The 54,141-nt window shown below is 70.5% G+C and carries 65 protein-coding genes (2 of these 65 cut by a window edge); 39 read left to right on the top strand and 26 right to left on the bottom strand.

The genetic code is table 11. The features are described from left to right. Positions 1-240 carry the final stretch of a dihydrolipoamide acetyltransferase family protein gene (locus ASG28_RS14460; RefSeq protein ID WP_055976465.1) on the top strand. The gene continues 1,290 nt to the left of window position 1, outside the view, so only the last 240 of its 1,530 coding nucleotides appear in the window; the start codon falls outside the window, past its left edge; the stop codon is at positions 238-240. A gap of 147 nt (positions 241-387) precedes the next feature. Then, on the top strand, positions 388-1,119 hold the full coding sequence (locus ASG28_RS14455; protein WP_055977751.1) for a GntR family transcriptional regulator: 732 nt from the start codon (positions 388-390) through the stop codon (positions 1,117-1,119). A 45-nt stretch (positions 1,120-1,164) separates the two neighbouring features. On the opposite strand, the gene ASG28_RS14450 is transcribed toward ASG28_RS14455, so the two are convergent. From ASG28_RS14450 to ASG28_RS14435, 4 genes are all read right to left on the bottom strand, one after another. After that, positions 1,165-1,626 carry a hypothetical protein gene (locus ASG28_RS14450; RefSeq protein WP_055976462.1) on the bottom strand — a complete coding sequence of 154 codons (462 nt, stop codon included), beginning with the start codon at positions 1,624-1,626 and terminating at the stop codon, positions 1,165-1,167. Next, complete coding sequence (locus ASG28_RS14445; protein WP_055976454.1) at positions 1,623-2,045, bottom strand: type II toxin-antitoxin system prevent-host-death family antitoxin; 423 nt, start codon at positions 2,043-2,045, stop codon at positions 1,623-1,625. The genes ASG28_RS14450 and ASG28_RS14445 overlap by 4 nt, the downstream gene beginning before the upstream one ends. A gap of 65 nt (positions 2,046-2,110) precedes the next feature. Then, the gene (locus ASG28_RS14440; protein ID WP_055976449.1) at positions 2,111-2,569 is read right to left on the bottom strand and encodes a PTS sugar transporter subunit IIA; all 459 of its coding nucleotides are present in this window, start codon (positions 2,567-2,569) and stop codon (positions 2,111-2,113) included. Beyond that, positions 2,566-2,799 (bottom strand): glucose PTS transporter subunit EIIB, encoded by a 234-nt coding sequence (locus tag ASG28_RS14435; RefSeq protein WP_054145886.1) that lies wholly within the window; start codon positions 2,797-2,799, stop codon positions 2,566-2,568. The genes ASG28_RS14440 and ASG28_RS14435 overlap by 4 nt, the downstream gene beginning before the upstream one ends. A 216-nt stretch (positions 2,800-3,015) precedes the next feature. Here ASG28_RS14435 and ASG28_RS14430 point away from each other — a divergent pair, with 216 nt between their 5' ends. The 10 genes from ASG28_RS14430 (at position 3,016) to ASG28_RS14385 (ending at position 11,193) form a co-directional block, all read left to right on the top strand. Continuing rightward, positions 3,016-4,275, top strand: a complete 1,260-nt coding sequence (locus tag ASG28_RS14430) for a PTS transporter subunit EIIC (RefSeq protein WP_055976446.1) — start codon at positions 3,016-3,018, stop codon at positions 4,273-4,275. Positions 4,276-4,428: 153 nt separating this feature from the next. Then, on the top strand, positions 4,429-5,424 hold the full coding sequence (locus tag ASG28_RS14425; protein WP_055977748.1) for a metal ABC transporter solute-binding protein, Zn/Mn family: 996 nt from the start codon (positions 4,429-4,431) through the stop codon (positions 5,422-5,424). Then, the gene (locus ASG28_RS14420; RefSeq protein ID WP_369814179.1) at positions 5,421-6,302 is read left to right on the top strand and encodes a metal ABC transporter ATP-binding protein; all 882 of its coding nucleotides are present in this window, start codon (positions 5,421-5,423) and stop codon (positions 6,300-6,302) included. The genes ASG28_RS14425 and ASG28_RS14420 overlap by 4 nt, the downstream gene beginning before the upstream one ends. Further along, positions 6,299-7,189: a metal ABC transporter permease gene (locus ASG28_RS14415; RefSeq protein WP_055976443.1), complete on the top strand. Its 891-nt coding sequence runs from the start codon at positions 6,299-6,301 to the stop codon at positions 7,187-7,189. Before ASG28_RS14420 ends, ASG28_RS14415 begins: the two co-directional genes overlap by 4 nt. A gap of 44 nt (positions 7,190-7,233) precedes the next feature. Beyond that, positions 7,234-7,647, top strand: coding sequence for a Fur family transcriptional regulator (locus ASG28_RS14410; protein ID WP_055976440.1), 414 nt, complete (start codon positions 7,234-7,236; stop codon positions 7,645-7,647). Between the two features lie 314 nt (positions 7,648-7,961). Beyond that, positions 7,962-8,198 (top strand): 50S ribosomal protein L28, encoded by a 237-nt coding sequence (gene rpmB, locus ASG28_RS14405; RefSeq protein ID WP_043595945.1) that lies wholly within the window; start codon positions 7,962-7,964, stop codon positions 8,196-8,198. Further along, positions 8,198-8,365 carry a 50S ribosomal protein L33 gene (gene rpmG, locus ASG28_RS14400; protein WP_043595944.1) on the top strand — a complete coding sequence of 56 codons (168 nt, stop codon included), beginning with the start codon at positions 8,198-8,200 and terminating at the stop codon, positions 8,363-8,365. Before rpmB ends, rpmG begins: the two co-directional genes overlap by 1 nt. 2 nt (positions 8,366-8,367) lie before the next feature. After that, complete coding sequence (gene rpsN / locus ASG28_RS14395; protein WP_043595941.1) at positions 8,368-8,673, top strand: 30S ribosomal protein S14; 306 nt, start codon at positions 8,368-8,370, stop codon at positions 8,671-8,673. 105 nt (positions 8,674-8,778) lie between these two features. Further along, positions 8,779-9,066, top strand: coding sequence for an HU family DNA-binding protein (locus tag ASG28_RS14390; protein ID WP_043595940.1), 288 nt, complete (start codon positions 8,779-8,781; stop codon positions 9,064-9,066). Between the two features lie 141 nt (positions 9,067-9,207). After that, a complete protein-coding gene (locus tag ASG28_RS14385) occupies positions 9,208-11,193 on the top strand; it encodes a cytochrome c oxidase assembly protein (RefSeq protein ID WP_055976437.1) in 1,986 nt (661 codons plus the stop codon). Between the two features lie 24 nt (positions 11,194-11,217). Here ASG28_RS14385 and ASG28_RS14380 read toward each other — a convergent pair whose 3' ends face one another. Both ASG28_RS14380 and ASG28_RS14375 read right to left on the bottom strand, forming a co-directional pair. After that, positions 11,218-12,252, bottom strand: coding sequence for an LLM class flavin-dependent oxidoreductase (locus ASG28_RS14380; protein ID WP_055976434.1), 1,035 nt, complete (start codon positions 12,250-12,252; stop codon positions 11,218-11,220). Positions 12,253-12,439: 187 nt separating this feature from the next. After that, a complete protein-coding gene (locus ASG28_RS14375; protein WP_082454840.1) occupies positions 12,440-13,102 on the bottom strand; it encodes an HD domain-containing protein in 663 nt (220 codons plus the stop codon). A 232-nt stretch (positions 13,103-13,334) separates the two neighbouring features. Here ASG28_RS14375 and ASG28_RS14370 point away from each other — a divergent pair, with 232 nt between their 5' ends. From ASG28_RS14370 to ASG28_RS14355, 4 genes are all read left to right on the top strand, one after another. Next, positions 13,335-14,342 (top strand): GlxA family transcriptional regulator, encoded by a 1,008-nt coding sequence (locus ASG28_RS14370; RefSeq protein ID WP_055976431.1) that lies wholly within the window; start codon positions 13,335-13,337, stop codon positions 14,340-14,342. A gap of 73 nt (positions 14,343-14,415) precedes the next feature. Beyond that, positions 14,416-14,775 carry a GntR family transcriptional regulator gene (locus ASG28_RS14365; protein WP_055976428.1) on the top strand — a complete coding sequence of 120 codons (360 nt, stop codon included), beginning with the start codon at positions 14,416-14,418 and terminating at the stop codon, positions 14,773-14,775. After that, positions 14,772-15,665 (top strand): ATP-binding cassette domain-containing protein, encoded by an 894-nt coding sequence (locus ASG28_RS14360; protein ID WP_055976425.1) that lies wholly within the window; start codon positions 14,772-14,774, stop codon positions 15,663-15,665. Before ASG28_RS14365 ends, ASG28_RS14360 begins: the two co-directional genes overlap by 4 nt. Further along, positions 15,662-16,372 (top strand): hypothetical protein, encoded by a 711-nt coding sequence (locus ASG28_RS14355; protein WP_055976422.1) that lies wholly within the window; start codon positions 15,662-15,664, stop codon positions 16,370-16,372. The genes ASG28_RS14360 and ASG28_RS14355 overlap by 4 nt, the downstream gene beginning before the upstream one ends. A 13-nt stretch (positions 16,373-16,385) precedes the next feature. Here ASG28_RS14355 and ASG28_RS14350 read toward each other — a convergent pair whose 3' ends face one another. Continuing rightward, positions 16,386-17,399: a hypothetical protein gene (locus ASG28_RS14350; protein WP_157485825.1), complete on the bottom strand. Its 1,014-nt coding sequence runs from the start codon at positions 17,397-17,399 to the stop codon at positions 16,386-16,388. A gap of 103 nt (positions 17,400-17,502) precedes the next feature. On the opposite strand from ASG28_RS14350, the gene ASG28_RS14345 reads away from it, so the two are divergent. Then, complete coding sequence (locus tag ASG28_RS14345) at positions 17,503-18,837, top strand: ATP-dependent DNA helicase (protein ID WP_235477974.1); 1,335 nt, start codon at positions 17,503-17,505, stop codon at positions 18,835-18,837. Between the two features lie 81 nt (positions 18,838-18,918). Here the strand turns inward: ASG28_RS14345 and ASG28_RS14340 are convergent, their stop codons facing one another. Beyond that, a complete protein-coding gene (locus ASG28_RS14340; protein ID WP_055977739.1) occupies positions 18,919-19,563 on the bottom strand; it encodes a biliverdin-producing heme oxygenase in 645 nt (214 codons plus the stop codon). A gap of 158 nt (positions 19,564-19,721) precedes the next feature. Further along, positions 19,722-20,174, bottom strand: coding sequence for a DUF4383 domain-containing protein (locus tag ASG28_RS14335; protein ID WP_082454842.1), 453 nt, complete (start codon positions 20,172-20,174; stop codon positions 19,722-19,724). A gap of 101 nt (positions 20,175-20,275) precedes the next feature. Here ASG28_RS14335 and ASG28_RS14330 point away from each other — a divergent pair, with 101 nt between their 5' ends. Further along, positions 20,276-21,205: a diacylglycerol kinase family protein gene (locus tag ASG28_RS14330; protein ID WP_055976413.1), complete on the top strand. Its 930-nt coding sequence runs from the start codon at positions 20,276-20,278 to the stop codon at positions 21,203-21,205. 67 nt (positions 21,206-21,272) lie between these two features. On the opposite strand, the gene ASG28_RS14325 is transcribed toward ASG28_RS14330, so the two are convergent. Further along, positions 21,273-22,232 carry a helix-turn-helix domain-containing protein gene (locus ASG28_RS14325; protein ID WP_055976410.1) on the bottom strand — a complete coding sequence of 320 codons (960 nt, stop codon included), beginning with the start codon at positions 22,230-22,232 and terminating at the stop codon, positions 21,273-21,275. An 863-nt stretch (positions 22,233-23,095) separates the two neighbouring features. On the opposite strand from ASG28_RS14325, the gene ASG28_RS16690 reads away from it, so the two are divergent. Further along, positions 23,096-23,749, top strand: coding sequence for a hypothetical protein (locus ASG28_RS16690; RefSeq protein ID WP_055976407.1), 654 nt, complete (start codon positions 23,096-23,098; stop codon positions 23,747-23,749). 235 nt (positions 23,750-23,984) lie between these two features. Continuing rightward, complete coding sequence (locus ASG28_RS14315; protein WP_055976405.1) at positions 23,985-24,467, top strand: glutathione peroxidase; 483 nt, start codon at positions 23,985-23,987, stop codon at positions 24,465-24,467. A gap of 18 nt (positions 24,468-24,485) precedes the next feature. On the opposite strand, the gene ASG28_RS14310 is transcribed toward ASG28_RS14315, so the two are convergent. Beyond that, entirely contained in the window at positions 24,486-25,973 is a 1,488-nt protein-coding gene (locus ASG28_RS14310) for a signal peptidase I (RefSeq protein WP_055976402.1), read from the bottom strand. A gap of 109 nt (positions 25,974-26,082) precedes the next feature. Further along, positions 26,083-26,682, bottom strand: coding sequence for a hypothetical protein (locus tag ASG28_RS14305; protein ID WP_055977732.1), 600 nt, complete (start codon positions 26,680-26,682; stop codon positions 26,083-26,085). A gap of 275 nt (positions 26,683-26,957) precedes the next feature. Here ASG28_RS14305 and ASG28_RS14300 point away from each other — a divergent pair, with 275 nt between their 5' ends. Next, positions 26,958-27,464, top strand: coding sequence for a MarR family winged helix-turn-helix transcriptional regulator (locus tag ASG28_RS14300; protein ID WP_055976400.1), 507 nt, complete (start codon positions 26,958-26,960; stop codon positions 27,462-27,464). A gap of 128 nt (positions 27,465-27,592) precedes the next feature. On the opposite strand, the gene ASG28_RS14295 is transcribed toward ASG28_RS14300, so the two are convergent. Genes ASG28_RS14295 through ASG28_RS16685 form a run of 3 tightly spaced genes read right to left on the bottom strand, consistent with a single transcriptional unit; the run spans position 27,593 to position 31,033 of the window. Further along, positions 27,593-28,432: a hypothetical protein gene (locus tag ASG28_RS14295; protein WP_231567108.1), complete on the bottom strand. Its 840-nt coding sequence runs from the start codon at positions 28,430-28,432 to the stop codon at positions 27,593-27,595. 2 nt (positions 28,433-28,434) lie between these two features. After that, entirely contained in the window at positions 28,435-29,562 is a 1,128-nt protein-coding gene (locus tag ASG28_RS14290; RefSeq protein WP_235477966.1) for a DNA adenine methylase, read from the bottom strand. Between the two features lie 19 nt (positions 29,563-29,581). After that, positions 29,582-31,033: a protein kinase domain-containing protein gene (locus tag ASG28_RS16685; protein ID WP_082454843.1), complete on the bottom strand. Its 1,452-nt coding sequence runs from the start codon at positions 31,031-31,033 to the stop codon at positions 29,582-29,584. 153 nt (positions 31,034-31,186) lie between these two features. Between ASG28_RS16685 and ASG28_RS14280 the strand changes: the two genes are divergently transcribed. Continuing rightward, entirely contained in the window at positions 31,187-31,897 is a 711-nt protein-coding gene (locus ASG28_RS14280; RefSeq protein WP_255351275.1) for an NADPH-dependent F420 reductase, read from the top strand. 100 nt (positions 31,898-31,997) lie between these two features. Here ASG28_RS14280 and ASG28_RS14275 read toward each other — a convergent pair whose 3' ends face one another. Continuing rightward, entirely contained in the window at positions 31,998-32,423 is a 426-nt protein-coding gene (locus ASG28_RS14275) for a DUF4307 domain-containing protein (protein ID WP_055976393.1), read from the bottom strand. Between the two features lie 138 nt (positions 32,424-32,561). Beyond that, positions 32,562-32,732 (bottom strand): hypothetical protein, encoded by a 171-nt coding sequence (locus ASG28_RS16570; protein WP_157485827.1) that lies wholly within the window; start codon positions 32,730-32,732, stop codon positions 32,562-32,564. A gap of 357 nt (positions 32,733-33,089) precedes the next feature. Between ASG28_RS16570 and ASG28_RS16565 the strand changes: the two genes are divergently transcribed. Next, positions 33,090-33,926, top strand: a complete 837-nt coding sequence (locus tag ASG28_RS16565) for a GDSL-type esterase/lipase family protein (protein WP_055976390.1) — start codon at positions 33,090-33,092, stop codon at positions 33,924-33,926. Here the strand turns inward: ASG28_RS16565 and ASG28_RS14265 are convergent. Then, positions 33,923-34,699: a septum formation family protein gene (locus ASG28_RS14265; protein WP_055976387.1), complete on the bottom strand. Its 777-nt coding sequence runs from the start codon at positions 34,697-34,699 to the stop codon at positions 33,923-33,925. The genes ASG28_RS16565 and ASG28_RS14265 overlap by 4 nt on opposite strands. A 180-nt stretch (positions 34,700-34,879) precedes the next feature. On the opposite strand from ASG28_RS14265, the gene ASG28_RS14260 reads away from it, so the two are divergent. The 5 genes from ASG28_RS14260 (at position 34,880) to ASG28_RS14240 (ending at position 37,381) form a co-directional block, all read left to right on the top strand. Continuing rightward, the gene (locus ASG28_RS14260) at positions 34,880-35,152 is read left to right on the top strand and encodes a hypothetical protein (RefSeq protein ID WP_071257780.1); all 273 of its coding nucleotides are present in this window, start codon (positions 34,880-34,882) and stop codon (positions 35,150-35,152) included. 36 nt (positions 35,153-35,188) lie between these two features. Beyond that, complete coding sequence (locus tag ASG28_RS14255; protein ID WP_055976381.1) at positions 35,189-35,617, top strand: hypothetical protein; 429 nt, start codon at positions 35,189-35,191, stop codon at positions 35,615-35,617. Between the two features lie 251 nt (positions 35,618-35,868). Beyond that, positions 35,869-36,378: a hypothetical protein gene (locus ASG28_RS14250; RefSeq protein ID WP_055976379.1), complete on the top strand. Its 510-nt coding sequence runs from the start codon at positions 35,869-35,871 to the stop codon at positions 36,376-36,378. Continuing rightward, positions 36,375-36,911, top strand: coding sequence for a DUF6611 family protein (locus ASG28_RS16560; RefSeq protein ID WP_055976377.1), 537 nt, complete (start codon positions 36,375-36,377; stop codon positions 36,909-36,911). The genes ASG28_RS14250 and ASG28_RS16560 overlap by 4 nt, the downstream gene beginning before the upstream one ends. After that, positions 36,908-37,381: a hypothetical protein gene (locus tag ASG28_RS14240; RefSeq protein ID WP_055976375.1), complete on the top strand. Its 474-nt coding sequence runs from the start codon at positions 36,908-36,910 to the stop codon at positions 37,379-37,381. Before ASG28_RS16560 ends, ASG28_RS14240 begins: the two co-directional genes overlap by 4 nt. Before the next feature lie 54 nt (positions 37,382-37,435). On the opposite strand, the gene ASG28_RS14235 is transcribed toward ASG28_RS14240, so the two are convergent. The 7 genes from ASG28_RS14235 to ASG28_RS16550 are packed head-to-tail and all read right to left on the bottom strand — an operon-like array spanning position 37,436 to position 45,332. After that, positions 37,436-38,125, bottom strand: a complete 690-nt coding sequence (locus ASG28_RS14235; RefSeq protein ID WP_055976373.1) for a response regulator transcription factor — start codon at positions 38,123-38,125, stop codon at positions 37,436-37,438. Beyond that, entirely contained in the window at positions 38,122-40,623 is a 2,502-nt protein-coding gene (locus ASG28_RS14230) for a DUF4118 domain-containing protein (RefSeq protein ID WP_055976371.1), read from the bottom strand. The genes ASG28_RS14235 and ASG28_RS14230 overlap by 4 nt, the downstream gene beginning before the upstream one ends. Before the next feature lie 4 nt (positions 40,624-40,627). Then, positions 40,628-41,233 carry a potassium-transporting ATPase subunit KdpC gene (kdpC, locus tag ASG28_RS14225; protein WP_055976368.1) on the bottom strand — a complete coding sequence of 202 codons (606 nt, stop codon included), beginning with the start codon at positions 41,231-41,233 and terminating at the stop codon, positions 40,628-40,630. A gap of 31 nt (positions 41,234-41,264) precedes the next feature. Then, positions 41,265-43,430 (bottom strand): potassium-transporting ATPase subunit KdpB, encoded by a 2,166-nt coding sequence (gene kdpB / locus ASG28_RS14220; RefSeq protein WP_055976365.1) that lies wholly within the window; start codon positions 43,428-43,430, stop codon positions 41,265-41,267. Positions 43,431-43,432: 2 nt separating this feature from the next. Beyond that, the gene (kdpA, locus tag ASG28_RS14215; protein WP_055976363.1) at positions 43,433-45,106 is read right to left on the bottom strand and encodes a potassium-transporting ATPase subunit KdpA; all 1,674 of its coding nucleotides are present in this window, start codon (positions 45,104-45,106) and stop codon (positions 43,433-43,435) included. Then, entirely contained in the window at positions 45,106-45,195 is a 90-nt protein-coding gene (gene kdpF / locus ASG28_RS16555) for a K(+)-transporting ATPase subunit F (protein WP_071257733.1), read from the bottom strand. Before kdpF ends, kdpA begins: the two co-directional genes overlap by 1 nt. After that, the gene (locus ASG28_RS16550; RefSeq protein ID WP_157485829.1) at positions 45,192-45,332 is read right to left on the bottom strand and encodes a hypothetical protein; all 141 of its coding nucleotides are present in this window, start codon (positions 45,330-45,332) and stop codon (positions 45,192-45,194) included. Before ASG28_RS16550 ends, kdpF begins: the two co-directional genes overlap by 4 nt. A 691-nt stretch (positions 45,333-46,023) precedes the next feature. Between ASG28_RS16550 and ASG28_RS14210 the strand changes: the two genes are divergently transcribed. Next, positions 46,024-47,550 carry an MFS transporter gene (locus tag ASG28_RS14210; protein ID WP_326937863.1) on the top strand — a complete coding sequence of 509 codons (1,527 nt, stop codon included), beginning with the start codon at positions 46,024-46,026 and terminating at the stop codon, positions 47,548-47,550. Next, positions 47,543-48,523: an alpha/beta hydrolase gene (locus ASG28_RS14205; RefSeq protein ID WP_055976361.1), complete on the top strand. Its 981-nt coding sequence runs from the start codon at positions 47,543-47,545 to the stop codon at positions 48,521-48,523. Before ASG28_RS14210 ends, ASG28_RS14205 begins: the two co-directional genes overlap by 8 nt. A 97-nt stretch (positions 48,524-48,620) precedes the next feature. Here the strand turns inward: ASG28_RS14205 and ASG28_RS14200 are convergent, their stop codons facing one another. Continuing rightward, the gene (locus ASG28_RS14200) at positions 48,621-49,121 is read right to left on the bottom strand and encodes a GNAT family N-acetyltransferase (protein WP_055976359.1); all 501 of its coding nucleotides are present in this window, start codon (positions 49,119-49,121) and stop codon (positions 48,621-48,623) included. Positions 49,122-49,279: 158 nt separating this feature from the next. On the opposite strand from ASG28_RS14200, the gene ASG28_RS14195 reads away from it, so the two are divergent. The 9 genes from ASG28_RS14195 to ASG28_RS14160 form a co-directional block, all read left to right on the top strand. After that, a complete protein-coding gene (locus ASG28_RS14195) occupies positions 49,280-49,714 on the top strand; it encodes a hypothetical protein (RefSeq protein WP_157485830.1) in 435 nt (144 codons plus the stop codon). 67 nt (positions 49,715-49,781) lie between these two features. Further along, positions 49,782-50,129 carry a DUF6578 domain-containing protein gene (locus ASG28_RS14190; protein ID WP_055976354.1) on the top strand — a complete coding sequence of 116 codons (348 nt, stop codon included), beginning with the start codon at positions 49,782-49,784 and terminating at the stop codon, positions 50,127-50,129. 279 nt (positions 50,130-50,408) lie between these two features. Then, entirely contained in the window at positions 50,409-50,909 is a 501-nt protein-coding gene (locus tag ASG28_RS14185) for a hypothetical protein (protein WP_056051207.1), read from the top strand. A gap of 67 nt (positions 50,910-50,976) precedes the next feature. Further along, on the top strand, positions 50,977-51,552 hold the full coding sequence (locus ASG28_RS14180; protein ID WP_055976351.1) for a VanZ family protein: 576 nt from the start codon (positions 50,977-50,979) through the stop codon (positions 51,550-51,552). A gap of 81 nt (positions 51,553-51,633) precedes the next feature. After that, positions 51,634-51,897: a hypothetical protein gene (locus ASG28_RS14175; RefSeq protein ID WP_157485831.1), complete on the top strand. Its 264-nt coding sequence runs from the start codon at positions 51,634-51,636 to the stop codon at positions 51,895-51,897. Positions 51,898-52,030: 133 nt separating this feature from the next. After that, positions 52,031-52,234 (top strand): hypothetical protein, encoded by a 204-nt coding sequence (locus tag ASG28_RS16545; protein ID WP_143048754.1) that lies wholly within the window; start codon positions 52,031-52,033, stop codon positions 52,232-52,234. 335 nt (positions 52,235-52,569) lie between these two features. Next, on the top strand, positions 52,570-53,196 hold the full coding sequence (locus tag ASG28_RS14170; protein WP_055976346.1) for a DUF6226 family protein: 627 nt from the start codon (positions 52,570-52,572) through the stop codon (positions 53,194-53,196). 41 nt (positions 53,197-53,237) lie between these two features. Next, entirely contained in the window at positions 53,238-53,588 is a 351-nt protein-coding gene (locus tag ASG28_RS14165; protein WP_199736349.1) for a hypothetical protein, read from the top strand. 235 nt (positions 53,589-53,823) lie between these two features. After that, a protein-coding gene (locus ASG28_RS14160; RefSeq protein ID WP_055976344.1) for a universal stress protein crosses the window boundary here: on the top strand, positions 53,824-54,141 show its 5' portion. It continues 153 nt past the right edge of the window; the window shows 318 of its 471 coding nt (coding positions 1-318); its start codon is at positions 53,824-53,826; the stop codon falls past the right edge of the window.

Here is a 54,141-nt window from a genome sequence, read left to right as displayed (position 1 = left end):
AACATCGGCGTCTTCGGCATGGACACCGGCACGCCGATCCTCAACCCGGGCGAGGTCGCGATCGTGGCCCTCGGCACGATCAAGCCCAAGGCCTGGGTGGTCGACGGCGAGGTGCGCTCGCGCATGGTGACGACGATCGGGGCGAGCTTCGACCACCGCGTGGTCGACGGCGACGTCGCCAGCCGGTTCGTGGCCGACGTGGCGAGCGTCCTCGAAGAGCCGGCGCTCCTGCTCGACTGAGCCGCGCCTCCTCGTCCGTTCCTGTGAACCGCACCCTCAGCCGGGCCCTCGCCTGGCTGAGGACGGACGGCGTGGACTAACGTCGAGTGCAGGACGACCGGTCATGACCAGATGGGACCACCCTCGGGCGCGACCGACGAGGGGCCCATGACCGACCACATCACCGACGGAGCCGTGCCGAAGCACGAGCAGTTGCGCTCCATCGTGCAGCGGCTCGCGGCCGGTTCGCAGCCCGGCTCGGCGATCGCGAGCGAGCGCCAGCTCATGCTCGAGTACGGCGTCAGCCGCATCACCGTGCGCGAGGCCGTGGGGCAACTCGTGAACGAGGGCTGGTTGACCCGCGTGCGGGGCAAGGGCACCTTCGTGGCGCACCGCGTCGTGCAGTCGACGCTGCACCTCGCCTCGTTCACCGACGAGATGACCAAGCTGGGTCACGTGCCGAGCACGGTCGTGCTGGTGAAGGCCGAGACGACTCCCCCGCCCGAGACGGCTGCGGCGCTCGGACTCGAGGCCGGCGCCTCGGCGTTCCACGTCAAGCGCCTGCGCCTGGCCGACGGCGTGCCGGTCAGCATCGACGACGGCTGGTACCCCGCCGACCGCCTGCCCGGGCTGCTCGACCACGACCTGAGCCGGTCGCTGTACCGCACGCTCGACGGCGACTACGCGACGCCGATCACGCGTGCGACCCAGACGGTCAGCGCCGAGGGGGCCGACGCCGACGTCGCGACCCTGCTCGGCACGCGAGAGGGTGCCCCGGTCATGTACTTCGACCGCATCTCGTTCGCGGGCGACGTCCCGCTCGAACACGCCAAGAGCTGGTACCGCTCGGACCGCTACCGCCTGAAGATGCAGGTCGAGTCGGGCACCACCCCGATGTGACCCGGAGAGCCGTGACACGCGCTGATCCCTGCGCACGACCGGTGATCAGTCTTCGCCCGGCGCCTCGGCCTCGAGGGCCCTCGCGTGCCAGTACTCGGCCACGAGTCGCTCGGCCTCCTCGCGGCCGACCGCCGATGCCTCGACCGAGGTCAGCCCGCAACGCTCGACCAGCTCGCGCAGCAGGTACAGCGGCACCGCGTCTTCGGGGACGACGAGGCGCGGCTCACCACGGTCGGGCAGCACCCCGTCACGCACGCATCCCCAGAACACGTCGTCAGACACCTCGAGTTGGTGCGTGAGGATGTGCGACCACAGGTTCGCCCCGTAGGCGTCGCGGTTCACCGGGCGCGAGATGCGGGTGCGGAGCACCCGACCGTCGTGCAGAACGAGGTGCCACGTCTTGTGGTTACGGACCGGGGCACCCGTGGCGCCACGCACGAGGCTCCAGCTCTCGCGCACACGGAAGGAGTCGTGGTCGTCGCGGGTAGCCCGCGGGTGCTTGCTCACGCGGCGTGGTTGAGCCAGGCCAGGAGTTGCTCGTCGTCGCTCAGGGCGACGAGCTGCACGAGACCCCAGTTGTCGGAATGATTCGGGGCCGCCTGCAAGTGGTCGTTCCAGTCGGCCGCGTACTCGCGCAACGAGGCGGCGAGGTCGGCGACGGCCTCGTCGAGGTCGACGGCCTCGGCCGCGAACGGACGGCCCTCCATCACCACGGCCCAGGCGCCGTCGTCGTGGAACGCGCGGACCCCGGCGACGACCGTCCGGGCCAGGAACGACCGGAGACGCTCGGCGTCGACCACGGCCGCGACGTACGAATCACGCGACACCGTGACGGTCGCCCCGTGCTCGGACGCGTCCAACACGCGCTTGAAGTCTCGCCTCGCCTCGGAGGCAGTGGCGTACGTGGTGGGCCAGGCGAGCGTCATGTCTCGAGCGTTCCACTCCTCGACGTGTACGTCAAGTACACGATGTACAGACGGCGCCCGTCGCCTCAGAGGTCGAAGAGGGGCTCACCCGAGGCGACGGTCGTGCCGACGGCCTGCTGCGAGACACTGTCGGGGGCGCTGTCGAGCACGACGACCGGGATGACGGCCGAGTAGCCCGCCTCGGCCACGACGGCCGGGTCGAACCGGACGACGAGGTCGCCCGCCGCGACGGTCGCGCCCTCGGCGACCACGAGCTCGAAACCCGTGCCGCCGAGCCTGACCGTGTCGATGCCGACGTGCACGAGCAGGCCCGTGCCCGACTCGCCCACGACGACGAACGCGTGCGGGTGCAGCTTGACGATCTCGCCCGCGACGGGCGAGACGACGGCGACCAGGCCACCGGCAGGAGGCGCGCTCGGCTCGACCGCGACGCCCGCGCCCACGAGCTGCCCCGCGAACACGGCGTCGGGCACCTCGGCGAGCGCCGTCACCCGGCCGGCGACGGGCGAGACGACCGTGGTCACGGCAGCAGGTCGTTGATGTCTTCGGCGAGCGAGTCGGCGATCGTGCCGACGATCACCTGGACGCTGCCGCCCGCGTGGACGACGGCGGTCGCTCCCGCGGCCTTGAGGGCGGCGTCGTCGACGAGCGAGATGTCCCGCACGTCGGTGCGGAGGCGCGTGATGCAGCCCTCGATCTCCTCGATGTTGTCGGCGCCGCCGAGTCCGTCGATCATGGCCTGTGCTTTCGACATGAGCTGTTCTCCTCCGTGGGTCGGTCGCTCGCGGTGACGAGGGGGTCGTCCTAGTTGACACCACCCGTCGGTCTGAGGAAACTACCACTCACTGGTCATGACCGGACAGGACCGGGTGGACTCCGCACTCGACGCGACCCGCGCCTCCCGAACCGCCTCCACCCGCACCACACCCACCCCCGCACCACGGCTGCTCACCGACGAGAGGATCACCTGATGACGACGACGACCGAGTCGGCCCCGACCAAGAAGAGGGGCTCGGCCGCGTTCGCGGTGCTGCAGCGCCTCGGGCGCAGCCTCATGCTGCCGATCGCCGTGCTGCCCGCCGCGGGCATCCTGCTGCGACTCGGGCAGGCCGACCTGCTCGGGGCGATCCCGGGCTTCGAGACCGGCGCCTCGGTGATCGGGGCGGCCGGGCAGGCGGTCTTCACCTGGCTGCCGCTGATCTTCGCGGTCGGCATCGCGATCGGCTGGGCGAAGAAATCGGACGGCTCGACGGCCCTCGCCGCGGTCGTCGGCTACATGGTCATCGACGGCGTCTTCAAGGCCATGTCCCCGGTCGTGCTCGCCGGTCGCGAGACCCCGACGGGCGACCCCGAGGTCATCAACTACGGCGTGCTGGCCGGCATCGTGATGGGCATCCTGTCGGCGATCATCTGGCAGCGGTTCCACCGGACGAAGCTGCCCGACTTCCTCGGCTTCTTCTCGGGCCGCCGCATGGTGCCGATCCTCACGGCCGTCACCGGCCTGGTCGTCGGCGTGATCATGTCGTTCATCTACCCGTTGTTCAACAACGCCCTCACCGGCATCGGCCAGGCCGTGGCGTCGAACGACGTGGTCGGCAGCGGCGTCTACGGCGTCGCCAACCGCCTGCTGATCCCCACGGGCCTGCACCACATCCTCAACTCGGTCGTCTGGTTCCTGGTCGGCGACTACACCAACGCGAGCGGCGAGGTCGTGCGCGGCGACCTGTACCGCTTCTTCGCCGGCGACCCGAGCGCCGGCGTGTTCATGACCGGGTTCTTCCCGATCTTCATGTTCGCCCTGCCCGCGGCGGCCCTGGCCATCTGGCGTCACGCCCGCCCCGAGAAGAAGAAGCTGATCGGCGGCATCATGCTGTCGACGGCGCTGACCGCGTTCATCACGGGCATCACCGAGCCGCTCGAGTTCTCGTTCATGTTCGTCGCCTGGCCGCTGTACGTGATCCACGCGGTGCTGACCGGCACGTCGATGATGCTGGTCAACGCGCTCGACATCCACACCGGGTTCACCTTCTCGGCGGGGTTGATCGACTACGTGCTGAACTTCAACATCTCGCAGAACTCGATCTGGCTGATCCCGATCGGGCTCGGCTACGCGGTCGTCTACTACGTCCTGTTCAGCTTCGTGATCAAGAAATGGAACCTCAAGACGCCCGGGCGCGAGGACGACGACGCCGCCGGTGCCGAGTCCGTCGAGGCCGCCACGAAGGCCTAGGCCCCGCGAGACCCCAGGAAGTGTCCGAGACCCCCGTGCGCGCACGGGGGTCTCGGCGCATTCCTGGGGTCTCCGCGAGGCGAGGAGGCGCGCTCGGTCGACCCGCGCCTCCTCGTTTTGACAATCATTATCAGTAGCAATAGCGTGGCCGGCATGAAGATGCGCTCGCTGCCGACCCTGCTCGTCCTGCCCGCCGCCGCGGCCCTCGTGCTGAGCGGTTGCGCCACGGGCGCCTCCGGCTCGGGCTCGACCGACTCCGCCGACGGAGGCGCGATCTCGGTGGTCACGTCGACCAACGTCTACGGCGACATCGCGAAGACCGTCGGAGGCGACCTGGTCGACGTCACGAGCATCATCAGCGACCCCTCGCAGGACCCGCACTCGTACGAGGCCGACGCCCGCACGCAGCTGGCCGTCTCGAAGGCCGACGTGGTGGTGGAGAACGGCGGCGGCTACGACTCGTTCGTCGACACGATGGTCGACGCGAGCGGCACCGACGCCACCGTGGTCGACGCGGTCGACGTCTCGGGGCTCGACCCCGAGGCCGGGCACGACGACCACACCGACGAGGCCACCGGCGACGCGACCGCAGAGGCCGACGAGCACGCCGACCACGACCACGCCGCGTTCAACGAGCACGTGTTCTACAGCCTGCCGAGCATGGCGAAGCTCGCCACGGCCCTGGCCGACGAGTTCGGCCGCGTCGACACGGCGAATGCCGACACCTTCTCCGCGAACGCCGAGGCCTTCGGCACGAAGATCGCCGACCTGGAGGCGCAGGCCGCGTCGATCAAGACGGCCCACGACGGCGACCCGGTCGCCTACACCGAGCCCGTTCCCGGCTACCTCTTCGACGCCATGGGCCTGGTCAACGTGACGCCGGCCGAGTTCTCCGAGGCCATCGAGGAGGGCGACGACGTCTCGCCCGCCGTGCTCAACGAGACCCTGAAGCTCTTCACCGACGGGAAGGTCGACCTGCTCGCCTACAACGAGCAGACCTCGAGCCCCGAGACCGAGCAGGTCGAGAAGGCCGCGACCGACGCCGGCGTCGCCATCGTGCCGGTCACCGAGCTGCTGCCCGAGGGGGAAGACTACGTGGCATGGCAACAGAGCAACATCGACGCGATCTCGGAGGCGCTCGGCAAGTGACCGACCCGTCCGGCGCGACCTCCGTCGCCGCCGCCACCCGCGCCTCCTCGGCCGGTGGCGGCGGCGACGCCGTGCTGCGCCTCCGCGACGCCGGGGTCTCGTTCGGCGCCCGCACGCTCTGGTCGGGGCTCGACCTCGACGTGCGGCCGGGCGAGTTCATCGCGGTGCTCGGGCCGAACGGCGCGGGCAAGACGACGATGCTGCGCACGATCCTCGGCCAGCAGCAGCTGACCGAGGGCAGCATCGAGTTCCTCGGCCGACCGGTCGGGCGCGGCCACCGCCGCATCGGCTACGTGCCGCAGCAACGACTGATGGAGTCCGGCACCCCGCTGCGCGCCCGCGACATGATCGCGCTCGGCGTCACGGGCCACCGCTGGGGGCCGCGCCGCGAGTCGGCCGCCGAACGGGCCCGCATCGACGCCCTGGTCGACGACGTCGGCGCCACGTCGTTCGCGACCTCGCCGGTCGCCAGCCTCAGCGGCGGCGAGCAACAGCGCACGCGGGTCGGCCAGGCCCTGGCCGCCGAACCGGCCCTGCTGCTCTGCGACGAACCCCTCATCTCGCTCGACCTCCGCCACCAGCGCGAGGTCACCCGGCTGATCGACGAGCAGCGGCGGGCCCGCAACGCCGCGGTCGTGTTCGTGACGCACGACGTCAACCCCATCCTCGACGTCGTCGACCGGGTGCTCTACCTCGCCGGCGGCCGGTTCCGCATCGGCACGCCCGACGAGGTGCTGCGCGCCGACGTGCTGAGCGACCTCTACGGCACCCCGGTCGACGTGATCCGCACCATGGGTCGCATCGTGATCGTCGGCAGCCACGACGGCCACGACCACCACGTCGACGAGCACCACGACGACGAAGGGCTCGTCCGATGACCGACCTGTGGTCGCAGCTGTTCAGCTTCCAGGACTTCGGCGAGCTGCTCGTGCTGGTCCGGAACAGCGTCATCGCGGGCGCGGTGCTCGGCCTGGTGGGTGGCCTGATCGGCCCGTTCGTCATCACGCGCAACATGCCCTTCGCGGTGCACGGCATCAGCGAACTCTCCTTCGCCGGCGCCGCCGCCGCCCTGCTGCTCGGCGTCGACGTGGTCAGCGGTTCGCTCGTCGGCAGCCTGCTCGCGGCCCTGCTGATCGGACTGCTGGGCACCCGGGCGCGCGAGCGCAACTCGATCATCGCGGTGCTCATGCCGTTCGGCCTGGGCCTCGGCATCCTCTTCCTGGCGCTCTACCGGGGGCGGTCGGCCAACAAGTTCGGGCTGCTGACCGGCCAGATCGTGTCGGTCGACAACCCGCAGCTGGGCTGGCTGGTCGCCATCTCAGCCGTCGTCATCGTCACGTTGATCGTGATCTGGCGTCCGCTGACCTTCGCCAGCGTCGACCCCGACGTCGCCGCGGCGGCCGGCGTGCCCGTGCGCACGCTCGGCATCGTGTTCATGCTCGTGCTCGGCCTGTCGGTCGCCGTGTCGGTGCAGATCATCGGTGCACTGCTCGTCCTCTCGCTGCTCGTGACGCCCGCCGCGGCCGCGCTGAGGTTGACCGTGAACCCCCGACTCGTGCCCGTGCTCAGCGTGACGTTCGCCGTCGTCTCGGTCGTCGGCGGCATCCTGCTCGCCCTCGGCGGCGGCCTGCCGATCAGCCCCTACGTCACGACGATCTCGTTCACGATCTGGCTCGTCTGCCGTCTGGTCAGCTGGCGTCGCACGACCGCCGCCGGGAAGCCGCGCAGGGGTCCGCGGGTACCCTTGGCCTCGACCGGGGTCTGACACACACTCCCGGGTCTGACGGGACAGAGAGGCAGGACGACGTGGTGGTCCGACGCAACACGTGGCAACGCGAGGCCGTGCGAGAAGCACTCGGCACGAGCGAGGGGTTCGTCAGCGCCCAGGCGCTGCACGCCCACCTGCGCGAGACCGGCATCGGCCTGGCCACGGTCTACCGGGCCCTCGCCGACCTCGCCGCCGACGGCTCCGCCGACTCGCTGCAACAAGAGGGCGAGAGTCTCTACCGCGCCTGCACCCCGGGCACGCACCACCACCACCTCATCTGCCGCAACTGCGGCACCACCGTCGAGATCGAGGCCGACGAGGTCGAGACCTGGGCCCAGCACGTCGCCGCGACACACGGGTTCACCGAGGCGCAGCACGTGGTCGACGTGTTCGGCCTGTGCCCGGCGTGCACGGCCGAGGCCCGTGCGGCCGCCGACGCCTCCGCGATCAGCTGAGCCGCGCCTCCTCGATCCGCCGAGCCGCGCCTCCTCGATCCGCCGAGCCGCGCCTCCTCGATCCGCCGAGCCGCGCCTCCTCGATCCGCCGAGCCGCGCCTCCGCGTCCCCGATCCGTCATGCCGAGGAGGCGCGGGTTGCGTGGGTCCGGGCGTGTCGCGTAAGCTCTCCCTTTGGTTGGGCGCTCTCTGCGCCCATGTGCACCGCCCCCCGGCACCATCGCCCGATCCTTCGATCGGGCAAGGGGGACCGGCGCGCCGACAAGTGACCTTGGGTGAGGGCTCCGGCCCTCACGGTATCTACGGAGGAAAACCATGGCAGCAACCTGCCAGGTGACCGGAGCCGTTCCCGGCTTCGGACACAACATCTCGCACTCGCACCGACGCACCAAGCGTCGTTTCGACCCGAACATCCAGAAGAAGACGTACTACGTGCCGTCGCTTCGTCGTAACGTGACGCTGCAGCTCAGCGCCAAGGGCATCAAGGTCATCGACGCTCGTGGCATCGAGTCGGTCGTCAAGGACCTGCTCGCTCGTGGGGAGAAGATCTAATGGCTCGTCAACAGGACGTCCGTCCCATCATCAAGCTCCGCTCGACGGCGGGCACCGGTTTCACGTACGTGACCAAGAAGAACCGTCGCAACAACCCCGACCGTCTCGTGCTGAAGAAGTACGACCCGGTGATTCGCAAGCACGTCGAATTCCGCGAGGAGCGCTAAAAATGGCCAAGAAGAGCATGATCGCCAAGAACAACCAGCGCGCCGAGATCGTGGCCCGCTACGCCGAGAAGCGTCTCGAGCTGAAGAAGGCCCTGATCGACCCGAACGGTTCCGACGAGAGCCGCGAGGCCGCTCGCCTCGGTCTGCAGAAGCTGCCGCGCAACGCGTCGCCGGTCCGCCTCCGCAACCGCGACTCGGTCGACGGCCGCCCCCGCGGTCACCTCAAGGCCTACGGCATCAGCCGCGTGCGTTTCCGCGACATGGCCCACCGTGGCGAGTTGCCGGGCATCACGAAGTCTTCCTGGTAGGTTTCAACCGGTTCCACAGGGCCCTCGGCTCTCTGGTCTCGATCGCACAGGCATGGTGAACGCCGTGTCTCGTCACACCGAATGAAGTCCGAGGAGGACATTTACATGGCTGACAAGTCACTGAACCGTACCGAGCTCGTCGCAGCTGTCGCATCCGAGTCCGGCCAGAGCCAGGCCGCCGTCAGCGGCGTCGTCGACGCGTTCTTCTCCGTCGTCTCGAAGTCGGTCGCCGACGGCACGAAGGTCACCATCCCCGGGTGGATCGCCTTCGAGAAGACGCACCGCGCCGCTCGCACCGGCCGCAACCCGCAGACGGGTGAGGCCCTCGAGATCGCCGCCAGCGACAGCGTCAAGGTCAGCGCCGGCAGCAAGCTCAAGGCTGCCGTCAAGTAGTCCTCGCTCTCACGAGCACCCGAGAAGGGGCGTGACGACCATCGGTCGTCCCGCCCCTTCTCTCGTTCCGATCACTCGACGTCGAGCGACGCCCCTCACCCCCGCCTGTTCACCAGGCGATCCGACTTACCCTGGTAGACGATGCCCAGACTCGCTCGTACCACGGCGCCCGCACTGCTCGTGCTGGTGGCGTTCGCGTCCCTCCTCGCCGCGCTGAAGTTCGGCGGGGCGGCCGACGCGCCCCTCGTCGTCGACCCCGGCGAGGTCGTGCGCTACGGCCTGCCCATGGCCAAGATGCTGGGCAACATCGGCGCGGCCCTCACCATCGGCACGCTCTTCCTGACCTGCTTCGCGCTCACCCGACGCGAGGCCGAGTACGACCGCGCCATGGACGTCGCCGCGGCCGCCGCCGGCTTCTGGGCCGTCGCCTCGGCGATCACCACCTTCTTCACCTTCCTCAGCGTCGCCAACGTCCCGGTCACCTTCGACGACCAGTTCGGGCGGACGCTCGCGTTCTTCCTGACGAACACCGAGCTCGGCACCGCCTGGCTCATCACGACGCTGATCGCGGCGACCGTCACGGTGCTCTGCTTCATCGTCCGCAACATCTGGTTGATCGTCGCCGTCACGGTGCTCGCCGCGGGCGGGCTCATCCCCATCGCCGAGCAGGGCCACGCGGCCGGCACGAGCGGGCACGACGCCGCCGTCACCGACCTCGCCCTGCACCTGGTCGGGGCCTCGGTCTGGCTGGGCGGCCTGCTCGCCATCGTGCTGCTGCGCGGCCACCTCTCGAGCGGCCGGCTGGCGGTCGTGCTCGCCCGCTACTCGAGCGTGGCCATCGTCTGCTTCGTGGTCGTCGCGGTGTCGGGCATCGGCAGCGCCGCGATCCGCATCGGCGACTGGTCGGCCCTGACGTCGGGCTACGGCGTGCTCGTGCTGGTCAAGACGTTCGCCCTCGTCGCGCTGGGCCTGTTCGGCGTCGTGCAGCGCCGCTGGCTCGTCGGCCGCCTCGCGACCCACCCCAAGGCGACGGCGAAGCTCTTCTGGTGGTTCGTCACCGCCGAGCTCGCGTTCATGGGGCTCGCGTCGGGCGTCGCGGCCGCCCTCGCCCGGACGGCCACCCCGGTCGAGCAGGTCGCCGCGACCGACCTCGCCGATCCGACCGCCGCGGTCATCCTCACCGAAGAGGCACTGCCACCCGAGCTGACGCCCCTGCGCTACCTCACCGAGTGGAACGTCGACCTGCTCTGGGGCCTGCTCTGCGCCTTCGGCATCTTCTTCTACCTGGCCGGCGTCGTTCGCCTGCACCGCCGCGGCGACCGCTGGCCGGTCGGCCGGACCGTCTCGTGGGTGGCGGGCCTCCTCGTGCTGTTCTACATCACCTGCGGCGCCCCGAACGTCTACGAGGAGTACCTCTTCAGCACGCACATGCTCGCGCACATGGCGCTGGGCATGCTCGTGCCCGTGCTGCTGGTGCCCGGCGCCCCGGTCACGCTCGCGCTGCGCACCATCAAGAAGCGCAGCGACGGCACGCGGGGCGGGCGTGAGTGGATCATGATCCTGGTGCACTCGCGGTTCGCGACGTTCGTCAGCAACCCGATCGTCGCCGCCGTGCTGTTCGCGGGCTCGCTGTGGGCGTTCTACTACACGCCGTTGTTCAGCTGGGCGACGACCACGCACATCGGCCACTACTGGATGATCGTGCACTTCCTGATCACCGGCTACCTCTTCGTGCAGTCCATGATCGGCATCGACCCGGTCAAGGGTCGACTCCCCTACCCCGCCCGGCTCGTCGTGCTGCTCGGGACCATGGCGTTCCACGCGTTCTTCGGCCTGGGCATCATGAGCGCCACGGGGCTCTTCCTGGCCGACTGGTACGGCGCCATGGGTCGCACCTGGGGGCCGACCCCGATGCAGGACCAGTACGTCGCCGGCGGCATCGCCTGGAGCGTCGGCGAGATCCCGACGATCGTCATGGCCATCGCGGTGGCGATCATGTGGAGCCGCAGCGACGGTCGAGAGGCCGTCCGCAAGGACCGCCAGGCCGAGCGCGACGACGACGCCGAGCTCAGGGCGTACAACGAGCAGCTCGAGGCGCTGGCGCACCAGCGCGAGCGCACCCGCTGACGCCCCGAGGAGGCGCGGGTCGGATCAGGCGAGCATCTCGCGCACCAGCGGCACGACCTTCGTGCCATACAGCTCGATGCTGCGCATCATGAGCTCGTGCGGCAGGCGGCCCATGCTGTACCGCATGTCGAAGCGCGTCGCGCCGAGCAGGCGCATGTTCTGCGCGATCTTCGTGGCCACGGTCTCGGGCGAGCCCACGTAGAGCGCACCGGTCGAGCTGGCGCTGGCCTCGTACTGCGCGCGGCTGTAGGGCGGCCAGCCGCGTTCGCGACCGAGCTGGTTCGTCTGCTCCTCTTGGTACGGGAACAGCGCCTCCTTGGCTTCGGCGTCGGTCTCGGCCACGAAACCGGGCGAGTGCATCGCGATCGGCTGCGAGTCGTGGCCGAACTCGCCGAGGGCACGTCGGTAGAGGTCGGCGTAGGGCGCGAACTGGGCGGGCTGGCCGCCGATGATCGCGAGGAAGAGCGGGAAGCCGTAGTGCGCGGCGCGGATGACCGACTGCGGCGATCCGCCGACGCCGACCCAGGTGCGGATCGAGCCGCCCTCGGTCTTGGGGTAGACCTCTTGCGCGTCGAGACCGGCCCGGACGGTGCCCGACCAGGTCGTCGGGCCCTCCTTCAGCAGTTCGGCGAAGAGCTGGATCTTCTCCTCGAAGAGCACCTCGTAGTCCTGCAGGTCGAGGCCGAAGAGCGGGAACGACTCGGTGAACGAGCCGCGGCCGAGGATGACCTCGGCGCGACCGTTCGAGATGGCGTCGACCGTGGCGAACCGCTGGAACACGCGCACGGGGTCGTCCGAGCTGAGGACGGTGACGGCCGAGCCCAGGCGGATCGTCTCGGTGCGGGCGGCGATCGCGGCGAGCACGACCTCGGGGGCCGAGACGGCGAAGTCCTTGCGGTGGTGCTCGCCGACGCCGATGAAGTCGAGGCCCACCTGATCGGCCAGGACGGCCTGCTCCACCAGGTTGCGGATGGCCTGGGCGTGCGTGACCGGGCTGCCGTCGAGGCGGTCGGTGATGTCGCCGAAGGTGTCGAGGCCGAACTCGAGGGGGTGTGCCATGCGGGTGCTCTCCAAATTCATACGTTTGCATCATTCTAACCGATGGAGAGCGATCGCGGGAGGGGGCCGGGCCGGTGGCCGGCCGGATCGACGCACAGTAGCGTCGAACCACCGATATGGCGTCGAACCACCGACTTGCGTGGTTCGACGCCACATCGGTGGTTCGATTTGAGCGCGCCAGAGGCCGTCAGAGGCGGTCGAGCGGGTTCGCGGCGATGCGGTCGCGCATGCCGCTCCGGATCGTCCGGCCGGCCTCGGACCCGGGCTTCCGGTGCGCCTGCGCCGACATCAGCCCGCCGAACTCGACGCCGAAGCCGTCGCGCGGGACCCGCTCGACGAGGGCGCCGACGAGCTCGGTCGGCCAGTCGTCGCCGCCCACCCCCGACACGTCGAGGCTCGTCGCGCGTTCGAGCAGGTGCCCCTCGACGTCGAGGCCGGGCGAGACCGCGGGCCACATGTGCCGCACGATGACGTCGACCACCCGTTGCGACCGGTCGGCCGACCACCCCGCCCCGGTCGCGAACACGCGGGCGACCTCTCCGCCGGCCCGCTCGAAGGGCTCGGCGTGGCTGTCGAACGGGCCGGCCAGTCCGACGTCGTGCAGCGCCGCAGCCACGAACAGCAGCTCGTGGTCGAACTCGAGCCCCTCGCGTCGACCCAGGGCCACGGCGAGCGCCGCCGAGCGTCGGCTGTGCGCGAGGAGGGCCGAGCTCGACACGACGGCGGCCGCCTCGAGGGCGCGGGCGGCCACGGGCGTAGGAGGCGCGAGCAGGTCGTCGAGGACGGCGGCGGTCGGTCGGGGCTCGGCGGTCGGTCGGGGCTCGGCGGTCGGTCGGGGCTCGGCGGTCATGGCAGGAACTCTACGAGTGGACAGGTCCTGCCACGAGTGGCAGTGTTGCCACCGTCCGTCGACATCGCGCCACACCGCCAGCCGGCCTGGCAGCCCGCCAGCCCGCCAGCCCGCCAGCCCGCCAGCCCGCCAGCCCGCCAGCCCGCCACGATGTGGACACGACGCCACCAGAAAAGATGGCGCGGTGTCCACTTCGTGGCGGCGTGCGGCTCGCCCCACCCCAGGAGACCCCATGCCCCCGTTCCGCACCGTCGCTACGATCGTCGCTGACGGCGTCGCACCCTTCGAGTTCGGGGTGCTCTGCGAGGTGTTCGGCCTGGACCGGACCGACGAGGGCGCGCCTCCGTTCGAGCACCGCATCGTGACCGAGCACCCGGGGCTCGTCCGCACGAACCAGGGCTTCTCGATCACGGTCGACCTCGACCTGGGTGCCGCAGCCGACGCCGACGTCATCTGCGTGCCGGCTCTCTGGAACCGGCCCGACCAGGCCGAGCTCGTCTCACCGGCCGTGCGCGAGCTGCTCGTCGCGGCCGAGGCCCGCGGGGCGTGGTTGCTCAGCGTGTGCAGCGGGGCGTTCGTCCTGGCCGAGGCCGGGCTCCTCGACGGACGCCGGGCGACGACGCACTGGCGCTACTCGGACGCCCTGCAGCGCGACCACCCCGCGATCGAGGTCGACGCCGACGTGCTCTTCGTCGAGGACCGCCGCGTCATCACGAGCGCGGGCACGGCCGCCGGCATCGACGCCTGCCTGCACCTCGTCCGCCGCGAGCACGGCGCCGCCGCCGCGAACGTGATCGCCCGCCGGATGGTCGTGCCGCCGCACCGCGACGGCGGTCAGAGCCAGTTCATCAAGACGCCGCTCCCGGTCGAGGTCGACGACTCGCTCGCGCCGCTCACCGACTGGATGCTCGGGCACCTCCGCGACGACCTGAGCATCGAGGGGTTGGCCGCGAGGGCGCACATGTCGCCGCGCACCTTCGCCCGTCGCTTCAAGGCCGAGCTGGGGGCGACGCCCGGGGCGTGGCTCACCCGCCAGCGCCTCCTGCGATCACAGGAGCTGCTCGAGGCGACCGGGCTCGGCATCGACGCGATCGCCGACGAGGTCGGCTTCGGTTCGGCGGCCGTGCTGCGACACCACTTCTCGCGCGTGCTCGGCACGACCCCGCGTGCCTACCGCTCGACCTTCGGCGGCGTCGACGACGTGCGCGACCTCGAGCGGGCGGGAGCCGCCAGCGCCTGAACGGGACGGTCCTTGACAGGCCGACCCGCGCCTCCTAGGTTAACTACTCAAGTAGCTAACCAAAGGAGCAGTCGTGCTCGACGACGGGACGCCGATCTTCCAGCAGCTCGCTGCGCAGATCGAGAAGGACGTGCTCGACGGCACCTACGCCGACGAGGCACCGGTGGCGTCGACCACCGAGCTCGCCGCGTTCTACCGGATCAACCCGGCCACGGCCGGCAAGGCCGTCAACCTGTTGGTCGACCGCGGCATCCTCTACAAGCGCCGGGGCGTCGGCATGTTCGTCGCGACCGGTGCCCGCGAGCGCCTGGCCGAACACCGCCGGGCGCGCTTCGCCGACGAGTACGTGCGCCCGCTGGTGGCCGAGGCACGCGCGCTGGGCATCGACACTGCCGCCCTCCACCACCTGATCGAACAAGAGGACCAGTCATGAGCCCCGTGATCGAGATCACCGACCTGAGCCGTCGTTACGGCTCCTCGCGCGCCCTGGACGGCGTCGACCTCAGCGTCGACGAGGGTGTCATCTGCGGCCTCCTCGGCCGCAACGGCGCCGGCAAGACGACGCTGATGGCCTGCGTCGCCGGCCAGGAACGGCCGTCGGGAGGCGCGGTGCGGGTCTTCGGCCGAGAGCCCGCGGACCACGCCGACGTCCTGTCGCGGGTGTCGTTCGTGCGTGACAGCCAGCGGTACCCGGACGGCTTCCGACTGAAGCACGTGCTCTCGGTGGCACCGGCCTTCCACCGCGGGTGGGACGCCGCGCTCGCCCGCGACCTCGCCGCCGACCTGCGGGTGCCCGAGAAAACCGACCTGAAGAAGATGTCGCGCGGGCAGCTGTCCGCCGCGTCGATCGTGATCGGCATGGCCTCGCGGGCCCCGCTGACCATCTTCGACGAGCCCTACCTCGGACTGGACGCCACGGCCCGGCAGCTGTTCTACGACCGCCTGCTCGCCGACTACTCGGCCCACCCCCGCACGATCCTGCTCTCGACCCACCTGATCGACGAGATGGAGGCCCTGCTCGAACGGGTGGTCGTGCTCGACGAGGGTCGGGTGCGGCTCGACTCCGACGTCGACCAGGCGCGGGCTTCCGCCTACCAGGTCGCCGGGACGGCATCCGCCGTCGACCGGTTCGCCGCCGGGCGCCTCCTCCTGTCGCAGCACGCGGTCGGCGGGCTGAAGACGGCGGTGGTCGACGGCGTCGCCGACCACACCACGCGAGCCGACGCCGCCGCCGCGGGCATCGAACTCTCGGGGGTCTCACTGCAACAGGTCGTCGCGGCCCTCGGCTCGCGCGACACCGAACTCGAAGGGGTCACCTCGTGAACCGCATCCTGCCCGTCGTCCGACTGCAGTTCGCCCGTCGGCGCGGCGTGCTGCTCGTGCCGTTGCTCATCGTCGCCATCACGTTCGCCGTCACCGTGGTGATCCAGGTCACGCTGCAGCGCTCGGGCGCCTACGACGACGGCGCCTCTTACGCCACCGGGGCGCGCTTCAACCCGGGGGTCGTGTGGGCCCAGTCCGGGTACCTCGTCGCCATGGGCGTCGCCTCGGTCGCCTCGACCTTCCCCCTCGCGGCCTCGTTCGGGGCGACGCGGCGGGCGTTCGCGCTGGGCACCGCCGTGACCCACACCCTCGTCGCGCTCTACCTGACCGGGGTGTTCGCCGCCCTGCTCGCGCTCGAGGTGCTGACCGACCACTGGTTCGGTGGCTTCTACGTCTTCGACGTCAACGTCCTCGGTGCCGGCGACCTGGGCGTGCTCGTCCCGATCGTGTTCCTCGGCGCCCTCGTCGCCCAGACGGCCGGCGGGGTGTTCGGAGCGGCCTGGCTGCGGTTCGGGCCGCGGGGCCCGCTCGGCATCTCGATCGGCGTCGTGCTCGTGCTGGCTGTCGCGCTCCTGGCGGCCGGCCCCTCGCTGCCCGCCGTGTTCGCGAACTACCAGAGCTGGTGGGCGGCGCTCACCGCGGCACTGCTGGCGGCGGCGGCGATCGCGGGGACGTTCGCGTTCCTGCGCCGCGCCTCCGTCCGCTGACCCGGGGCCGTGGTCAGTCGAACGTCAGCTCGTCGGACGTGCTGATGCGCATGAGGTACGTGACGGTGAACGGGACGTCCTCGTCGATCGTGTAGCGCTTGCCGTCGAAGAGCGACTGGGCACCGACGACTAGGTGGGCCGTGCCGGCCACCCCGGGCACCTGCCACTGGCCCGACGGGCCGGGCACGATCGAGACGACGGGGTGCACCGGCACCGTCCACGTCGGGTCGTCGGTGACCCGGTCGTCGACCTGGCGGCCGAAGGGGCAGCCGGCCGGCAACAGCACCTGCTGCGTGACGCACTGCTCGTCGAGCTGCTGATCGACCATGTCCTGCACGGCCTCGACGAACGCGTCCCGGGGCTGCACCTCGATCGACACCCCCGACGTCGCCCCGACGGTGAGCACGTCGGCCTCGACGGTCGGCGCCTCGAGGTAGCGCGACGAGTGGTCGAGCTCGAACCGCGACGGCGCGAGCACCGTGAACCGGGTCGCGACGTCGGGGGCGTCGGTCGTGACGTCGCGGCCGTCCACCGTGAAGCGGGAGTCGTGCTGGGGCGTCACGTCGAGCTGCGCGGTGGGCGCCTGCACGAAGCGCCACGAGTGGAACAGCCCGAACCGGGTGCCGACCCGCTGCACGACGAACTGCGACTGCGCGGGGGCCGCGGCCGTGGCCGACGTGCCCTGCATCGAGTACGAGAGCGTGATCGCGTGGGTGTCGTCACCGAGGTCGACGTCGCCCACCTCGGTCACGTCGTCGATGCCGCCGAGCGACGGCACCTCGAGCAGCGCGTCGGCCAGCTGGTCGGTCGGCGTGACGCCCGCGAGGGTCAACGCGCTCGACGTGTCGCCGCGATCGACCGCCGCCACGTAGCCGCGGGCGAACCCGGCGGCGCTGTAGACGGTGGCGTTCAGGGCCACGACGGTGACCCAGAAACCGATCAGCACGAAGAGCAGCGCCCCGCCCCAGATCGCGACGAACGGCCAGCCGAGCGGTGGACGTGTCTCCTCCCCCACAGACGACGACATGACGACAACAATAGGAGGCGCGGGTCACGAACTCCCGAGCACCACCGCCGTCGCGGGTAGATTGGTGGCCTCCCCCACCCCCTCCCGAAAGGTGCTCGTCGTCGTGAGCGTGGCCCTCTCCGCCGAACAGCAGGCGCTGTACGACGCGATCGAGAACACCCGCGAGCACATCTTCGTCACGGGCCGGGCCGGCACGGGCAAGTCGACGCTGCTGAACCACCTGTCGTGGAACACCTCGAAGCAGATCGTCATCTGCGCCCCCACGGGCGTCGCCGCCCTCAACGTCGGCGGCCAGACGATCCACTCGCTGTTCCGCCTCTCGGTGGGGCTCATCGCGGACCACGACATCGAGCAGAACGCCGAGCTGCGCAAGCTGCTGAACACCATCGACACGCTCGTCATCGACGAGGTCTCGATGGTCAACGCCGACCTGATGGACGCCATCGACCGCTCGCTTCGCCAGGCCCGGCAGCGCAAGCACGAGCCGTTCGGCGGCGTGCAGGTCGTGCTGTTCGGCGACCCGTACCAACTGCCGCCGGTGCCGGGCGACGCCGAAGAGCGCGAGTACTTCCGCGACAACTACCGCTCGATGTGGTTCTTCGACGCCAAGGTGTGGGCCGAGGCGAGCCTGCGCATCTACGAGCTGGCCTTCATCCACCGTCAGACCGAGGGCGACTTCAAAGAGATGCTGAACGCCGTGCGGCACGGCCGGGTCACGGCCGAGATCGCCGGGGCACTGAACGGCGCCGGAGCCCGCCCCGTGCCGACCGACGGCGGGGCCATCACCCTGGCCACGCGCAACGACACGGTCAACCGCATCAACAAGGTCGAGCTCGATCGCCTGTCGGGCAAGGTGATGACCGCCAAGGCCGAGGTCAGCGGCGAGTTCGGCGGGCGGGCCTACCCGGCCGACGAGGCCCTCGAGCTCAAGGTCGGGGCCCGGGTGATGTTCCTCCGCAACGACTCCGAGCAACGGTGGGTCAACGGCACCACGGGCGTCGTCACCCGGGTGCGCGACACCGTCTTCGTCGAGGTCGACGGCGAGGTGCACGAGGTGCAGCCCGTCGTCTGGGAGAAGCACAAGTACTCGTACTCGGCGACCACCAAGCAGCTCAAGAAAGACGTCGTGGCCGAGTTCACACAGTTCCCGCTGCGTCTCGCCTGGGCCGTCACGATCCACAAGTCCCAGGGCAAGACCTACGACCGGGCCATCGTCGACCTCGGCTCGCGGGTGTTCAGCGCGGGGCAGACCTACGTCGCCCTCAGCCGCATCACCTCGCTCGAGGGGCTGTACCTGTCGCGCCCGCTGCGGCCGGCCGACATCATCGTCGACCTCGACGTGCGCCGCTTCATGAGCGAGGCGTCGCGCGTGCCGGCCATCGAGGCAGCCGCCGACGCCGGCGTGGGCGACGACACGACGACCGCTGCCGCGGGCTGACCGTCCGGTACGACCAGGCGGCGGCCCGGCGGTTCGTCCGGTCGACCCGTGCGCTCGTCCGGTCGGCCCGTCGGCGATCGGCTAGGCGGCGGCCTTCGCGGCGGCGAGGTCGGTGAACAGTTCGGTGCTGAAGCGATACGCGGCGCACACCTCGTCGAGAACGTCCTCGCGCTCGACGGCCGACCAGGCCACCGCGTCGAGCTGGCGGCGATAGGTCGTCTTGAACGACTTCGGCTCGGCGATCTCGGCGAACAGGAAGAACCCGACGCCGTTCGTGTCGAAGCCGAACCGGCGCTGCAGGATGCTGCGGATCAGGTGCCCGCCCGACAGGTCGCCGAGGCAGCGCGTGTAGTGGTGCGCGATGAAGCCGCCGGCCCAGCTCGACGCCTGCTCGATGCGGTCGACGTACGCGCGGGTGGTCGGCAGCGGCGAGATGCGGGCCCGCCAGTCGCCACCGAGCAGGAACGCCAGGTCGGCCTCGATGGCTGGCAGCCGGGTCAGCCCCGGGGCGAGGAACGGAGCCACGACCGGGTCGCCCGACCACCGCACGGCGGCGTCCTCGAGGGCGGCGTAGACGAAGTAGTGCTGGGCGAGCAGCTGCACGTAGTCGTCACGTGTGCCCCGGCCGATCAGCAGGTCGGTCATGAACGAGCAGCCGACGTCGGCGGGGACCCGCTCGGCCGTGCGCTCGCGCACCGCCTCGGAGAAGGGGATGACGACGGTCATGGTGCGCACCTCCTGGGTGACCTGGGTTAGGTGACCCTAACCCTAGTCAGGGAGGCGCGGTGCCGGTAGCCCCCGGGGCCGATCTCGGCAGACGTGCAGCCAGCCCGCAGCCCCCTGCGAGGCGGGACGCGGCGCGGCGAGACGCGGCGCAGCGCGGTTCAGCGGCGGCGGCGCTCGGCACCCACGGCGGTGGCGAGCAGCAGCAGGCCGCCGGCGAGGTGGGTGATGTTGTCGCCGAGGTTGAACGCCAGGAAGTTGACGTCGGTGCCCTCGAGGAAGAAGCCGACGACGCCGAAGACGACGAAGATCAGGCCGATCCAGGTGTTGATGTAGCGGGCGCTCGCTCGCGAGGACGCCCCCGCGATGATCAGCGCGGCGCCGACCAGCACCCAGACGACGACGAGCGCGGGGTTGAGGTTCCAGACGAACCAGAGCGAGGCGCCCTGGGTGGAGAAGAACGTGCCCATGTCCTCGACGAGGAACCCGATGGCGCCGAGCAGCAGGAAGACCGTGCCGACGAACAGGCCGGCCCCGCGGTTGGGCGACTCGCGGATCGTCGGCTCGTAGGGGGCCGGGGTCGCGGTCGTCGTGGTGCCGTGGGTGTTGCTCATGGTGAGGGTGCCTCTCGTCAGGTGGGTCAACGTCCAGTATGCCCGCCCCCCGCGGCGGGCCGCCCGAGCCGGACGGGCGCGTGGCTGGCAAGATCGACCCCATGACCCCGACGCCCCTCCGCCTGGTCGTGGCGATCAACCCCGGCGCCTCAGCCGGCGGCCGGAAGCACCTCGCCGACGGGGTGCTCGCCGGGCTCCGCGACGCCGGCCACACGGTCGTGCCGCTGACCGAGTCGAGCTACGACGACCTCGTGGCCGCGGCCCGCCGCGAGCTCGACCCCGACCACGGCGAACGCCCCGACGCCCTGGTCGTCGTCGGCGGCGACGGCATGGTGAACCTCGGGGCCAACCTCGTCGCGGGCACCGACGTGCCGCTGGGACTGGTGCCGACGGGCACCGGCAACGACACGGCCCGGGCCTTCGGGCTGCCCCACGACGACGCCGAGGCGGCCACGCGCCTCCTGGTCCGACTGCTCGAGGGCGAGCCGACCACCATCGACGCCGGTCGCGTGCTGCAGGCCGACGGCCGGGCCACCTGGTTCGCCTGCATGGTCTCGGCGGGCTTCGACGCCGTCGTCAACGAACGCGCCAACCGGCTGAGCTGGCCCAAGGGTCGCCGACGCTACGACGTCGCCCTCGCCATCGAGCTGGTGCGGCTGCCGAAGATCGCGTACCGCCTCGAGCTCGATGGGGTCGCGTCGACGGTCGAGGGCACCCTGATCTCGGTCGGCAACGGCCAGTCGCTCGGCGGCGGGATGAAGGTCACACCCGACGCCGTGCTCGACGACGGGCTGCTCGACGTGCTCGTGGTCGAGCGGCTGACGCGCTGGCAGTTCGTGCGGCTGTTCCCGAGCGTGTTCCGCGGCACCCACCTGAGCCACCCGAACGTGACCGTCCACCGCGTGCGTCGAGCCGTGATCGAGGCCGACGGGGTCGCCGCCTACGCCGACGGCGAGCGCGTCGGGCCGCTGCCCGTCACGGTCGAGGTCGTCCCCGGCGCCCTGCGCGTCTACGCCGCGCTCGGTCGCTGACCGTCGGCACGAGCCCAGGAGTCACGCCCGGCAGCTAGGGGACCACGCGCTCCGGGCACCGCCGACCTCAGCCGCGGTGCAGCGTCTCGCGGGGGTACTCGCCGAACCGCTGCTGGTACGCGGCCGAGAACCGGCCGAGGTGGGCGAAGGCCCAGTGCCGGGCCACGTCGGCGACGGTCGTCGCGTCCGGGGTGGCTTCGCGCAGGGCCTCGTGCACGCGCTCGAGGCGGATCTCGCGCAGGTAGGCCGTGGGCGTGGTGTCGAGGTGACGACTGAACGCTTGTTGCAGCCCGCGGGGGGTGAGCCCCGCCTCCCGGGCGATGTCGACGGCCGAGATCGGCAGGTGCGCGCTGGCGTGCATGTACTCGACGGCGAGGCGGAGGCTCGCGTTGCGCGGTGCGAGCAGGGCGGCGGGCATCGGGCTCGACGTGTGGGCGAAGGTGTCGAGCAGGGCGCCGGCGGCCAACCGGGCCATCTCGGTGCGCATCAGGTCGCTGGGTTCGCCCGAGCCCAGGTAGGCACGACCGATCAGGCGGACGGTGGCGTGCCAGGCCTGCACGGCGGCGGACGAGACGGGGGCGGCGTGGTCGAAGCGGATCGTGCCGGGCATGATGCCGTGACGCTCGGCCGCGACCTCGTCGACGACCGACTTCGACAGGTGCAGCAGGCTCTGGTTGACGTCCTCGGTGGTGAACTCGAACTCTCGCCCCTCGGGGAAGAGGATCGGTCGCCCGACGGCGCCGGCCACCTCGTCGCGACCGTTGTCGACGGTCGAGCGTCCGGCGAGCAGCCAGTGCACGACGTGCTCGTCGCCGGCCGCCGCCTGGCCGTCGACGCGACCCATGAACATCGTCGAGCGCAGGGTCATGGCACCGTCGCCGACGATGGTGTGGCGGAACGCGAAAGGCGCCTCGGTGGGGACGACGTGGAAACCACGTCCGTTGTACCCGGCGCTCAGGATCTCGACGGCCTCGTCCAGATCTCGTCCGCGCGCGTCGAAGCGGATCTTGTCGTCCTGGGCAGCCATCTCAGCGAATTGTTGCACGCACTCCAAAGCCCGCACCAGTCGGCCGAAGGGGGTTGACAGCGACTGCCTTCGCGTCTAGCCAGCTCTCCTTCCTGACCACGCCCGCACCCGCCCCCGCACCTGCCCCCGCACCCGCCCCGCAGCCGCAGCCGCAGCCGCAGCCGCAGCCGCCCCCGCCCCCGCAGCCGCACCCGCCCCCGCACCCGCACCCGCACCCGCACTCGGCGGCAACTCCTGATCCGTGCTGCAACGCGTGCATCACCACCCCGCACTCCACGGCGACTCGCGGCTGGAGGCAGGACTTCTCGACGAGGGGTCGACCCGGTCGCGTCGGTCGGCAACTTCGGCATCCGACAGAAGCCGCGGAGGTCGAAGCGCGCGTCAGGCGTTCTCGGAACCCGGAGCAGGAATGCCGGTCACCCGGGCGACGCGTCGGACCTTCGCCTGGGCTCGGGCGACGCATCCTCCCGGACGGCGTCGCCGGGCTGTCTCTCAACAGCCACGGACGTCGGCTCGACCCGAGGTCCGTGTCGTCGACACGCTCGTGGACCATGACAACGATCGCCGAACTCGTCTCAGCCGCCGGAGGACTCCTCCACAAACGGGACCTGGTCGCCCTGGGCGCCACCGACCGACACCTGACCGTCGCGGTCCGTTCACGCACGGTCAGCAGACCCCGGCGTGGGTGGTACTCCACCTGGGAGCGTGGAGACCCTCGATACGTCGCGGTCGCCGTGGGTGGTCGACTCACCGGCGCATCCGCGTTGCATCAGCTGGGGGCATGGACGTGGACCCGTCCGCCGGTCACGGTGTCGGTACCCGTGACCGCTTCGCGGCTGCGACGGCGGCGTGGAGTCCGAGTCGTGTGGGACCCAGTCGAACTCTCTGATCGGGGTTCGACCTGGGCCGTCGACCCTCGTGACGCCCTGGCTCGGGCAGTCGTCGAGACGCGATCGTTCGAGGATGCGGTCATCCTCGTCGACTGGGCCAGACGGGCCGGCATCGTCGAGGGCGACGACGACGCGGCCGAGGTGCTGTCCCGGAGACGTGCCGACGCGGCCGGCCTCGTAGCGTGGAGCGATCCGGGCGCCGAGAGCATCCTCGAGAGCGCGGCGGGCACGAGGTTGCGGCGGGCAGGGCATCACGTCGCCCGCCAGGTGCCTGTCTCCGGCACCTCGAAGATCATCGACATGGTCGTCGACGGGATCATCGGGCTCGAGACCGATGGAAGAGCGCACCACGAGACACGCTTCGACAAGGATCGACTCAAGGACGCCGACATCGCCCACGACGGTCTGGTCCCGTTCCGGGCGGGGACGGTGATGGTGCAAGACATGTGGGGCGTGACGGTCGGCGCGATCAGAGCTCTCATCCGGACGGCGGGCGGTCCGCGACCCGTCGCAGGTGTCGGGAACTCCTCACTGCCGCGAGTGCTCGGACCACGAGGACGCAGGGCCTGGCGGCTCGCTCCACCTCGGCGACACACGGGTCAGGAGTTGCCGACTGCGGCAGGCTGACGAGGCAGGGCGAGGGGTGCAAGGCGGCGACCTTGGGGGTGGGACAGGTGGCCGCCGCACTGAGCTCGCGGCGGGACGGAGGAGGAGGGAACGGAGGCGCGACTGAGCGGGCCGGCGAGCAGGCCAGCGAGCAGGCCAGCGAGCAGGCCAGCGAGAGGGCCGGCGAGCGGGCGGCGAGCGGGGCGGCGAGCGGGCGGCGAGCGGGCTCGCAGCAGGCGGGCCTACGGTCGACGACATGAGCCTCGACGACATCACCCTGACCACGATCCGCGGCGAGTCCACCACGTTCGGCGCCTACGCCGACAAGGTCGTGATGGTGGTGAACGTGGCCTCGCGCTGCGGCCTCGCACCCCAGTACGAGAAGCTCGAGGCGCTGCAGAAGCAGTACGGCGAGCAGGGTTTCACGGTGCTGGGCTTCCCCAGCAACCAGTTCTTCCAGGAGCTCTCGAGCGGCGAGGCCATCGAGGAGTACTGCTCGGCCACCTGGGGCGTGACCTTCCCGATGATGGAGAAGGTCAAGGTCAACGGCCGGGGCGAGCACCCGCTCTACACCGAGCTGAAGAAGGCCGCCGACGCCGAGGGCAAGGCCGGCCGCGTCAAGTGGAACTTCGAGAAGTTCGTGATCACCCCCGGCGGCGCCGTGCACCGCTTCCGTCCGACGACCGAGCCCGACGCCCCCGAGGTCGTCGCGGTCATCGAGGAGGCGCTGGCCGGCTGACCGGGCGGCTGCGGTCGGTCAGCGGCCGGCCGCGTACCGGGCCTGCACGGCCGAGGCGGTCTGGGCCGAGTTGTTGTAGATCGTCGTGCCGTCGACCGAGCCGACGAAGAAGCCGTTCGTGGGAGCCGAGGGCAGGCCGCTGAGCGGGGCGTAGCCCACGCGCCAGTAACCGGCGGCCGTCTGCACGGTCTTGTTCGTGGTGTCGGTGACGACCGCGACGCCGTCCACGTAGATGATCGTGCTCGTGCCCGAGAGGGTGGCGACCACGTGGTGCCAGGCACCGTCGTTGTACGAGACCGGCGTGCTCGTGGCCTTGGTCGTGCTCGAGGTGGGGCGCACGCCGAGGGCGATCTTGCCCGCCGTGGTGAGGTAGAGCGCACGGTCGGCGGTCGTGTTTGTGCCGGTCTGCGCGGCGGTGAACGCGGCGAGGGTGCCTCCGGCGGCGCTGGTCGTGCGGAACCAGGTCTCGATCGTGAAGGCGGCCTGACCGGTGAGGTTGACCGCGGTCGTGACCTGGCCGGTGCCGTCGAGTTGCAGGTAGGGGCTCTGGTTGGTGGCGCACGAGCCGGCGGCGAACGTCGCCCCGCCGCTCAGGGTGCCCACGCGGGCGAACGAGCTGCCGTCGGCGGTGGTCGTGCCCGACGTCTCGTTGTACGGGAAGCCGTACGAGGTCTGCGAGTTGTAGGTGTCCTGCAGGCAGTCGTAGTTCCCGGCACCGAAGCTCGACGTCGGGTTCGCGGTGGGCGCGGCGAACGCCGCGTGCGCGCCGCCCGAGACGACGAGGGTGAGTGCGAGACCGCCACCGATCGCTGCCAGGCCGATCGCGCCTCCTGCCGTCCGGAGGCGACGGAGGCGCCGCTCGCGTCGTCGCTGCACGCGGCGGCCTGCGGGGGCGGTCACCCGCGGCGACGCGGGGCGCTCGTCACGGTCGTCACGCAGCAGGTACCGGTCGTTGCGGCTCAGCAGGACGACGAGGATCAGCAGTCCGCCGGTGACCAGCAGGTGGCCGTACTGGTGGCCCGCGGCCCAGACGAAGGGTGTGCCGACGTAGGGCACGCGCAGGAAGCCGACGCCGATGACGGCGCTGCGATCGATCGGCGTCGAGTCGACGCTGGGGTTGGCGTCACCCTTGGTGACGATCTGCCCGGCCTGGCCGTTGTCGTGGTAGCGGTGCAGACGCAGGTGGCCGGCCTGGTCGGGGTCGTCGAAGAGCAGCACCTGGCCACGGTGCACGTCGGCCGCCGCCACGGGCTTCGCGACGACGACGTCGCCGGGGTGGATGCGGGGCTCCATCGAGCCGGTCATCACGGTGGTGGGGCTCCAGCCGAGGGCGGCGGGGGCGGCCGCGTAGACCATCAGGCCGAGCAGCGAGTAGAGCACGACGCGCGACGCGGTGCCGAGGGCCAGGCGCGTCCAGTCGAGCCACGAACGAGAGGCACCCAGGGGCACGGTGATCGAGGCCGCGGCTGCGGTGGCGGGCCGCAGCTTCAGGTCGATCGTGCTCATGGGTGCCTCTGCTCGGGGGTGGTGCGGGTGATGCGGTGTCGGGCCGCCTGGTGCGGTGGTGCGGTGGTGCCGTGCTGCGGTGGTGCGGGGTTCAGCCGGGGCTCGGGCCTCAGCTGTTCTGGGCCTCCCAGGTGAGGCCGAGGCTCGCGGTGCCGCCCTGGGTCGTGTTGGGGGCGGTGTTCGAGACGGTGTAGGTCACCTGGTAGGTGCGGGTCTCGGACGCGGTGCCGGTGGGGGCCCAGGTGCCGACGCCGTTGGAGTAGTTCGTGTAGCTGGTGCCGAAGGCGGCCAGCGTGCCGCTGTAGAGGCTCGAGCCCGACGAGAGCGGGGTGAAGCCGGTGCACGAGCCGAAGCCGCCGCCGGTCCCCTGCACGACGCTCAGCGTGATGTTCGACGCGAGGTTGTTGGTCGTGGCGGCGCCCGTGCCGTAGAGCTTGACGGCCGAGGCGAGCGAGCCGGTGCTGGTGACGGCGATGCAGTTGCTGCCGGTCTGGCCGGGCTTGAGGTTCGTGGCGGTGAAGAGCGCGGTGTTGCTGTCGTCGTCGGTCAGGGCGACGGTGCCGGCGGTCCAGTTGCTGGTGGGGTTGACCGTGGTCGACGAGAAGGCCGAGTACGACGCCGTCGAGACGACGATGCCCGAGGCGACGAGGGCGGCGGGGATGGCGATCCAGGCGGCGATGCGGGCGATGCGGGGCGTGGGACGGGACATGGTGAACTCCAAGGGCGAGAGGGGGAACAAGGGGATGTCGGGGGCCACTCCGGCGAGGCGACTCAGGGGCCTCGCCGGTGAGAAGCTCACCTCCCGAACCGTTCTGGTTTCGAGTGGTCGTTGTTCTCAAGTGGTACGACAATCAAATTACTCAGGACCCGAGAGGCACGCAAGGCGAAGCATGTCCCCAGTGGTGGGGGTGTCACGATCGTCGAGATTCTTGTTGACTGAGCGGGTGCCACGGACGGCACGCTCGACGTGTCACGGAGGACCCCTTGCTCATCTCGCCACCCCGGGCCGACCCCGGTCTCGACCCCGGCCTCGCCCCCGGCGACCTCGGCCGCCTGCTCGAGTCGTTCCGGCTGTTGATGCTGAACCACTCGCGCGTGCTCGACCACCAGGGCGACCTCTTCGGCCTGGGCGACACCGACATCCGGTTCCTCTTCTACGTGTGGGCCACGGACGACCTGGTCACCCCCAAGCGCGCGGCCGACCACCTCGACCTCTCGTCGGGCGCCATGACCAACCTCGTCGATCGCCTCGTCGAGGCAGGCCACCTCGACCGCCGCCGCAACCCCGCCGACCGTCGCAGCGTCATCGTCAGCCGCACCCCGCGCGGCGTGGAGGTCACCACCGCCATCGCGAGCGCCTACGCCGCCGCGTTCGCCGACGTCGTTCCGGCGTCGCAACACGGCGCCCTCGCCGACACGCTGCTCGACCTCGGCCGGGCGTTCGACCGCCACGGCGTCGGCGCCGTCGACGCACCCCACGCCGCCGCCTGACCCGCGTCGACCGCGGCGCCGGGTGCCAGAACGGGCACCAGAACGGGCGAGTCCGAGGCGGGCGGGCGAGCGCGACGGCCCGCCGACGACGAACTCGCCCGTTCAGGCCGTAGGTCGCGGCTCGGGCCCTACGGGATGAGGCGGCGCAGCCGTGCGGCGTCGGCCAGGTCGGCCCGGAAGCGGTCGAGCGTCGACAGCGTGTAGAGCCCGTCGATCTGCTGGTCGACCCAGAGCTGGTGGATGCGCTTGAGGTCGGCCTGGCGGCTCTTCCAGCCGATCCCGTCGATCACGGCCATGACGGTCTGTCGCGGCAGCCGCACGTCGGCCATCTCCTCGATCTCGCGCACGGCGTCGGTCAGCTTCGAACCGGTCGAGTCGAACCCCTTCGCCGCGACGACGATCGCGGGCTCCTCCGCCGAGGGGATCACCAGGTCGCACGGCGCCGTGCGGTTCGCCCGACCGGTGAACCGCGTCCGCGTGCCGCAGGCGAGCCCGAGGTCGCGGGCGATGGCCTCGATCTCGTCCTCGAGCCGGCGGCCCGACACCCCGGCGCGGATCGCCGACGCCCGGGTGCCGGCCCGCGCCGAGAGCAGGTCGCCGAAGTCGTACGTGCGGTGCCGCTGCGACGCGACGAGGCGCACGAGTTCGAACTCGTCGTCGAGGTGGGCGACCAGCTCGTCGGCCCGTCCCCGCGCGAGCGTCAGCCAGCTCGGGGTGTCGAAGGCGTGCCGCAGCGAGTTGCGCAGCTTCTCCTGCGACAGCCCCACGGCGAGACCGAGGGCGGGCACCCACGCCGGGTGCTGCCGGGTCCACTCGGCGAGGTGGTCGCGGTCGACGACGGGCAGCTCGCCGAGGCTCGCCGCGGCCCGGCCGAGGTCGGTCGCCGCCGCCGAGGGGGCGGTCGGGTCGACGTGCGGGGTCATGCGCCCGAGCGACGCCACGTACTCGTCGAAGGTGGGGATCGTCACGGTCAGTCCCTCCCGACGAAGACGTACTCGGTGGCCGCCGTGCGGGTCGCCGTGCGGTGCGTGCCGAAGCTGTAGGTGTGGTCGACCACGCGCACCTCGACGTGCGGCTTGACCGTGCGCATCAGCTGCTCGATGTGCTCGCGGCTCGGCACGGCGTTCGACGAGTACGAGAGCACGAGCGCCCCGGCGTCGGCGAACTGCTCGAAGGTGCGCACGAGGGCGTCGTCGACCGTCCGCGGGTAGGCGAACGGCGTGAACAGCTTGACGATCTTCTTCGTCTTGGTCTCGGTCATGATCGTCTGCCCCCGCCAGTACACGGCCAGTCCCTGCAGGAAGTGGTACCGCTTCATGTAGTCCGCGTCGTCCCGAGGAGGCGCGTAGGGCGGATCGAGGTACACCAGGTCGGCGGGCGCTCGCCTCAGGTCGGCCACGTCGCCCTCGACGGCCTCGTGCGCGAGGCCGTCGTCGAACACGGTCGCGCCGTAGGCCCGGACGGCCGCCCGGAACTGCTCGGCCATGGTCATCCGCAGGTCGCGACGGCCGTCGTCGTAGCGCGCGCCGGTGAAGGTGAAGACGCCCCGGGGCTGCTTGCGCGCCGCGGCGAGCACGAGGCCGGCGATCGCCAGGTCGCGCTCGGCGCCGTCGAGCCGGTCGACGTGCGACCAGGCCGAGTCGAGGAACGCCCGGTCGTCGGCCGAGAAGAACACGCCGTCGAAGGTGCGGCGGATGACGTCGCGATCGTCGGCGGGCGGGCCGCAGATCTCGTCGACGAGGTCGTCCGACAGCGTCGTCGACCCGTTGACGACGGAGGCGCGGGCGATGACCGCGGGGAAGGCCAGGAAGTCGTTGCTCACGACCTGGCGACCTTCCGCCTTCATGAGGTACGAGACGACGCCCGACCCGCTGAAGGCGTCGATCGCAGTCGAGAGCCGAACCGCGCCTCCTTCGCCTTCGGGGTCGCGGGCAGGGACGGGCGCGACGCTCGAGAAGACGTCGTGCAGCACGGGCAGCAGCGCGTACTTCGAGCCCATGTAGCGCAGGCGGGGGAAGGCCGCGACGCGGGCGGGCACGGCGGCAGCCACGGGGGCGCTGGTCTCGCTCGCGACGGAGGGCACGAGCTCGACGGTCACCGGGCAAGTCTGCCGCACGTCAGCGGTCGGACGGGCTCCACGACTCGGTGTCGAGGTCGACGCGCGAGGCGTGCGGCACGCTGCCGGTGGTCGTGCCGGCGATCCGCAGGCTCTCTTGTCGCAGCTCGAGCTGGGCGACCACGAGCGCCGCGAGGTCGGTGAGGTTGGCGACCTGCTCGTCGCTGGCCGTGCTCGGCTCACGCCCGATCACCGAGAGCGTGCCGATCGTGTGGCCGTCGCGTCGGGTGAGGGGCACGCTGACGTAGAACCGCATGCCGAGCGGCCCGGTGACCAGCGGGCTGGTCGCCACGCGTCGGTCGGTCGCGGCGTCCTCGATGACGAGGGGCTCGGAGGAGTGCACGGCGCCGAGCGAGAGGTCGATGTGCCGGGCGATGTCGCCCACGGCCGGGTCGTAGTGGGTCGTGAACCACGTGCGGTCCTCGTCGATCACGGTCGCCAGGGCGATGGGCGCCGAGAACAGGCGGGCCGCCATGGCCGTGACGCGGTCGAGCGCCTCGTTGGGCAGGGTGTCGAGGACCTCGCTGTGGTCGAACGGCTCGGTGTCGCCCCCGCGCATCGAGCCGTCGCCGGTCGACAGGTCGCCCACGCCGTCCCGGTGGTCCGTCGTCTCGGTGATGACCACGTCGCGCATCATCGCGACGAGCTCGGCGCGGGTCGGCCGCTGCGCGGGGTCGCGGCTGGTCATGGCGCGCAGGGCCTGACGCCAGTGCTCGGGCAGCGGCTCGGGCAGCACCGGGTCGCGGGACAGTCGCGCGACCGCCGACTCGACGAGAGACCCGGGGAACTCGCGCCGGCGCGTGAAGCACTGCAGCAGCACCAGGCCGAGGCTGTAGACGTCGCTCGGGGGGCCGACCTCGCCACCCACCGCCTGCTCGGGGCTGAGGTACGCGGCGGTGCCGGTGGTGACCCCCTCGGCCGTGAGTCGTTCGACGTCCTCGGTGAGGGCGATGCCGAAGTCGGCCAGCTTGGCCCGGGCACGGGCCGCCTCGTGGTCGCCGTAGTCGACGAGCAGGATGTTCGACGGCTTGATGTCACGGTGCACGACCGAGTGGCCGTGGATGTAGTCGAGCGCCTCGGCCATGTCGTAGCCGATCTCGGCGATGTGCCGCGCGGCGAGCGCGCCGTGCCGCAGACGGTCTTCGAGGTTGAGCCCGGCGATCAGCGGCATCACGAGGAAGCGTTGGGGACCGTTCGGCCCCTGCTCGACCCCGGCGTCGAAGAGACCGACGAGGCCGTGGTGCTCGAGGCTGGACAGCACGCCGAGCTCGGCCTCTTGTCGGGCCGGATCGACCATCGCACTGTGGAAGACCTTGATCGCGACCGTGCGGTTGAGGCTCTCGTCGACGGCCTTGTAGACGGTAGCCATGCCCCCTCGGCCCACGACGGACTGCAAGCGGTAGCGCTCGGCGAGGACGCGATCGAGCGCGTCGTCCTGCTGTGGCGCGGCCATCGCCTCCCCCTCGTGACTCGTGTGGGGTCCATCCTGTCGCATGCGGGGCCATCAGGTGACGGTGGCGCGGGTGACGATCGCATCACGACGGGGTCACGGGCACCACCCGGGACCACCACCCGCGATCACGGCACGAGCCGCCCGGACCTTGCGATGCCCTGGGAGAACGGCATCGTCGGGAAGGCATCGAGCGGGCCGCCGGTTGAGTTGCCCATGACAACTTACGGAATCATCGGAGCAGGCAACATCGGCAGCCAGGTCGCCCGGGCGGTCATCGCCCACGGGCACGACGTCGTGATCAGCAACTCGCGCGGGCCCGAGACCCTCGCCGACCTCGTGGCCGACCTCGGCCCGAAGGCCCGGGCCGCCACCGCGACCGAGGCCGGTGCGGCAGGCGACGTGGTCGTCGTCACCGTCCCCCTCAAGAACGTCGACCAGGTGCCGGTCGAGCCGCTCGCGGGCAAGACCGTGATCGACACGAACAACTACTACTTCGAGCGCGACGGCCACATCGCCGCCCTCGACGCCGGCACCGACACGGTGTCCGAGATGCTGCAGCGCCACCTTCCGACCAGCAAGGTCGTCAAGGGCTTCAACCACATCATGGCCAAGGACATCACCACCGACGTCGCCCCGGCCGGGACCCCCGACCGCCGCGCCCTGGCCACGTCGAGCGACTCGCCCGAGGCCGTCGCCCTGATGACCGACCTCTACGACGAGCTCGGCTTCGACACCGTCGACGTCAGCCCGCTGTCCGAGAGCTGGCGCGTCGAGCGTGACCGTCCGGCCTACGTCGTGCGCCAGACGAAGGACGAGCTCGTCGCCAACCTCGCGAAGGCGAACCGGGTGCCACAGGCCTCCTGACCCGGCCGGGCGGTGACGCCGCCCGACGAACGCGACCCGCGCCTCCTGCAGGAGGCGCGGGTCGCGTCGTTCGTGGAGGTGCGGTCGGCCTCGCGACCGGTCAGGGCACCCAGCAGCGGTAAGCGGAGCCGGTCACGGCACGCTCGCTGGTCACGAGCGAGGTCGTGTAGGTCTGGGTGAACGTGTCGACGGCGGGCAGGTCGACGACCTTCCACCCGACCACCGCGCGGTTCTCGTTCAGCGCCTGCACCGCGCAGGCGACGTCGGTGCCGCCCGCGACGTTGATCGTGTACTGCACCTCGACCGCGTCGTCGCCGGCGACGGTGAAGCCGTAGTGGCTCACCTCGAGTTCGGCCGAGTCGCCGTCGAAGGCGACGAGCACGACCCAGGCCGCCACCACGACGGCCACGACGCCGCCCGCGACGAGGGCGATCAGCCGCGAGCGCCGGGCTCGGCCGGGGCGTCGGCCGTAGCGGTCGTCGAGCCGTGAGGCCGGGCTGACGCGCGCCGGGTCGAGGGTCTGCATGGCGTCAAGGGTAGGAGGCGCCGGCTCGGAACCGCATGGACGTCGCGTCCCTGCGGGGTCAGGCCGCGTCGGCCTCGAAGAGCATCGAGAGGTCGAGGGGCTCGGTGGGAGCGAGTTCGACGTACGTCAGGTCGTCGTTCACAGGAACAGCCCGTTGCTGAGGAAGAGGGCGGCGACGAGGCTGGCGCTCGCCCCGACGGCCGCCGTGGCGATGACGAAGAGGGTCGCCTGGCGTTCGGTCTCGCGGACCTCGGAGAAGGGGCTGCGACCCGTGTCGGAGCGGCGACGCGACGGCGTGAGGAGTGTCATGGTGTGTCCGTTCTCGGCAGCCCTGTGCTGCCTGCCCGTGATGCTGGTCTCTGGGGGCCGCGGCTCGTGCGCCGCGGCCCGCACCGCCCGTGAAGTCGGTACACACGAATGAAACCATGGGGTAGTTAGGCCATCTAGCTACTCGCTGAGGCTGTTCGCATTGCGGACAGCGCGCGCCTTCCGCAGCCCCGTCGCCGCACCTCCTTCGCCCCTCCCGGCCCGGAATCCAGCCGATTCGCGCCACCCCTCCCCCAACGGGGGCCTGTCCTCCTTTCGGGGGACCGGCAGACTGTCCCAGGCCCCAGGACGAGACCGACGGAGGCCGCGCCTCCTGCACTGCACGGATTGCGAACACACATGCCCCTGGTCGAGACCCCGACCCCCCGCCGACACGGCCGCCTGATCGCGGCGGTGGTGCGGGCCACCAAGCCCCTCTTCCACCTGCACCTCGCGCTCTACCGGCGCGAGGTGGCCCGCGCGCCCTTCCCCCGCGACGCCCGCCGCATGACCGTGGACGGCCCCGACCCCGACCGCCTGCTTTTCGTCGGCAGCATCGCCGTCGAGGGGTTCGGCGTGCTCGCCCACGACCTGACCTGCGCCAGCCAGACCGCGCGCCTGGTCGGGTCGGCCCGGGGCCGTGGCGTCACGTGGCACGAGGTCTCGGCACCCGTGCTGACGGCCGCCGAGGCCGCTCGGGTCGAGCTGCCGGCCGGACGTGCCGACGCAGCCGTGGTGCTGCTCGGCATCTGCGACGTGTTGCTCGCCACGAGCGGCACCTCGTGGGAGGCCTCGCTCCGTCGCCTCGCGGTCCGGGTGCGCGAGACGGCCGGCCCGGACTGCCGCATCGTCTACGTCGGCATCCCGCCGATGGCGGAGTTCCGGCCGATCCCGCCGGTCGCGAAGCGCCTGCTGACGCAGCAGATCGAACGACTCAACGCCCTGACGGCGCGGGTCGCCCTCACCACGCCCGGCGCCTCGTGGGTGCCGTTCCCCGAGTGGCGCTCGGAGGGGCTGTACCACCAGGAGCTGCTGTCGTGGGCCACCATGCACCGGCGATGGGGACAGGCGATCGCGCCGACCGTCGTGACGTCGCTGGTCGGTGCCGACGCCGGTGCCGGTGCCGGTGCCGGTGCCGGTGCCGATGCCGCCGACTCGCCCTGCGAGAGCGGCGCCGGGCCCGGCGTCCCGGCCTAGACGCCCGAGTCCGCCAGGCTGCCGACGCGGCTCGTGCCGTAGGTGTACACGTAGCAGACGACCGAGCGCTCGCCGTCGTCCCAGCCCTTCTCGGTCGGGGCGAGCACGCCGTAGTCGGCGAGGGACTCGTCGTACGAGGCCCCGACGTAGTCGTCGAAGGCCGCGTCGCAGAGGGCGGCCGCCTCGTCGAGGACCTCGACGCCGCCGGGGAACGCGCCACCGTCCAGCTCGCTCACCAGGTAGGCCTCCTCGTCGTGAGCCTCGTCGCAGGAGGTCGTCTCGACGTCGCCGGTGCCCTCGCGGCCGAGGTCGCCGACGGTGAAGCAGGTGCCGACGTCGAGCCCGTCCACGCCGGTCACCCCCGAGAAGTCGAGCGGGTAGAGGTAGTCGCCGTAGACCGCGTCCGAACCGAAGTACGTCGTGGGGTCCTCGCCGCCGGAGGTGTAGCCGTCGTCGTAGCCGGCCGAGCCGCCGGCGAGCGTCATCCCGCCGAGCAGGCCGGCCCCGCCGCCGACGATCAGGGCGACGACGGCCGTGCCGACGATCGCGAGGACCCACGGCGTCTTCGAGGGCTGCACCGGCATGGCGGGGAGGAACGCAGGAGGCGCGGCGTAGGGGTCCTGCGTCGGCCACGGCTGCCAGGGCGCCTGGGCCTGCGGCTGCGGCTGGGAGTGGGAGTGGGGCTGCCAGCCGGACGGCTGCTGCTCGGGCTGCGGCCACCCCTGCTGTTGCGGCTGCTGGTCGGGCACGCCCGGCTCGATCGGTGTGCTCACGGTCGTTCCCCTTCGGCGACCGGGCCGTCGGATGGCCGGGTCACGCCGGATCATATCCAGCGCCGGGCACCCCGTTCGACCCCCTGTCCGGGAAGACGACCGTGATCTGGTTGCCCACCCCTTTGGCCTGACCTACACTCGATCCGTTCGAACACACGTTCGAACGTGCAGGAGGACGACATGAGCACCCAGACCACCCACGAGCCCGTCGCGCTGTGGTTCGAGCGCGACCTGCCGGCGCGGCTGGTCTGGTCCTGCCGACGGTGGCGGGTGAGCGACACCCCGACCGAGCTGCGGGTCGAGCCGGCGGTCACGCCCGCCTTCATCACGCACCCGCCCCGTCGCTTCGTCGGCTGGCGCTTCCAGGCCACCGACGACGACGGCACCACCCACATGTTCGAGGTCGTCCTCGGCACCGACGGCGGCTGGGTGCTGGGGCGCGTCTACGACTGACCCGGGACGACGACGGGCGGCTGCGAGGATGACGTCATGACGGACCCCCTGCTCGAACGCATCGAGCGCTACATGGCCAGGTCACCGGTGAGCGAGTCGTCTCGCCTCACCGCCTGGGCCCGGACGCTCGCCCTCGGCGAGCTGGTCCGCGTCCTGAGGACGAACGAGCCCACCGACGTCGGAGTGCAGACCCTCGAGTCGCAGCTGCGATTGGCGGCGACCATCACGCGGGACAGCGGCGGGGACCTCGAGGTCGCGGCCTCGCACCACGATCGCCTCGCTGCCGATCTCACCGCCGTGCAACCGGATGCGGACCAGTACTCTCCCGTCCGCAACGCCGCCCGCGCCCATCGCATGGCGGCGGCCATCTGCCGTGGTGATCACTCGGACCTGCGCCGCTTCGCCTCCCACCCGAGGCACGGGACCGACTACACCGCGGCGCTCCGGTTGCCGTCGACCGACTGACGGTCGGGGCCCCCCGGCAGACCGCGGCCGGGGCCCGGTCGGAGACTCCCTGGGCGGCCCGGATGGCGGCCCGCGTCGAAGGGTGACGAGGTCCTCGCGCACGGGTTGCGTCAGGATGTGGGGCCACGGCGTTCGGATGTCGCAAGGGACTCCGTCTCGCGCGGCTGGGCCGCTTAGGACTGTCTCATGCACTCATCGCCGGCCACCCCTGACACGACCTGCGACCGCCGTGTCGCGCGTCAGGTCCGTTCATGACCCTCACGGACATCCTTCCCTCGATGCGACGGGTGATCGCCGACCCGTTCGTCCCCGACGCCTGGCCGGAACGGACTCGTCCGACCCTGGACGACGTCGTCATCGGCGGGGTGTCCCTCGTCCGCCTGGCGAGCATCTGCGAGACGCCGTGCGTCCACACGGGCGCTGCCCTCGTGCCCCGCTCCGGTGGCCGGGTGTCGACCGTCGACGACGCCACGGCGATCGTCGTCACCGTCAGCAACGTCTGTCGCCACAGCTCCGGTGCGATCGTCGTCCAGGTGGACGCCCGACTGGGTGCGGTGCCCGTCGCCATCGGGGAGCTGCGTCTGATCGGGCGGATCTCGACGGCCCACGACGTGGCCATGGTGATCGGCCTGCAGGACGAGGGGCCCGATCTCGCCGTGGCCGACCTGCCCGGAGACCTTCGCATCGGCGACCTCCTGGCGGTCCCGTGCCCGGGCGACATCACGGTCGGGCGTCTGCGCCGGCACCAGAGCCGACGATGACGACCCCTGGCGCCCTCCCGACGATGCGTCACGCCGTGCACGACGTCGTGGACGGTGCTCATTCGTGGGGCACGTTGGACCAGGCTCCGGCTCGGTCGACGGTCGTGCAGCAGATCACCCTCCGGGTGTTCCGACCGGGAACGAGCCTCCGCGAGAGGAGGCTCCTCCATCTCCGGCAGATCTGGCCCGTCGCCGGGGCGATCTGCTCGGCCGTGTCGCTCCTCGTCCTGGCATCCCGGGTCCCGGCTCCGGTGGCGGCCTCGATCGCTCTGGCCCTCTACGGTCTCGGGTTCCTGTGCCTCGACGTCATGACGACACGGCTCCGGGCCACGGTGCGAGAGCTGACGGCGTCCTCGACGTGCACCCCGGGCGGTCTGGTCGTGCTCGGTGACGCCGCCTGCGTCCGCGCGACGGCTGCGCGGCTCGTCGCCCTCGAGCGGGAATTCGCGTCAGGCCACCTCTCGCTCGAGCGGTACCTCGCGCGCTGGAACGAGGTCTACACCGCGTTGCCGGCGGATTCGAACCGGACATGACGTCGAAGACGTCGGTCCCCGTCGCCACTCGTTTCTACGGAACGGGGCCGCAGTTCGATGCCCTCGCCCTGGAGGTCGACGATTTCTCGGCCGCATCGCGACGCGACTCCCGGGACGCGGGCCGGTTCTTGACCGACGTGTTGGAGACGCAGCTGCGGCACCTCCGACCGGTGAGCCAGATCCTCCTCCTGGAACGCATCCGCGCCTCCGGACGCGTCTCGGGGTCTCACTTCTCGACCCTTCGCGGCGTCTTGTCGCGCACGCGGGCCGTGGCGGCGAACACCCACGGCATGGACGTCTCGACCAACGCGCTGCTCTTGCCGGCCTCTCGAGCCGACGCCCTGTCGGAACCGGACGTGCTCGACCTCGTGCGGCACCGCCCCCTCCAGGCGACGGGCGTCGTCCTCGATCACCACGTCCCCGTTCGGGTCGGACGTCTCAGGGAGTCCCTCAGCGCACCCGTCCTCTGACCGCCATCGTGTACTTCCCTGACGACGGGGGCAGGAGGCGCGTGGCATCCGAGGTCAGCTGCTCGGCTCGTCGGGCACGAAGCGGTAGCCCATGCCCTGCACCGTCTGGAGGTAGCGAGGTCGAGCCGGGACCGCTTCGAGCTTCTTCCGGAGTTGGGAGACGTACAGCCGCAGGTACCCGCCGTCAGTGGTGTGTGCCGGACCCCAGATCCGGGTGAGGATGTCCTCCCGTGTGACGAGACGCCCCGGGTTCCTGACCAGGATCTCGAGGATGCGCCATTCGGTGGGGGTCAAGCGGATCGCCTCGTCCGGTTCGCGGACGACGCTCTTGGCGACGAAGTCGATCCGGATGCCCCCGAACGTCTCGGACGGTTGATCGGGGGTCGGAGTCGTCCGTCGCGTCAGCGCCCGGAGGCGGGCCAACAGCTCGTCCATGGCGAACGGCTTGGTGATGTAGTCGTCGGCGCCGGCATCGAGCGCCTCGACCTTGTCCGCGGCGCCGGCTCGGCCCGAGACGACGAGGACCGGGATGTTGCTCCAGCCGCGGAGGCCTTCGATGACGCCGAGCCCGTCGACGTGCGGCATGCCGAGGTCGACCATGACGACGTCGGGATGTTCTTCGACGACGGCGCGGAGCGCCTCGGCTCCGTCGGCGGCGGTGGCGATGTCGTAGCCGACCGCCCCGAGGGTCAGGGTGAGGGCCCGGACGAGCTGCGGATCGTCGTCGGCGATGAGGATCTTCACGAGTGGTCCGTCCCGGTCGTCTGATGAGCCACAGGAAGGGAGACGACCATGCTGAGCCCGCCTCCCGGGGTCTCCTCGGCTCGGAGGGTGCCCCCCATGCCCTCGGTGAAGCCCTTGGAGATGGCGAGTCCCAGCCCGAGGCCGGCGGTGTTGTCGGTGTCGCCGAGGCGCTGGAAGGGAACGAACACCAGGTCCAGGCGTTCGGGACTGATCCCCGGCCCCTGATCGGCGACGCGGATCTCCACGGCGTCCCCGAAGCTGCTGCTGGAGAGACGCACCGGTGTCCCCCCGGGGGCGTACTTGAGGGCGTTGTCGAGCAGGTTCACCAGGACGCGCTGGAGGAGGACCGGGTCGGCGTCGGCCTGGGGAACGTCCTCGCCGATCCGGAGCTCGATGCGTCCGGGGTCGACCTGGAGTTCGTCCACGGACGCGAAGAGGACGTCGTCGACGTCGACGGGTTGGCGTGACACCGCGAGGGCTCCCGCCTGGACGCGGCTGACGTCCAGGAGGTTCGTGACGAGGGCCGACAGCGCGTCGAGGCTCTCGTGGGCCGTGGTGAGGAGTTCGTCGCGGTCGCGGTCCGCCCAGACGACGTCGTCTTGTTGCAGGCCCGTCACGGCCGCCGTGGCCGAGGCGAGCGGCCGCCGCAGGTCGTGTCCGACGGCGGCGAGCAGTGCCGTGCGGACCTGGTCCACCTGCGCCAGCGGCCCCGCGGAGTCGGCGGTCGCCGACAGGGCCTTGTGTTCCAGGGCCGTCTCGACCTGGGCCGCGATGACCGCGAGGAGGCGCCTCTCGGACGCCGCCATCGGCGGTCCGGTCATCTCGAGGCGCGCACGGGTGCCGACGGGGACGATCGTCGTCTCGTCGCCGGCCCGGGGTGCGCCGAGGGAGTCGACGACGTCACCGTCGACGTCGATGACGGAGACCGTCCGCAGGCGGAAGGCGTCCTGGGTGCGGGACAGGAGCGCGTGGAGCGCGTCCTGGCCGCGGATGACGCCCCCGGCGACGGCCGCGAGCAGTTCGGACTCGGCGACGGCACGCGCCGCCGCCCGGGATCGACGGGCAGCCTGGTCGACCACGTAGCTGACGAGCAGGGCGATGACGACGTAGAGGACGAGGGTCAGGAGGTGCAGCGGCCGGCCGACGGTGATGCTGTCGTAGGGCTCGACGAAGAAGAAGTCCAGCGTCACTCCCGAGAGCACCGCCGCGAAGAGGGCCGGCCAGATCCCGCCGACGAGCGCGACGACCACGACGAGCAGCTGGTAGACGAGCACGTCGCTCGTGAGCGATTCGTCGCTGCGGAACATCACGAGCAGCCAGGTCACGATCGGGCCGAGCACCACGGCGAGACCGCCCCCCAGGAGGCGACGCCGCAGCGTCAGCGCGCCTCCTGCCCGGGGGAGGGTGAACCGGCCGCCGGCGGCGGAGTGGGTCACGATGTGCACGTCGATGTCACCCGATTCGCGGATGACGGTGGCGCCGATCCCCGGGCCCGTCAGGGCTGCGGCGACACGGCTCCGGCGGCTGACGCCGATGACGAGTTGGGAGGCGTTCATCGCCTTCGCGAACTGGACCAGGGCGACGGGGACGTCACCACCGACGACCTGGTGATGGGTGCCGCCGAGTTTCTCCGTCAGGGCGCGCTGCGCCGAGAGAGCACCCGGGTGCGCATCGCGGAGGCCGTCCTGGGCGATGACGTGCACGGTGACGAGCTCGCCCCCGGACGACCGGGCGGCGATGCGGGCGCCACGACGGATGAGGGTCTCGCCCTCCGGCCCGCCGGTGAGGGCGACCACGACCCGCTCCCGCGCCTCCCACTTGCTGTCGATCCCGTTCTCGACCCGGTAGGCCTTCAGGGCGCTGTCGACCTCGTCGGCCAGCCACAGCAGAGCCAGCTCCCGCAACGCCGTCAGGTTGCCGAGGCGGAAGTAGTTCGACAGCGCGGCGTCGATGCGGGCCGCCGGGTAGACGTTCCCCTCGGCGAGACGGTCGCGGAGCGCCTGGGGGGCGAGGTCGACGACCTCGATCTGATCGGCGCTCCGGAGCATGCTGTCGGGGACGGTCTCGCGCTGGGCGGCCCCGGTGATCTTCTCCACCACGTCGTTGAGTGACTCGATGTGCTGGACGTTGACGGTCGAGATGACGTCGATGCCCGCGTCGAGGAGGACCTGGACGTCCTGCCACCGCTTCTGCCGGGCCGAGCCCGGAGCGTTGGTGTGGGCGAGCTCGTCGACGAGGGCGAGGTCGGGTCTCCGGGCGAGGACCGCGTCGACGTCCATCTCCGTCAGCTCGACGCCGCGGTGCAGGGTCGTCGTCCGCGGGACGACCTCGAGATCGCCGAGCATGGACGCCGTGGCCTCGCGGCCGTGGGTCTCGACGACGGCGACGACGACGTCCTTGCCCTCTCGGGCGAGCCGGGTCCCCTCTTCGAGCATGGTGTAGGTCTTGCCGACGCCGGGGGCGGCGCCGAGCAGCACCCGGAGCCGCCCCCGCTTCACGGTCTCAGCGTCCCGTCTCGGCCAGGGCCGCGTTGAGCTCGAGCACGTTCACGGTGGGCTCGCCCAGGTAGCCGAGGTCGCGGCCCTGGGTGTGCTCCTCCACGAGCGCCTCGACGTCCGCGACCGGCAGGTCGCGTGCCGCGGCGACCCGCTCGACCTGGATGCGCGCGTACTCGGGGCTGATGTGCGGGTCGAGCCCGGACGCGGAGGCGGTGAGCGCGTCGACGGGGACGTCCTCCGGGGCGACGCCGTCGCTCTCGGCGATCGCCGCTCGTCGCTCCTCGACGGCCGCGATGAGGTCCTCGTTCTCGGGCCCGTAGTTGCTGCCGCTCGAGGCGGAGGCGTCGTAGCCGTCACCGGCAGCCGAGGGCCGCGACTGGAACCACTCGGGCAGGGCGACACCGTCGGCGTCGGTGAAGGACTGCCCGATGAGTGACGAGCCGACGGTCTCACCGTCGACGCGGACGGCGGAACCGTCCGCCTTGCCGCCCAGGACGAGCTGGCCGACCCCGGTGACGACGGCCGTGTAGGCCACGCCGAGGACGACGGTGAAGACGAGCATCGCGCGGAGGGCGACACCGTACTGGCGGAGCAGGGTGCGGGTGTTCATGGTCTCTCTCTCGTTCGTCGTCTGCGTCGGTTCAGAAGCCGGGGAGCAGGCTGACGATCAGGTCGATGATCTTGATGCCGACGAACGGGGCGACGACGCCGCCGAGTCCGTAGACGAGGAGGTTGCGCGACAGGATCGACGACGCCGACGCCGCCCGGTACTTCACGCCCCGCAAGGCGAGCGGGATGAGCACGACGATCACGAGGGCGTTGAAGACGATCGCCGAGAGGATCGCCGAGGCCGGCGAGGACAGCTGCATGACGTTCAGCAGCCCGAGCCCGGGGAACACCCCGGCGAACATGGCCGGGATGATCGCGAAGTACTTCGCGATGTCGTTGGCGATCGAGAACGTCGTGAGGGCGCCGCGGGTGATGAGCAGCTGCTTGCCGATGCGGACGATGTCGATCAGCTTCGTCGGGTCGCTGTCGAGGTCGACCATGTTGCCGGCCTCCTTCGCGGCCGAGGTGCCCGTGTTCATCGCGACGCCGACGTCGGCCTGGGCCAGCGCGGGGGCGTCGTTGGTGCCGTCGCCGGTCATCGCGACGAGCGCGCCTCCTTCTTGCTCCCGGCGGATGAGGGCGAGCTTGTCCTCCGGGGTGGCCTCGGCGAGGTAGTCGTCGACGCCGGCCTCGGCCGCGATCGCCTTGGCGGTGAGAGGGTTGTCGCCGGTGATCATGACCGTGCGGATGCCCATGCTGCGCAGTTCGGCGAACCGTTCGCGCAGGCCGGTCTTGACGACGTCCTTGAGGTACACGACGCCGAGGACGCGAGCCTCCGAGGCCGTGGTCTTGATCGCGACGACCAAGGGGGTCCCTCCGGCTTTCGAGATCTCGTCGATGCGGGTCTGCAGTTCGTCGTGCTCGGTGCTGGCGAGACGGCGGTCCTCCTCGACCCAGGCGATGACGGAGTTGCCGGCACCCTTGCGGATCTGCGTGCCGTCGGGCAGGTCGAGGCCCGACATGCGGGTCTGGGCGGTGAAGGGCACGATCTCACCCGGCTGACCGTCGGCGTCGTGCCACCCCGTCGTCAGGGCGAGGTCGACGATCGACTTGCCCTCGGGGGTCGGGTCGCTGAGCGACGACCGGGCGGCGGCGTCGACGAGTTCGGCCCGGGCGATGCCGTCGAGCGGCGTGAACTCGGCCGCCTGCCGGTTGCCGTAGGTGATGGTGCCGGTCTTGTCGAGCAGCAGCGTGGTGACGTCACCGGCGGCCTCGACCGCGCGGCCCGACATGGCGAGCACGTTGCGCTGCACCAGGCGATCCATGCCGGCGATGCCGATGGCGCTGAGCAGCGCCCCGATCGTCGTGGGGATGAGGCAGACCAGCAGGGCGATGAGCACGGGGATGCTCACCGACGCGTCGCTGTAGGCCGCGATGGGGTTCAACGTCAGGGTCACGACGACGAACACGATCGACAGGCTCGCGAGCAGGATGTTCAGCGCGATCTCGTTCGGGGTCTTCTGGCGGGAGGCGCCCTCGACGAGGCGGATCATGCGGTCGACGAAGGTCTCGCCGGGCTTGCTCGTGATGCGCACGACCACCCGGTCGGACAGCACGCGGGTGCCGCCGGTGACCGCGCTGCGGTCGCCGCCCGACTCGCGGATCACCGGGGCGGACTCGCCCGTGATGGCCGACTCGTCGACGCTGGCGATGCCCCAGACGATGTCGCCGTCGCCGGGGATCAGCTCGCCGGCGGTCACGACGACCGTGTCGCCGAGCGTGAGGTCGGCCGAGGACACCGACTCCGAGGAGGCGCGCTCGGCACCGGCGTCGGACGTCGCGTCGTACGAGACCACGCGCTGGGCGGTGGTGCTGGTGCGGGTCGCCTTGAGGGTCTCGGCCTGTGCCTTGCCGCGGCCCTCGGCGACGGACTCGGCGAGGTTGGCGAAGACGACGGTGAGCCAGAGCCAGACGGCGATGGCCCAGGTGAACGAGCCGGGGACGGGCGAGCCGCCCGAGGTCTCGGGACCGGTGAAGAGGCCGGCGATCGCGAGGATCGTCGTGTAGGCGGCGCCGACCTCGACGATGAACATGACGGGGTTGTGCCACATCTCGCGCGGGTCGAGTTTGCGGAGCGCGCCGGGCAGGGCCGCGACGAGCTGGGCGACGCCGAACGCGCCTCCTCGGTTCGTCGGGGCGTGCTCGCCCTCGTGGTCGTGGTCGTGGTCGGTGGTGGGTGTGTCGGTGACGACGGACATGGTTACTGCAGCCCTTCAGCGAGCGGTCCCAGTGCGAGGACGGGGAAGTAGGTCAGCGCGGTGATGATCACGGAGACGCCGGTGAGCAGGCCCACGAACTGCGGGCGGTGGGTGGGCAGGGTCCCGGCGGTGGCGGGGACCTTGTCCTGCGCGGCGAAGGAGCCGGCGAGGGCGAGCACGAGCACGATCGGAAGGAAACGGCCGAGCAGCATCGCGACGCCGAGGGTGGTGTTGAACCACGGGGTGTTCGCCGTCAGTCCCGCGAAGGCGGAGCCGTTGTTGTTCGCGGCGGAGGTGAAGGCGTAGAGCACCTCGCTGAAGCCGTGCAGGCCCGGGTTCCAGATCGACGTGCCCTCGACGTCGGCGCGCACCGCGGGGATCGCGAAGCTCAGCGCGGTGAAGGCGAGCACGATGGTCGGCGTGACCAGGATGTAGAGGCTGGCGAGCTTGATCTCGCGGGGCCCGATCTTCTTGCCGAGGTACTCGGGCGTGCGGCCGACGAGCAGGCCGGCGATGAACACCGTGATGACGGCGAGCACGAGCATGCCGTACAGGCCCGAGCCGACGCCGCCGGGGGCGATCTCGCCGAGCATCATGTTCAGCATCGCCATCATGCCGCCGAGGGCGGTGTACGAGTCGTGCATCGAGTTCACCGCACCCGTCGACGTCAGGGTCGAGGTGGAACCGAACAGGGTCGATCCCCAGATGCCGAACCGCGCCTCCTTGCCTTCCATCGCGCCTCCGGCGAGCTGGGTGGCGGTGCCGGCACCGCGGAGCTCGAACCAGGTCATGGCGGTGAGCGAGACGGCGAAGATCGTCGTCATGACGGCGGCGATCGCGACGCCCTGCTTCGTGGAGCCGACCATGCGGCCGAAGGTGCGCGGCAGCGAGAACGGGATGACGAGCATGAGGAGGACCTGGAAGACGTTCGTCCAGGCGGTCGGGTTCTCGAACGGGTGCGCGCTGTTGGCGTTGAAGAAGCCGCCTCCGTTCGTCCCGAGCAGCTTGATCGCCTCCTGCGAGGCGGTGGGACCTCCGGGGATCGTCGCGGTGCCGCCGGTGAGCGTCGTGACGTCGGTGAACCCCGCGAGGTTCTGGATCACGCCGCCGGCGATGAGGACGACGGCCGAGAGGACGGCCAGGGGCAAGAGGAGGCGCGTGATCGACCGGGTCAGGTCGACCCAGAAATTGCCGAGCGTGCCGCTCTTCGCCCGGGCGAGCCCGCGGATCAGGGCGACGGCGACGGCGATGCCGACGGCCGCGGAGACGAAGTTCTGCACGACCAGGCCGAGCACCTGCACGGCGTAGCCCATCGTCACGTCGGGCGAGTAGGACTGCCAGTTCGTGTTCGCCACGAAGGAGGCGGCGGTGTTGAACGAAAGCCCCTCGGGCACGGCCGGGAAGCCGAGCGAGTACGGCAGGAACGCCTGGAGCCGCTGGATCGCGTAGACGAAGAGGACACCGATGACCGAGAACGTCAGGACGCCTCGGAGGTAGGCCGGCCACGTCTGTTCCGACGTCGAGTCGACGCCGATGAGGCGGTAGAAGCCGCGCTCGACGCGGGCGTCCTTCGCCGTCGTGAACATCCGCGCCATGTGGTCACCGAGGGGGCGGTACACGACGACGAGGACGACGACGACCGTGAGGATCTGGAGGATGCCGAACAGCGCATCCATCAGAAGCGCTCGGGCTTCACGAGGGCGTACACGAGGTACGCCAAGGCGGCCACGGCGAGGACGGCGGCCCCGATGCTGAAGACGATCACAGCTTCTCGACCCCCTTCGCGACGAGGGACACCACTGCGAACACAGCGATGACGGCGAGCACGTACACGATGTCGAGCACTACGACTCCAAGAGGAACGATCGACGGGCCGGGTGGCCCGATGCCCTTGGTGGGCACAGCGAGTCAGTAGACACCGCGCCGCACCGCCGATCGCGGACCCTTACGACTTCCCTACGCCGAACGCCGTCTTCCTCACGAACAACACACGCCCGCCGGGGCTTCGGCCATCGGGACGAGCGAAGGTCATCGCAGATCCAGGCAGAACGCCATGACCCAAGGGAAGCCACGCAGGAGGCGCTCGAGCGGACTGAGGCGGACCGGTTCAGGCCGGTGCTCGGCTCGGGGAGCATCGCCACGATGATCCACGTCGTTCACCGAGTCGGCAGGCCTGAGCGCTCTCGCGTCAGCCTCGGCGAACCACCCGCGTTCTTCGAACATGACGACCTCCGTCGCTTGCGAGAAGCATCCCCGTGGGATGGCTCGCGGTCAACGAAGCGCACGGCCCTGGTCACGGAGGACGCCCATGGCCTCTACCAGCGCTTCGGCTTCGAGCCGCTGGTCGACGCCGGCTCATGGATGCTCCGATGGGGCCCGGGGTTCGGTCCTCGACCGCCAGGGTGACGCTGGTGCGTTCGGCAGACCATCCTCTGTCGGGCACCTGCATGAGCGGCAGAACTGCTGGAGTTCTCCTTCAGCAGTAGCCGGTGTATCGTCCTCATCACTGAGGTAAAAGGCGTCGCGCTCTGCGACGCACCCGCACGCGGCATCGAACGATCCGCCACTTCTTCCCTCGAAGGAGTGCGCCCCCGTGTCCCCCAGTCCCCTGCTCCCCCGCCGCGCCGGACCGCGTTCCGGTGACGCACCTCCCCGACTGTCCGATGCGTGGATCGCCCTGGCCGGGCTGTCCGCGGTGTTCCTGTTCGAGATGCTCGACACCTCGGTCCTCAACGTGGCCCTGCCGACGATCGGCCGCGAGCTGGGCTCCTCGACGACGGGCCTGCAGTGGGTGTCGGGCGCCTACGCGGTCGCCTTCGGCGGGCTCATGCTGCTCTTCGGCGCCGTCGCCGACCGGGTGGGGCGGCGCCGCGTCATGCTCGCGGGCCTCGCGCTGCTGGCCGTCGCGAGCCTCGCCACCGTGGCGGTCACGACCACCGAACAGCTCGTCGCCGTCCGTGTGCTGACGGGCGTCGCCGCGGCGATGACCACCCCCGGGTCGATGGCGCTGGCGTTCCGGCTGTTCGACGACGAGGGCCTCCGCGTCCGGGCACTGACGGTGATCTCGACCGCGGGGCTCGTCGGCCTCGCCGTCGGCCCGACCGTCGGCGGGTTCGTGCTCGCCGTCGCTCCGTGGCAGGTGCTGCTGCTGGCCGACGTGCCGATCGCCGTGCTGGCGTTCGTCGGCATCCGGTGCGGTGTCGCTCGCGACGACGCCGCGGGGCTGCGGCCGGACCCCGTCGACGTGGGCGGCGCGCTGCTGGGCACCGCGACCGTGACCGGGCTGCTCGTGACGCCGACCGTCCTCGTCGGGCCGACCACCGCCTCCTCGTGGGGGTGGGCCGCCGTCGTGCTGACCGTCGCGTGCGGTGCCGGGTTCGTCGTGCGCCTGCGGACGGCGCGGCATCCGGTGGTCGACCTGCACCTGCTCGCCCGCCCCCTGGTGTCGAGCGGCCTCGCCTTCAAGGCCGCGTCGGGCCTCGCCGTCGCCGGGCTGTCGTACCTCGTGACGCTGCAGCTGCAGTTCGCCTGGGGCTGGCCCCCGGCCCTCGCCGCCGTCGGCACACTGCCGCAGGTCGTCGTGCTCCTGGCCGGGGGTCGCCTCGTGGGGCCGTTCGTGCAGCGGGTCGGCCTCGGCCGGGCCGCGTGGGTCAGCGCCGCCGCGGTCGTGTCCGGCCTCGCCGTCTTCGGCGCCCTGAGCCGTCACGGGTACGTCTGGGTGCTCGTCGCCCTCGTGCTCGTCGCCGCCGGCATGCGCGTCGTCGGCGTCGTGGCCGGAGCCTCCGTGCTCACGGGCCTCCCCGCCGACCGCACCTCGGTCGGCGCGGCTCTCGTCGACACCTCGAGCGAGCTCGCAGGAGGAGCAGCGGTCGCCGCCGCGGGCACGATCGTCGCGGCGTTCGTCACCGGCACCATCACGACCACCCCGTGGACGGCCCCGCGGCTCGCGGACTTCGAGGACGCCCTCACCGTCGCCGGGCTCGGCCTCGCCGCCGTCGCCGCCGTGCTCGTCGTGGTCGGGATGCTCCGGGCACGAACCGCCGCCCCCTCCCCCGGCACCGCCGGACCTGCCCCCTCGACCACTCTCACCCCCACCACCCAGGAGCCCTCTCGTGCCTGACACCACCACCCTGCCCCGCCCGCCGTTCGACCCCGAGTTCGTGCCCTTCCTGGAGGCGATGGACGCCCGCGGCCGCTTCCGCCTCGAGACCGCGATGCTGCCGCAGATGCGACAGCTGGACATGAAGGAGGCGCAGCTCGACGAAGGACTGGAGGCCCGCGGTCTCGAGAGGCGCAGCATCACCGTCCCCGGGCACCTCGGCGACCCGATCGCCCTCGCGGTCGTCCAGCGCATCGGCCGCACCGGGACGGCGGCCTGCGCGTTCGCGATCCACGGCGGCGGCATGATGTTCGGCCACCACCTCGGCAACCTCGACTCGTACGACGACTGGCTGCTCGTGCACGACGTCGTCCTGGTCAGCCCCGACTACCGTCTCGCCCCGGAGCACCCCGACCCGTACCCGGTCGAGGACTGCTACGCCGGCCTGGTCTGGGTCGCCGAGCACGCCGACGAGCTCGGCGTCGACCCGGATCGCATCGTCCTGGTCGGCCAGAGCGCCGGGGCAGGGCTCGCGGCGGGCACGGCACTCCTCGCCCGGGATCGCCAGGGGCCAGCCGTCGCCGGGCAGGTGCTGGTCAGCCCCATGCTCGACGACCGCGACGCGACCGTCTCCGCCCGGCAGTTCGACGGGGTGGGCGTCGCCGACCGCGAGATGACCCGGTTCGGCTGGGACGCCTACCTCGGCGACCGTCGCGGCGGTGACGACGTGTCGATCTACGCGGCACCGGGCCGAGCGACCGACCTCGCGGGCCTGCCGCCGGCGTACGTCGACTGCGGCAGCGCCGAGGTGTTCCGTGACGAGACCGTCGCCTACGCCGGCGCGCTCTGGGCGGCCGGCGTGCAGGCGGAGCTGCACGTGTGGCCCGGGGCGTTCCACGGGTCGACGAGCATGATGCCGGGAGCGACCCTGTCGCGCCGGGCCGTCACCGCCCTGCGCGACTGGACCGGGCGCCTCCTCGACCCGACCCCCTGACGGCGTCCCGGGGCGGGCAGGTCGATCGCCCGCTCCGGGCCCGCCCCTGGAGGACTCGACTCGTGGCCGCCCGAGTACGAGACCGATGGACGATCGTCTATCGGACACGGAATCGAACCCAGGAGTCGGCCGGCAACTCCGGGCGGCCGGGGACGTCGCGCTGTTCGTCACTGCGCTGTGGGTCGATTCCGCTGGCGACCGTGCGCCAGAACCTCGCTGCGACGTCGTTGCGTTCTTGGTAGGCGACGGCCCACCTCCCAGGGTGCGCTGCGGTCAGTTCTGTCACAGCGACTCGCCCGACATGAGAGCGCCGAGCGCTGTGCGCGACGAAGAAGCTGCTGATCACGTGCTCCTCGGCGTCCAATCCGCGCAGGACCGCCAACCCTACCGGGTGTGGTCCCAGGCGGAAGACGTGGGCCGACCAGCCCGGTTCCGAGAGGCCGGCGTCGAGTCGTTCCTGTCGAAAGCGGCCGCGTTCGTCAGGAAGCGTGCCGGTGAACGCGGACATCTCGTGGCGGAACATCGTCCAGAGCTGTTCGAGCTCGGGGCGATGCCGCTCGTCGGCGGTGGCGATCGTGAGGGAAGCAGGAGTGGTCATACAAGAAAACCTCCACCGGGCCGGTAGAGGTTTTGTTGCCTACAGTTTATCGCCCCGCCCGATGTGCCATCGGCCATGGGGATGCTTCCAACACGGCTGCCGCCGGAACACCGCGACGGGACACGTGGGATGAGACTTCGCCCTGCCATCATGTGGGCGTGCTGACGGATCAGGAGATCGAGGTCGCCCTGCGGAAGGTCTTGCGGCAATACCGGTCAACCGGCCCCGCACTGACCTACCTCGACTACGCGATCCTCGATGTTCGCCCTGGGACGGGGAGTGTCGACCTCGAGCTGCGGCAACGAGATGGGCACTCGGGACGGTTGGTGATCCAGCTCCCCTCCAGCGGCGCGCCTCAGTTCTGGCTCTACGCAACACCGGCGGACGCCGACGACTGGGTCGGTCAACTACTCCTCTGGATCGACGAGGAAGTCTTCACGAGCGGGCTGATGGTGGGGCGCGCTCGAGTCGAGCACGACGGAGAAAGCTACGTACAGGCGGCCCCCTACGGCTGGCGGCTCGACGATTCCGGAGAACACGAGCGTCTCATGGAAGCAGCCGGCCCCGAGGGTTGGAACAGCGGATGGGGATGACGGCCCCATGGTCACAACCGGGCACGACATCACTGACCACCAAGCGAAAGCCCTTCAAGGAGCACCCATGAACGTCACGGTCGAGATCGGTGACTGGGAGCACGAGTGCTGCGGTGAAGCCATCGAGCGCAACGACATGGTCGACCTGGGCTGCAGCCGATTCCAAGACGCCGGCGGACAGGTGCGGTTGATCGAGACCCACCACGACTCCCGCCCTGAAACCCACGTCCGCGGGCGGGTCGTCGACATCCTCGTCCTCGCCGACGACGGTTCGACGACGCCGATCCTCCGACTCCCCAGCGGGGCAGCGCTGCGAGGCTTCGACGACGAAGACGACGGACACCTCGAGTCTCCTTGGACAGGTGCGCTCGTCGAGGAGGAAAGCAACCACTTCCTCATCGTGGTGAAGCGGTAGACGATCCCCAAATGCGACAGACGCGCGTACGAGTGGTCGCCCTTGGCACGGCTTCGCAGGCATGGCAGGGTCACGACCATGCGGATAATCAACGATGTCGAGCGCGCCTCCTGGCTGGGGCCACGGATGTACCGCCTCGGAGGCTGGGCAAGGGTCGGCTCCGTCGCTGGGTACGGCTTTGAGGCCTACGGGCGCATCCTGCACCCCCGACCACCCACAGGAGCCGGCACTTGGGACCAGCGCCGATGGGCTGACGTCGCCGCCACGGCAGGGAAGGTGATGCACCCTCTCGTCCAATGGGAGCGACTACTCGGCCACGACGAGCCACGGGGTGGGACCAGCGACGTCGGATACCTCGACCCGCAGGTGCTCGCGGCCCTCGCACCGCTGCTAGGAAGAGCCACCACGACACCGGGCGACGCCCTGGCGGCGTACTGGGTCGGCGGGACCGGGCAAGTCCTCACAGGCCGATCGGCGTCCATCGATCGGTACGACTACGTCCTCGCCCAGACCGACACCGCGGAGCTCGCGGAGCCCGGCTGGGGTCTGCGCCTGGGCTTGCGAATCGACGATCCACCGCAGTTGCTCTGGCCGGAGGACCACGCCTGGGTGCTCGCCACCGAGATCGACTGGGACTCCACGATCGTGGCCGGCCCTCGAGAGCTCGTCGACGCGATCCTCACCGACAGCCGCTTCGAGGCGTATCCGGTCGACGAGGACTCTGACCTTTCGTGGAACGGCGACACCATCAACCGACGCACGAACTTAGGCCCCACATGACCATCCCCTATCGGACGATCGACGTCAATCCGCCGCAGCGGCTTAGCGTCACTAGGCTTCGCGCAACATGTCTCCCAACCCGTTCGGCGAAGTCCCTGCCCTGCCGATTGCCATTCCCTTCGGCATCATCGTGTTTGCCGCCCAACTGTTTCTCCTGACACGAGGACAGCGATTTACATGGCCGCGGGCTACCATCGCGGCCGCTATCGCCATCTACGCCGCGGGAATCGTCGCAAACACGGCCTTTCCAATTTTCCTCGACCCGGCCCCGCGCAGCGAGTTGTGGTCGCCGGCACTGGCGCTGATTCCGTTCCACGACTACGAACTCCGAGACGCACTCACCAACGTGGTGGTGTTCATCCCGCTGGGCATCCTCATTCCACTCGTCATGCGCCGCCCTTCCGGATGGAAAGTGCTTCTCACCGCGGCGGCGGTCAGCCTGACGATCGAGGTGTTGCAACTTGTCACGCAGAAGCTGTTCTCCGGAGGTCACGTGGCGGACATCAACGACTTCATCTGGAACACCCTCGGTGGTGTCAGCGGATTTGCGATCTATCGAGCGCTGATCCGTGTGCCGATCCTGTCTCGATTCATGGCCGAGTTCCGCTGGCACAGCGATCACCAGGCGTCCGACACCCCCTGATCCCGTCGAGAGCGTCCTCTAATCGATCGTCTATCGGGACGATATTCGATGCCAGATCACGTCGTGGGGCATGCTCGTCCTATGAGCAACGAAGAAGGACTGCCGCATGCTCGCCCCGTCGATGCAACCGCAGTGACTGAGCGCCCGACGCCGTGGCTGCCGGCAAGAACCGTTCTCCTCAACCTCGTCTTGATCTTCGTCGGCGGTGGGCTTTTCTGGTTCCTCATCGACCGCGTTCAAGCGCCCATGTGGGTTGCCCTCGTCGCCTACGCCGTCATTTTCACAGTGGGATCACTCGCCATGCGCTTCATTCGAAACGCCCGAGCTGATCGCATTCTTAAGTGACGTCGATGGCCAAGCGGCGCGATCCGGTGAGCTATCCCCTATCGGGCGCGTCGATTCCCTCGATTATGGTTTGGTTACTGAGGGCGCCTCATCCCTATCGCGCCCCTTACCGTCGACCGAAGGACGATCTCACGTGCTGCCTTTCGTATTCGTCGTGCTTGGTTTTGCAGGCTTCGGCAGTGGCGTGATCTACGAACTCGTCCACCACCGCCGAGAGGGCGGCCCGATCTACCAGGGCCGTAAACACATCGTCTTCCCTTGGATCATCGCCTCCTGGCTTGTCTTCGGCATCGGATTCGTGATGCTCGCGATCGAACGAGGTTGGAACCCCTCGTGACCCCTGAGGACAACACAAGACGTGAGGCTCCGGGCGGACTTCTTGGAGCCTGGTTCAACGTAATCGTGTGCACAGGCATCGTTGTTGGAGCCGCGATCTACACGATCACCCAGGGGCTCACCGGACCTGACGCCCTCATCGGGGCAGGCGTCGTCGTCGTCGGTGTCGTCCTCGACATCTCATTCGTCCGGACACTCCGCCGCCACGGCACTCGCACTTAGTCGTGAGAGCTATGGCCCCGCGATCTCATTTGACACTTTTGCCAGCGTCCGAGACCTGTAGGGCAATCCGGTAGCCGATCCCCTACCGGACGCAACCGCCGCTAGGTTCAGGGCGTGGAAATTCACGACTTGCTAGCCGAGGTCACTCAGCGGTTCACCGCGCACCCTTCAGGCGCCACGCGGTGGGATGACCCTCATGAGCACCGGAACATCGCTGACGAGGAGTACTCCCGAGTCAGCGACCCAGAGCGCTACGCCGTCGTGGGTGCCAGGGCGAGGTCGTGGATCGACGCTCTGAAGGCCCTGGAGCTCGCGACGGCACAGGACGTCGAAGCGCCGCCATGGCCCTATGGACCCACCGACGCGCGGGCCGTTCTCGTCACTCCCGTCAGAGCGGGTGCCCTGTCGATGTTGGTCGTCTTGGGTTCGATGGAGGGTATCGAGGACGCAGTCGCGGTCGGAGTCGGTGACCCTGCAGTCCTGATCGGGATGGAGCCCTTCTGCGGCTGCAACGCGTGCGACAGCGGGAGCGACTACCTGCTGAGCGCGATCGACGACCTGTTCACGGGGATCATCGATGGAAGCTTCTTGTACGCCGAAGGCAAGGACTGGAAGCTGACTGTCGGCGTGAACGGCTGGTCCGCGTCAGGCTCGCAGGACTTCGATTCACTCATCGACAAGGCTCGGGCAGGAACGAGCATCGGCCGCCTCATGATCACCGGAGGCCCCTGGCTCACTTGACACCAGGGCTCGCGAAGACGAGAGAGAGCAGGAGGGGGCAGATGGTGAACATGACGGTCGAAGTCGAGGTCTCGGAGCACTTGTGCTGCGGCGATGCCATCGAGCGCGACGAATGGGTCGACCTGACGTGCACACGCTGGCAAGACCCCGACGGTCGCGTGCACGTGTTCGCGAGCTACCACGCCTCCCGAATCGAGACCAGAGTCCGCGGGCGCGTCGTCGACATCATCTCCGTGGCCGAGGATGGATTGACTCGGCCCGTCCTCCGCGTCCCCAGCGGTCGGGCGCTCCGTGGCCTGGACGAAGACGACGATGGACACCTCGAAGCGCCCTGGAGTGGCGAGACCATTCAAGACCAGGGCCGAACTTTCGTCGTGACCGTGAGACGGTAATCACGGGCACAGCAATGAGTCCGGTATGCGATCCCCTATCGGGACTGGCCAACACACCCTTTTCTTGGTCGGAACGAATGTTGTATCAGCAGGTGCAGCTTGGTCGGATCAGTGCTTCACTGAGCGTGGCGGAGACGCCACGGCGGTGGGGCTCGCCGTCACCAACCTCGACTCAGGTCGACAACAGTCCCTATCTCATCCACTGGCGTGCCCAGATACCGAGATAGGAGACCAGATGACCACCGACACCATCGTCGTCGGAGCCCATACCCGGACGGCCAACACCGTTCTCTCGACCGCCGCCCGGTTCGCGGCCCGGTTGTCGGCACAACTCGTCGTCGTGCAGGTCGACGACTCCCGCGTCCCCGCCGACCCCGACGACGCCAGCGGCCGAGGGGCGACCGTTCCCCTCGACCCAGACGAGTACGACGACGACGCCGTCGACAGATCTGCCCTCGAGGCGACGGCAGCCCGGCTCCGCACCGACGTGCAGATCACGGTCGACGTCCGTGTCCTCGCCGGTGACCCCGCAAAGGCGTTGGCCCGCGTCGCC

The organism is Frigoribacterium sp. Leaf415 (assembly GCF_001424645.1).
Classification (GTDB): domain Bacteria; phylum Actinomycetota; class Actinomycetes; order Actinomycetales; family Microbacteriaceae; genus Frigoribacterium.
The sequence above is the reverse complement of the archived record's forward strand: the minus strand, read 5'-3'. Positions and strand labels throughout refer to the sequence as shown.

Bases quoted from the DNA above. Each gene is read 5' to 3' on its own strand.
- ASG28_RS14455 (WP_055977751.1), top strand. From the start codon at position 388: ATGACCGACCACATCACCGACGGAGCCGTGCCGAAGCACGAGCAGTTG.
- ASG28_RS14445 (WP_055976454.1), bottom strand. From the start codon at position 2,045: ATGACGCTCGCCTGGCCCACCACGTACGCCACTGCCTCCGAGGCGAGG.
- ASG28_RS14435 (WP_054145886.1), bottom strand. From the start codon at position 2,799: ATGTCGAAAGCACAGGCCATGATCGACGGACTCGGCGGCGCCGACAAC.
- ASG28_RS14430 (WP_055976446.1), top strand. From the start codon at position 3,016: ATGACGACGACGACCGAGTCGGCCCCGACCAAGAAGAGGGGCTCGGCC.
- ASG28_RS14425 (WP_055977748.1), top strand. From the start codon at position 4,429: ATGAAGATGCGCTCGCTGCCGACCCTGCTCGTCCTGCCCGCCGCCGCG.
- ASG28_RS14415 (WP_055976443.1), top strand. From the start codon at position 6,299: ATGACCGACCTGTGGTCGCAGCTGTTCAGCTTCCAGGACTTCGGCGAG.
- rpmB (WP_043595945.1), top strand. From the start codon at position 7,962: ATGGCAGCAACCTGCCAGGTGACCGGAGCCGTTCCCGGCTTCGGACAC.
- rpmG (WP_043595944.1), top strand. From the start codon at position 8,198: ATGGCTCGTCAACAGGACGTCCGTCCCATCATCAAGCTCCGCTCGACG.
- rpsN (WP_043595941.1), top strand. From the start codon at position 8,368: ATGGCCAAGAAGAGCATGATCGCCAAGAACAACCAGCGCGCCGAGATC.
- ASG28_RS14390 (WP_043595940.1), top strand. From the start codon at position 8,779: ATGGCTGACAAGTCACTGAACCGTACCGAGCTCGTCGCAGCTGTCGCA.
- ASG28_RS14385 (WP_055976437.1), top strand. From the start codon at position 9,208: ATGCCCAGACTCGCTCGTACCACGGCGCCCGCACTGCTCGTGCTGGTG.
- ASG28_RS14380 (WP_055976434.1), bottom strand. From the start codon at position 12,252: ATGGCACACCCCCTCGAGTTCGGCCTCGACACCTTCGGCGACATCACC.
- ASG28_RS14375 (WP_082454840.1), bottom strand. From the start codon at position 13,102: ATGACCGCCGAGCCCCGACCGACCGCCGAGCCCCGACCGACCGCCGAG.
- ASG28_RS14370 (WP_055976431.1), top strand. From the start codon at position 13,335: ATGCCCCCGTTCCGCACCGTCGCTACGATCGTCGCTGACGGCGTCGCA.
- ASG28_RS14360 (WP_055976425.1), top strand. From the start codon at position 14,772: ATGAGCCCCGTGATCGAGATCACCGACCTGAGCCGTCGTTACGGCTCC.
- ASG28_RS14350 (WP_157485825.1), bottom strand. From the start codon at position 17,399: ATGTCGTCGTCTGTGGGGGAGGAGACACGTCCACCGCTCGGCTGGCCG.
- ASG28_RS14340 (WP_055977739.1), bottom strand. From the start codon at position 19,563: ATGACCGTCGTCATCCCCTTCTCCGAGGCGGTGCGCGAGCGCACGGCC.
- ASG28_RS14335 (WP_082454842.1), bottom strand. From the start codon at position 20,174: ATGAGCAACACCCACGGCACCACGACGACCGCGACCCCGGCCCCCTAC.
- ASG28_RS14330 (WP_055976413.1), top strand. From the start codon at position 20,276: ATGACCCCGACGCCCCTCCGCCTGGTCGTGGCGATCAACCCCGGCGCC.
- ASG28_RS14325 (WP_055976410.1), bottom strand. From the start codon at position 22,232: ATGGCTGCCCAGGACGACAAGATCCGCTTCGACGCGCGCGGACGAGAT.
- ASG28_RS14315 (WP_055976405.1), top strand. From the start codon at position 23,985: ATGAGCCTCGACGACATCACCCTGACCACGATCCGCGGCGAGTCCACC.
- ASG28_RS14310 (WP_055976402.1), bottom strand. From the start codon at position 25,973: ATGAGCACGATCGACCTGAAGCTGCGGCCCGCCACCGCAGCCGCGGCC.
- ASG28_RS14305 (WP_055977732.1), bottom strand. From the start codon at position 26,682: ATGTCCCGTCCCACGCCCCGCATCGCCCGCATCGCCGCCTGGATCGCC.
- ASG28_RS16685 (WP_082454843.1), bottom strand. From the start codon at position 31,033: ATGGCCGCGCCACAGCAGGACGACGCGCTCGATCGCGTCCTCGCCGAG.
- ASG28_RS14280 (WP_255351275.1), top strand. From the start codon at position 31,187: ATGCCCTGGGAGAACGGCATCGTCGGGAAGGCATCGAGCGGGCCGCCG.
- ASG28_RS14275 (WP_055976393.1), bottom strand. From the start codon at position 32,423: ATGCAGACCCTCGACCCGGCGCGCGTCAGCCCGGCCTCACGGCTCGAC.
- ASG28_RS16570 (WP_157485827.1), bottom strand. From the start codon at position 32,732: ATGACACTCCTCACGCCGTCGCGTCGCCGCTCCGACACGGGTCGCAGC.
- ASG28_RS16565 (WP_055976390.1), top strand. From the start codon at position 33,090: ATGCCCCTGGTCGAGACCCCGACCCCCCGCCGACACGGCCGCCTGATC.
- ASG28_RS14260 (WP_071257780.1), top strand. From the start codon at position 34,880: ATGAGCACCCAGACCACCCACGAGCCCGTCGCGCTGTGGTTCGAGCGC.
- ASG28_RS14255 (WP_055976381.1), top strand. From the start codon at position 35,189: ATGACGGACCCCCTGCTCGAACGCATCGAGCGCTACATGGCCAGGTCA.
- ASG28_RS14250 (WP_055976379.1), top strand. From the start codon at position 35,869: ATGACCCTCACGGACATCCTTCCCTCGATGCGACGGGTGATCGCCGAC.
- ASG28_RS16560 (WP_055976377.1), top strand. From the start codon at position 36,375: ATGACGACCCCTGGCGCCCTCCCGACGATGCGTCACGCCGTGCACGAC.
- ASG28_RS14240 (WP_055976375.1), top strand. From the start codon at position 36,908: ATGACGTCGAAGACGTCGGTCCCCGTCGCCACTCGTTTCTACGGAACG.
- kdpC (WP_055976368.1), bottom strand. From the start codon at position 41,233: ATGAACACCCGCACCCTGCTCCGCCAGTACGGTGTCGCCCTCCGCGCG.
- kdpB (WP_055976365.1), bottom strand. From the start codon at position 43,430: ATGTCCGTCGTCACCGACACACCCACCACCGACCACGACCACGACCAC.
- kdpA (WP_055976363.1), bottom strand. From the start codon at position 45,106: ATGGATGCGCTGTTCGGCATCCTCCAGATCCTCACGGTCGTCGTCGTC.
- ASG28_RS14200 (WP_055976359.1), bottom strand. From the start codon at position 49,121: ATGACCACTCCTGCTTCCCTCACGATCGCCACCGCCGACGAGCGGCAT.
- ASG28_RS14190 (WP_055976354.1), top strand. From the start codon at position 49,782: ATGAACGTCACGGTCGAGATCGGTGACTGGGAGCACGAGTGCTGCGGT.
- ASG28_RS14185 (WP_056051207.1), top strand. From the start codon at position 50,409: ATGCACCCTCTCGTCCAATGGGAGCGACTACTCGGCCACGACGAGCCA.
- ASG28_RS14180 (WP_055976351.1), top strand. From the start codon at position 50,977: ATGTCTCCCAACCCGTTCGGCGAAGTCCCTGCCCTGCCGATTGCCATT.
- ASG28_RS14175 (WP_157485831.1), top strand. From the start codon at position 51,634: ATGAGCAACGAAGAAGGACTGCCGCATGCTCGCCCCGTCGATGCAACC.
- ASG28_RS14165 (WP_199736349.1), top strand. From the start codon at position 53,238: ATGGTGAACATGACGGTCGAAGTCGAGGTCTCGGAGCACTTGTGCTGC.